The organism is Caldimonas hydrothermalis (genome assembly GCF_056746695.1).
This window is the reverse complement of the sequence record NZ_JBWQXA010000016.1, coordinates 1-46,204: the sequence shown is the minus strand read 5'-3', so window position 1 is coordinate 46,204 and position 46,204 is coordinate 1. Positions and strand designations below refer to the sequence as shown.

Sequence of the window (46,204 nt, the reverse complement as noted above, 5' to 3'; positions counted from 1 at the left end):
GCCCGGGGCTTGCGCCGTGATGGCGCGTTTGGCGCTGTCGTGCCAGCCCAGGGTGGTGTGCACGCCCGGGACGTGGCAGGCGTGTTCTTCGTAGGTCTGGACGCTGTCGCGCGGCTCTTGGCTGTGGGCGCGGTGGTAGGGGATGGCGCCCCAGCGCGCGCTGTCGGGGTGTTCGGGGCAGGCTTGGGGGTCGGGGCTGTGGGCAAAGAGCACGGCGCGGTGGCCCAGGCCGCTGGCATCGTCTTGGCCGTCGACTTCTTCGAAGCGCAGGCCCAGCCCGGCGCGCGCGAGCAGGCGTTGTACGAAAGCCAGGTCGCTCTCGCGGCCTTGCACGACGTAGTCCCACGGGCCCAATGCCTCCAGGTGGGCGTCGACTTCGGCGCTCCAGCGCCACGCCGCGCGCGGCTGGTAGCCGGCCAAGACGTCGTCGATGATGTGGCGCACGCTGCAGTGCTGCCACGCCCGCGGCCGCCCGCCCAGGCGCAGCCGCCACAGCCACGGCACGATCAGCAGTTCGTAGCGCGCCAGCGCCCCGTTGCTCGCCAGCGCCCGGGCCTGCGCAATGTGGCCGCTGAGTCGGTAGCCTTGCCCTTGCGCGCCCACGGTGTGCAGCTCGGCGCGGCAGTCCAGCCAGTCTTGCAGCTCGTGGTCTGCCCGCAGCGACAGCACGTGCACCGTCCACTCGTAGGGCTCGTTGAGCGCCTCCCAGCCCCAAAAGCGCTCGACCAGCAGACCCTGCAGCCCCGGGCCTTGTATGTGGTGCAGCCGGGCGGCGTCGCCCAAAGCCTGCATCCACACCGCCGCCAGCGCGCCCGCATCGAAAGGCTCGCTCATCAGGCCTCCCTTGCTTGTCCTTGTCCCTGAAAGCCGCGCGATGCTAGCAAGCCCCTCCCAGCACAGGCCAGCTGGTTTTGGAAACAGGGTGTGACAAGGGCGGAGATCCGCCCGTGGCTGCGCGGTGTGCGTCAGCAGGAGACCCCGCAAGTGGGGGGTGGCCCGGAGGCCGCAAGTCGCGATGCGCTCAACGTGTCACAGCGGCAGTTCGGTGAAGTAGCGCCCGCCGTGGAAGATCAGCGGCGAGGCCTCGGCGCGCCGCTCGCAGCGCTCGACCTCGCCGACGAAGATGACATGGTCGCCTTCCTCGTAGCGGCTGCGGTTGAAGCATTCGAAGACCGCGGCCACGCCGTCGAGCAGCGGTGCGCCACCCGCGCCCTCGCGCCAGGGCAGCCCGGCGAAACGATCCACGCCCTTGGTGGCAAAGCGTTCGGCCAAGGCCATCTGGTCGGCCGCGAGGATGTGGATGGCGTAGTGCGAGCCGCGCTCAAAGGCCGGCTTCGACCCCGCCAGGCGCGACAGGCTCCACAGCACCAGCGGCGGGTCGAGCGAGACGGAATTGAAGGAGTTGGCCGTCAGCCCGATCAGACGACCGTCGCTGGCCCGGGCGGTGACGATGGTCACGCCGGTGGCGAAGCTGCCGAGCGCCTGGCGGAACTCGACCGGGGAGAAACTGGGGGCGGCGGCCCGACGGGGGGGGTTCACGACGTCCATGGCTGGGTGAGCGTCCATTATTCCCCAGGGCCGGCCCCGGGGAAGGGCGCAAGCCCCCCCTTTTTGCGTGGATGCCGCGCCGGCGGCGCGTTCAGAAGCGGTAGTTCACCCCGACGCTCAGCTGCGGGATCGCGCGCACCTTGCCCACGCCGTTGCGCAGCTCCTCGAGCTCGCGATCGATGTCCTCCTGCGTCACGCCGGCGATGTTGGTGGAGGCGCTGACCTTGGCCTTGCCGATCGAGGCGCCCAGGTCGAAGACGAAGCCCCAACCGGTGCCGGCGGGCTGATGGCCGTAGCCAATGCCCAGGTAGGGGGTGACGCGCGGGAACTCGATGCGCACGTCGAAGCGGTCGCCGGGCTGGGTGGTGTAGGTGGTGCCGCCGATCTCGATGGTGCCGCCATGGCCGCGGCCGGACAGGTCCACGCGCATGTCGTTGACGGTGAGGCCGCCGGTCAGGCGAAAGCCGCCGCCAAAGACGAACCAGTCAGCGAACACCCCGGCGCGGTGGGCGCGGGCCTTGCCCTCGTAGTCGATGCCCTCCTCGGTGCCGTCGGCATTGCGCGAGCCCAGGGTGGCCACATCCGCGCGCACGCCGACATGGCTGTTCAGCGGCTGCGCGTAGCCGATCATCACGCCCGGCAGGCCGATGTTGCCGTAGATCTCGCCCGCCTGGGCCGGCAGGGCACCAGCCGCCCCGAGGGCGACGGTCATCAGGAGCTTTTTCATGGGGGTGGAGGGACGCAACGGTCCGGTGGGTGGCACTGCGCCGCAGTGTAGGCACGCTCGGCTCGGCCCGAATGCGTCAAATGGACGAAAACCCCTGCGCAATTCGCGCCGATGCCGGGCCGCCACTTGCCCGGCCGGCATCAGGCCTCACAGCGCCAGGTCATAGTCGATGGTCAGCGGCGCGTGATCGGAAAAGCGCTGCGCCTTGTAGACGCTGGCGGCGCGGGCGGTCTGGGCCACCGCCGGGCTGGCCACGTGGTAGTCGATGCGCCACCCCACGTTGTTGGCCCAGGCCTGGCCGCGGTTGCTCCACCAGGTGTAGGCCTCGCCGGTGGCATCGGGGTGCAGTCGGCGGTACACATCGACCAGGCCGATCTCGTCGACCATGCGGGTGAACCAGGCGCGTTCCTCGGGCAGGAAGCCGCTGTTCTTCTGGTTGCTTTTCCAGTTCTTGAGGTCGATTTCCTTGTGCGCGATGTTCACGTCACCGCACAGCACGAACTCGCGCTCGGCCTTCAGGCGCTGCAGGTGGGGGAAGAACTCGTCGAGGAAACGGTACTTGGCCTGCTGGCGCTCGTCCGAGCTGGAGCCGCTGGGGAAGTAGCAACTGATGACCGAGAACTTGCGCGAGGGGGTGTCGAAGCGGGCTTCGACGTAGCGGCCCTCGGCATCGAACTCGGCCGAGCCGAAGCCGATTCTCACGTCGCTGGGCGCATGGCGGCTGTACAGGCCCACGCCGGAATAGCCTTTCTTTTCGGCGCAGTGGAACCAGCCTTGCAGACCGTGCGGGGCCCGCATGGCCTCGGTCAGGTCGCCGTGCTGGGCCTTGATCTCCTGCAGGCAGACGATGTCGGCCTGTTGTTGGCCCAGCCAGTCGAAGTAGCCCTTGTTCGCCGCCGAGCGGATGCCGTTGAGGTTGGAGGTGATGATGCGCAGCATGGGCGCGAGCTTACCTTCCCCGCCCGACGCCCGCTCAGGCGAAGACCTCGGCCTGCGTCAGCGACACGCCCTGGGCATCCTTGGCCGACACCTGCGGGGCCACGCCGGCATCGGGCCAGTCGATGCCGAGGACGGGGTCGTCCCAGCGGATGCAGCGTTCGGCCTGCGGGGCGTAGTAGTTCGTGGTCTTGTAGAGGAAATCGGCGCTGTCGCTGAGCACCAGGAAGCCATGCGCAAAGCCCGGTGGCACCCAGAGCTGGCGGTGGTTCTCGCCACTGAGCTCCACGCCGACCCACTGGCCAAAGCGCGGGCTGGAGCGGCGCAGGTCCACCGCCACGTCGAACACGCGGCCTTGCGTGACGCGCACGAGCTTGCCTTGGGCCATCGGGTCGAGCTGGTAGTGCAGCCCACGCAGCACCCCGCGGCGGGAGTGCGAATGGTTGTCCTGCACGAAATCGAAGTGGCGGCCGACGGCTTCGTCGAAGACGGCCTGGCGGAAGCTTTCGAGGAAGAAGCCGCGCTCGTCGCCGAAGATGCGCGGCTCGAAGATCAGAACTTCCGGCAATCGGGTGGGGGTGACCTTCATCAGAACACCTTTTCGGTGAGCACCTGCTGGAGATACTGGCCATAGCCGCTCTTGGACAGCGGGGCGGCCAGGCCGGCGAGCTGGTCGGCGCTGATCCAGCCCTGGCGCCAGGCGATCTCCTCGGGGCAGCAGATCTTGAGGCCCTGGCGCTTCTCCAGCGTCTGGATGAACTGGCTGGCCTCGATCAGGGAATCGTGCGTGCCGGTGTCGAGCCAGGCGTCACCGCGGCCCAGCACCTGCACGTCGAGTTCGCCGGCCTGCAGGTACAGGCGGTTGAGGTCGGTGATCTCGAGTTCGCCGCGCGCGCTGGGCTGGAGCGTTTTGGCGCGCTCGACGACCTGGGCGTCGTAGAAGTACAGGCCCGTCACGGCATAACGGCTCTTGGGCTGACGGGGTTTTTCCTCCAGGCTGATGGCCCGCCCGCTGGCGTCGAACTCGACCACGCCGTAGCGCTCGGGGTCGTGCACCGGGTAGGCGAACACCGTGGCGCCGCGCGCGCGGTCCTGCGCCGCTTTGAGCCGCGAGGCCAGGTCATGGCCGTAGAAGATGTTGTCGCCCAGCACCAGCGCGCTGGGCGCGCCGGCCAGGAAGCGTTCGCCGATCAGGAAGGCCTGGGCCAGGCCGTCGGGGCTGGGCTGGACCGCATACTGCAGCGACAGCCCCCAGGCGCTGCCGTCGCCCAGCAGTTGCTGGAAGCGCGGGGTGTCCTGCGGCGTGGAGATGATGAGGATCTCGCGGATGCCCGCCAGCATCAGGGCCGACAGTGGGTAGTAGATCATGGGCTTGTCGTACACCGGCAGCAGTTGCTTGCTGATGGCCAGCGTGGCCGGGTGCAGCCGGGTGCCGGAGCCTCCGGCGAGGATGAGGCCTTTGCGGGTCATGACAGCCCTCCGCCGTCCGTACCGGCCGCCACCCCCCCGAGGGGGGCCGGGCCTGGCTTGGGACGGCCCGGCGCGGCGGCCCGGGTCGGTGCGGTGAAGTGAAGGTGTTTCATATGGGTCTAGGGAAGGATTTCAGCGAGCATGCGGTCCACCCCGTGCTGCCAGGGCGGCAGGACAAGCCCGAAGGCCTCGCGCAGGCGGGTGGTGTCGAGACGGGAGTTCAAGGGCCGGCGTGCCGGTGTGGGAAACGCAGTGGTGGGCACGGGCTCGATGGCCTGGGGGGCCACACGGACCGCGTGCCCGCGCGCGCGGGCCCATTCGATGACGTGGCGGGCGTAGTCGAACCAGCTCGTCTCGCCGGCCGCCACGAGGTGGTACAGGCCCGACAGCCCGGGCCGCTCCTGCACGGCACGCAGCGCATGCGCGGTCACGTCGGCGATCAGCTCGGCCCCGGTGGGCGCGCCGATCTGGTCGTTCACCACGGTGAGGCGCTCGCGCTCGCCGGCCAGGCGCAGCATGGTCTTGGCGAAGTTGCCGCCGCGCGCGGCATAGACCCAGCTCGTGCGGAAGATCAGGTGACGGCAGCCGCTTTGCGCGATGAGCTGCTCGCCTTCGAGTTTGCTGCGGCCATAGACGCTCAGCGGGCCGGTGGGGTCGTCCTCCCGGCGGGCCCGATCGCCGCTGCCGTCGAAGACATAGTCGGTGCTGTAGTGCACCAGCCAGGCCCCCAGGGCCGCGGCCTCGCGGGCGAGCACGCCGGCAGCGGTGGCGTTGAGCAGGGCCGCCAGCGCGGGCTCGCTCTCGGCGCGGTCCACGGCCGTGTGAGCCGCAGCATTGACGATCACGTCGGGGCGAAGCGTGCGCACGGTGGCGGCCAGGCTGTCGAGTTGCGTCAGATCGCCGCACAGCCCGTCGTGGCCGTGGCGGTCGAGTGCCACCACCTCGCCCAGGGGGGCGAGCGCGCGCTGCAGCTCCCAGCCGACCTGGCCGTTCTTGCCGAGCAGCAGGACCTTCATGCGGCTTTGGCGTCCGAGGGCTGGTATTGGGTGGCGATCCATTCCCGGTAGGCGCCGCTTTGCACCTGGGCGACCCACTCGGGATGGTCGAGATACCACTGCACCGTCTTGCGGATGCCGGTGGCGAAGGTCTCGGCCGGACGCCAACCGAGTTCGCGCTCGATCTTGCGCGCGTCGATGGCGTAGCGGCGGTCATGGCCGGGACGGTCCTTCACGAAGGTGATCAGCCGGCTGTGGGGGCCGGCAGGGTCGGGCCGCAGTTCGTCGAGCAGGGCGCACACGGTGCGCACGATCTCGAGGTTGGTCATCTCGTTCCAGCCGCCCACGTTGTAGGTCTCGCCCACGCGGCCACGCGCCAGCACGGTGCGGATGGCGCTGCAGTGATCCGTCACATACAGCCAGTCGCGCACGTTGAGGCCGTCGCCATAGACCGGCAGGGGTTTGCCGGCCAGGGCATTGACGATCATCAGCGGGATGAGCTTCTCGGGGAAGTGGTAGGGCCCGTAGTTGTTCGAGCAGTTGGTGGTCAGGACCGGCAGGCCGTAGGTGTGGAACCAGGCGCGCACGAGGTGGTCGCTGGCGGCCTTGCTGGCCGAATAGGGGCTGTTGGGTTCGTAGGGATGGGTCTCGGTGAAGGCCGGCTCCTGCGGACCCAGCGAACCATAGACCTCGTCGGTGGACACGTGGTGGAAGCGGAAGGCGGCCTTCTCGTCGGCCGGCAGGGCCTGCCAGTGGGCACGCGCGGCCTCCAGCAGCGTGAAGGTGCCTTGCACATTGGTGCGGATGAAGGCGCCGGGGCCGTGGATGGAGCGGTCCACGTGGCTTTCGGCAGCGAAGTGGACGATGGCGCGCGGCCGGTGCGTGGCGAGCAGCCGGTCGAGCAGGGCGCGGTCGCAGATGTCGCCATGCACGAAGACATGCCGGGGGTCGCCGCGCAGGCTGTCGAGGTTGTGCACATTGCCCGCGTAGGTCAGGGCGTCCAGATTGAGCACGGGCTCGTCGCTGTGCGCGAGCCAGTCCAGCACGAAGTTGCTGCCGATGAAGCCGGCGCCGCCGGTGACGAGGATCATGGGTGAGGGTCTGCCTGATGCGGAAAGGTTCACGGGCGCTTCGTGCGCCAGGAGCCCGTATTGTGCGAGTCGCACGTCCAACGGCCAACCGGCGGCCACCCTCATGTCGGGGATCAGGGCCTTGCGGCCACCCAGGCAAGGGGGCCCCGGCCCGCGGCCACCCGGCCCCTGAACGGCGAGGGGATAATCCGCACCATGGCGGCCCGCGCCACGCGCGCCGCCCCTCATCTGCGGAGAGTCCATTGAAGATTGCTGTCATCGGTTCGGGCTACGTCGGCCTGGTCACCGGCGCTTGCTTCGCCGACCTGGGCATCCATGTCACCTGCATCGACATCGACGAGGACAAGGTGCGCCGCCTGCGGCAAGGCGAGGTGCCCATCTACGAGCCCGGGCTCGAGGCCCTGATCCGACCGGCCCTGGCCAACGGCCGGCTGCATTTCACGAGCGACGTGCACGAGGGCGTGGCCGGTCGCGAGGTGGTGTTCATCGCGGTGGGCACGCCGTCGGACGAGGACGGCTCGGCCGACCTGCGCCACGTGCTGGCAGCGGCGCGCTCGCTGGCGCAGGCTCTGGACGGCTTCACCGTGGTGGTGGACAAAAGCACGGTGCCGGTGGGCACGGCCGACCGGGTGCGCGAGGAGATCGCCGCGGTACTGCGCCGCCGGGGTGTGGCGCACGAATTCGCGGTGGTGTCCAACCCCGAGTTTCTGAAGGAAGGCGCCGCAGTGGCCGACTTCATGCGGCCCGACCGCATCGTGCTGGGTCTGCCCGGAGGGGAACTGGGCCGGCGCGCGCGCGAGGTGATGGATCGCCTGTACGAACCGCTGCAGCGCAACCACCAGCGCACGATCTACATGGACGTGCGTTCGGCCGAACTCACCAAGTACGCCGCCAACGCGATGCTGGCCACGCGCATCAGCTTCATGAACGAGCTGGCCAACCTGGCCGATGCGGTGGGCGCCGACATCGAGGCCGTGCGCCTGGGCATTGGCTCGGATTCGCGCATCGGCTACGACTTCCTCTACGCCGGCACCGGCTACGGCGGATCGTGCTTCCCGAAGGACACGCGCGCGATCCTGCACACCGCACGCGAGCACGGCATGGAATTGCAGGTCATTCAAGCGGTCGAACAGGTCAACGAGCGTCAGAAGCGGGTGCTGGTGCGCAAGATCGTCGCCCGCCTGGGCGAGGATCTGCGCGGCCGCCGTTTCGCGCTGTGGGGCCTGGCCTTCAAGCCCAACACCGATGACATGCGCGACGCCCCCAGCCGGGTGATCATCCGCGAGCTGCTCTCACGCGGGGCGGATGTGACGGCCTACGACCCGGTGGCCTCGAAGGAGGCGCAACGTGTGCTGCGGCAGGATCTGGCCGACCAGCCCGGCTGGTTCGAGCGCCTGCGCTTCGTCGACACGCCCGATGCGGCCCTGCCCGGCGCCGATGCCTTGGTGATCGCCACCGAGTGGAAGATCTTCCGCAGCCCCGACTTCGGCGCCCTGCGCTCGCAGCTCAAGCAGCCGCTGGTCTTCGACGGGCGCAACCTGTATGCGCCGCAACGCATGCGCCAGGAAGGCATCGAGTACCACGCCATCGGGCGGCCGATGCCGCGCGATTAGGGCCTGGAACCCGTTTCGCCTTCCCCTTCCAGCAGATCGGCGCAGCCGTGCTGGGCGATGCGTCGGCGCAAGGCCGGCGTGGCGCCAGACACCCGCAGCGGCTGGCCGCTGAGCAGTTGCCGGGCCTGCGCCAGCAGCAGCAGGCCCATGGCCTCGGCATCGAGGTCGTGCAGCCCGGACAGCTCGATCTCCAGCGGCTGCGCTCGGTGCAAGGCCTGCTTCAGCGCCGCGCGCAGCGGCCCGAGGTTGTCCGCACGGGCCCAGCCGGCCAGCCGCACGCGGTGGCCGCAAGAGGGCCCCGCGGGCTCGACCCGCACGTCCAATACCGCCGGGCCGCGCCGGCGCTGCGCCCACCACAGAGGCAGCAGCGAGCCCATCAGCAGCGGCAGCGCGGCCGCCGCATCGCGTGCATAGCGTTTCCACAACGCCGGCTCCTGCCCGATGCGCCACAGCCACTCCAGGCCGAGTCGTCGCCACACGCCCGGCGCGCGGCGCACCGTGCCGGCCTCGAAGTTGACCACCGCCCCGAGATGGCTGATGACCGGGGCCTGCAGGTGCGGGTGGTTGCGCGCGATCCAGGCCTGCCCCTTCTTCGCGCCGAGCGCCACGACGACGAAGTCCGCGCCGGCCGCATCGATGCGCTGCCGGGTCTGCGGCGTGCTCATCGAGTCGAGCGTGCCGAAGCCCGGGGACTCGAAGCCCACGCAGCGCAGCCCGCCGCCGCGCTCGTTGAGCCGCTCGCAGGCGGCCTGGGCGGCGCCCTGCGGGCCGCCGTAGAAATAGACCTTGACCGGCTCGTCGGGGTCGCCCCGGCTCAAGGCCTCGAAGAGATCCGAGCCGGCCACGCGCTCGCGCACAGGCAGCCCCAACAGGCGCGCGGCCCACACCAGGGGCATGCCATCGACCAGGCTGAGCTGGCTGAGCAGCACCGAACGCCGGAACGCGGCGTCCTCGCGGGCCGCGATCACGAAATTCAGGTTGGGCGTGGACACCCAGCAGCGTCGCCCGGTGCGCGCCGCCTCGCGCACCGCCTGCACGGCGCCGGCCAGGTCGGTCACGTCGAAGGGCAGGCCGAACAGGCAGACCACCCGCCGGTCCAGGTCGATGACCGGCGGGCTCGCCGGCCGGGGCATGGCGGCGGCAGGCTCGGCCGACATCACGCCGAACGTCCGTAATGGTCCTCGAAGCGCACGATGTCGTCTTCGCCGAGATAGGCGCCCGACTGCACCTCGATGATTTCCAGCGGCACCTTGCCCGGGTTGGCCAAGCGGTGACGCTGGCCCAGCGCAATGTAGGTGGACTGGTTTTCGGTGAGCAGGAAGCAGCGATCCTCGCAGGTGACCTCGGCGGTGCCGCGCACGACGATCCAGTGCTCGGCGCGGTGGTGGTGCATCTGCAGGCTCAGCCGCGCGCCCGGGTTGACGACGATGCGCTTGACCTGGAAGCGTTCGCCGCCGTCGATCGCGTCGTACCAGCCCCAGGGCCGGTAGACCTTGCGGTGCTGCAGGGCCTGCTGCTGGCCGTTGCGGCGCAGCCGCTCCACGATCTTCTTCACCGACTGGGTGTGGGCCTTGTCGGCCACGAGCACGGCATCGGGCGTCTCGACGACGACCACATCGTCCAAGCCCACGGTGGCCACCAGGCGCGAGCTGGCCATCACCAGACTGTTGCGCGTGTCCTCGAGCACCGCCTGGCCCCGCACCCAGTTGCCGGCCTCGTCCTTGTCGGCCACGGCCCACAAGGCATCCCAGGCCCCGACATCGGACCAGCCCACGCTCATCGGCACCACGACGCCAGGGCCGAGCTCGGGGTGTGCGGCGAGTTTTTCCATCACGGCGTAGTCGATGGAGTCGGCTGGGCAGGCCTCGAAGGCGGGCCGGTCCACCCGCAGGAAGTCGAGGTCGCGGCGCGCACGCGCCAGGGCCTGCTCGCAGGCCGTGAGGATCGCAGGCGCCAGCCGTTGCACCGCCTGCCGCCAGGCCGAGGCCCGCAGCAGGAAGATGCCGGCGTTCCAGAAGTACTCGCCGCTGGCCACATAGGCAGCGGCCGTATCGGCGTCGGGTTTCTCGACGAAGGCGTGGAGACGACAGGCCCGACCCTCGGCGGCGCAGCGTTCGCCGGCGCGGATGTAGCCATAGCCGGTCTCGGGCCGGTCGGGCCTCACGCCGAAGGTGACGAAGGCGCCCTGCCGGGCATGGTGCGCGCCCTCGGTCACGGCCTGTCCAAAGGCGCTCAGGTCGCGCACGACGTGGTCCGAGGGCATCACCAGCAGCAGGGGGTCGTCACCGTCGGCCAGGGCCGCCAGGGCCGCCAGCGTGAGGGCGGGTGCGGTGTTGCGCCCCGCAGGCTCCAGCACGATGCGCGCCTCCTGGCCCACCTGGCGCAATTGCTCGGCGATGACGAAGCGGTATTGCTCGTTGGCCACCACCAGCGGGGGCAGGGCGCTCAGCCCGTCCAACCCCTCGAGCCGCCGGGCCGTGGCCTGGAGCAGGGAGTCCTCCCCCAGCAGGGCCAGGAGCTGCTTGGGGTGGTGCTCTCGCGAGGCAGGCCACAGGCGGGTGCCCGAGCCGCCGCACAGGATGACGGGCTGGATCTGCATGGACGCACGATAGCAGGAACGGCCCGCATTGGACCGCCTCGCGCGCGCGCTGTCACCCCCGCCATCGCGGGATGCGTCGCCCTCAGGGCGTGGCCTCGCCCAGCAGGTGACGGGTGTGCTCGCGGTAGTCGCGCGGCGGCATGCCGTAGCGCGACTTGAACACCCGGCTGAAATGCGCCAGGTTGGCAAAGCCATGGGCCAGCGCAATCTCGGTCACCGAGCGGCGCTGCGGGCGCAGCAGCTCACGCCGGCAGGCCTCCAGGCGCTCGCGCAGGATGTAGCCGGCCACGCCCTCGGCTTCGTCCGAAAAGGCGTTGTACAGGTGGCGGCGGCTGCAGTTCAGGGTGGCGGCGATGCCGTCGACGCTCAGCCCAGGGTCGCCCAGGCGGGCAGCCACCAGTTGCTTGATGCGCTCTCTCAGGGCCTCGCGCTGGGACATCGCGGTCCCCCGCCCGGCCAGCTCCAGCAGCGACAGATGCACGAACTGCGTGATCGCCTCGCCGGCGGCGCGCGCCGCCTCATCGTGCATGCCCGGCAGCTCGCGGTAGACGCTGCGCATGGTCTCCAGCGCCAGGCGGGCCACACCGCCGCCACCGCCCAGGCGCCGCGCCATCAGCCCGTCCAGCGCCAACCCACGCTCGATCAGGTGCGCCTTGGGCACCATCACGATGAGGTGCTCCACCCGCACCGGATTGGCCACCGAGTAGGTGTCCGTGGTGTCGTAGATGCTCCATTGGCCGGGCGTGACCCAGGCCAGCCGGCCCCTCTGCTCGACGCCGGCGCAGCCGGTGTATGGCGCCACGATCTTGAGGTAGCCATGGTCGCTGGCGCGGACCTTCTCGCGCGAGCGCATGACCCGGTGGCGGTTGGCCTCCAGCCGTGTCAGGATGACCGCCCCGGCGTGGGCACTGATCATGCGCCCGTCGAAGTCGGTGTCGCCGTAGACATCGGACTCCAAGCCGCAGAACAGGCGGCTGATTGACCTTGCCCCTGAAAAGTGGAGTTCTTGGTCCTTGTTGAAAATGCCGACAAGGAGCAAGGTCAGTGGTAGCGCCGGTGCCCGGCCAGCAGCCCCAGCATCAGCGTGCCCAGCACGTCGCGCTTGTGGGCAGCGTTGCCGCTGCGGTACTCGAGCGGGCAGCTTGCCACCCAACGGTCGAACACGCCGGTGGCGGCCAGGAACTCGGCGAAGAACACCAGCTGGCCGTGCGGTGTGGCCGCCGCGCCCTCGTCCCAACGCACGTGCATGCGCCCGCCCAGCATGTCCACCACCTGCGGCGGCTGCTCGCCGCCGCCACCCCCTCGGCGCATCGCCAGCGCCTTGCGTCGTGCTTTACCCATATGGTGAGTGCGCCGCGACCCGACGAAACCGCGCCAGTGCTTGCTCAACGGGCGATCGCGGGCGGTGAACTGCCGGATTTAGGGTTCACCGAGCTGCGCTGGATCACGGTGCAGACGGCGCCGCGCCACTATCCCTTCTGACTCACTGAGGCTGGAAGCCCGTCTTGCGGATGATCTCGGCCCAGACCTGGCGGTAGGCGGCCTCACGCTGGGCCAGTTGCGGCCCGCTCATGAAGCCCACGTCCAGGCCCCAGCCGGTCAGGCGTTGCTTCACCTGCGGCTCGGCGATGGTCTTGGCCAGCGCCTGGGCGAGTTGCTCGAGCACCGGCTGGGGCGTGCCCGCCGGCGCGAAGAGGCCGTAGTAGGGCGGGGCTTCCAGGCCCTTGAGGCCCAGCTCCGAGAAGGTGGGCACATCGGGCAGCACGGCTTGGCGCTGGCCGCCCAGCACCGCCACCACGCGCAGCTTGCCGGCTTTGTGGTGCTCGATGAAGTCGGGCACCGAGCCGGTGCCGGCGGCGATCTGGTTGCCCAGCATGTCGCCGATCATCGGCGCACTGCCACGGTAGGGCACGCTCACGAGGTCGAGACCATAGCGCTCGCCCATCACCTTGACCAGGAACTCCGGCGTGGATGCCGGCGCGGGCACGCCGATGCTCGCCTTGCCCTGGCCCTGCGACTTCACCCAGGCCACGTACTCATCGACGCTCTTGGCCGGCGTGCCGGCCGACAGCGCAAAGGCGTTCACGAAGGTGGCGAAACCAGCCACCGGCACGAAGTCACGCGCCGAGTCGTAGCCGGGGTTCTTCACCACCATGGGCAAGATGGTGATCGTGTGGTCGTGCGAGATGAAAAGGGTGCTGCCGTCCGGTGGCGAGGCCTTGAGCGTCTGCGCCGCGATCTGACCGCCGGCGCCGGGCTTGTTCTCCACCAGCACCGCTCGGCCCAGGTGCTCCTTCAGGCGGTCGGCCAGGGTGCGGGCGATGGCATCGGTGCCGCCGCCGGCCGGAAAGCCCACCAGCAGCTTGATCGGCGGCTGAGACTGGGCATGGGCCAGGCCGGCGGCCACCAGCGCGGCCGCGGACAGCGCCGCCAGCAGCAAGCGACGGACGGATCGGGATACGGGGGCACAGGGCATACGCGACTCCGGCAGCAGGTGAGGACAGCCGCCCACTGTAAGAGATCAGCGCATGAATTTGCCATCGGGGCCAACGATGGTGATTTCCACCCAGTTCGAGCCGTGGTGGTTGGTGGGGCTGAAGTTGAGCGGGTTGCCCCCCAGCTCCCAACCGCGAATGCCCTGAATGGCCCGCACGATGGTCTCGGGCGTCACGTTGGGCGCGGCGCGGCGCAAGGCTTCGATCAGGAAGCGGCCCGCCAGGTAGCCGCCGTAGCTGTTGTAGTTCACCGGCACATCCGCCGCGGCGGCCTCGCGGTTGAAGTCGCGCGCCATCGGGTTGACCTGACGCCAAGGATAGGGCACCACCTGGGTCATGGCCAGCCCGCGGGCCTCGGCCCCCAGGGCCGGCACGGCGCTGGCGGCCACCGACAAGGTGTAGATCGGCACGTTCAGCCCCGCCTTGGCGGCCTTGACGAAACCCACCACCGACGGGCCCACCGCGATCAGCAACACGGCCATCGGGCGGGCCTGCGAGATCGTGCCCACCGCCTGGGCCGAGGTGCTGCCATCCACGGCCAACGGGGCGGAAGCCACCAAGGTGGCCCCCAGCTCCTTGGCAGCAGCCTCCACCACCGGCATCATCAGCTTGCCGAACTCGTTGTCCTGGAAGGCCACGCCGATGCGGTCCATCTTCAGCGTGACCAGCGTGCGCAGCTGGTGCTCCACCTCGTCCTTGAAGCTCGCCTGCGAGGTGAACAGGTAGGGATGGTGGCGTAACCGCAGCACGTGTGCGCCGGTGTAGATCCCCACCAGCGGCACGCGTTTTTCGGCGATGTAGGGCGAGATGGCCGCCACCCCGGCCGTGCTGCCCAGACCGGTGAGGGCCACCACCTTCTCCTGCTCGACGAGCTGGCGCACGTTCTCCACGGTGCGCTGGGTGTCATAGGCATCGTCCAGCAGCACCAGGCGGATGCGCCGGCCGTTGAGGCCGCCCTTGCGGTTGACTTCCTCGATGGCCAGCCGCCCCCCCGCCAACGCCCCCTGAAACGCCACGGCCACCGGGCCGGTCTGCGGTGCACTCTGGCCCACGACGATGTCGCCTTCCTGGGCCCCCGCAGGCCAAGCCCAGGCCCCGCCCACGGCTGCAGCCGCGCCCAGGATCAATCGGCGTCGGGTGGTACGAACGGGTGTCATCTTGGCCTCCTTCTCGAACGTCGCAGCCCCGGGCAGGCCGGCCGGCCCGCCCCAATGTGTCAAAGTGTCACAGAAGTGCACGACCGTTCATATCCGGGATAGTCATGTCGAGCGTGACGGATGCCGCAGATTCACCCCCTGAACCGGCCCTTCATTCGCGGGGGTGCCGGGATCGGTGCGATCTGCGGGTTTCTCCGGAAATGCTCCAAATTTGTGCAGGGAAACCCCTAGTGCACCGCCCACGGGCTTTCCTTACAGTCGCCGTACTCGCTGCAGGTCAGGCCCGCCAGGCTTGGCGCTGCACACGGCGGGGGACTGAGGAGACACAGAGAAGCACGCGAACAGACGCGGTGACGCGCACAAGGAATGTCACAATTCGAGGGCGCCGGCCACAAGCCGGCGCCCTTTGTTTTGGGGCTCGCCCACGCCATCCATGCTCGAATTCCTCGTGGTCACGCTGGCCTCGCTGCTGGCCGGTTTTGTCGATGCCATCGTCGGCGGTGGCGGCCTCATCCTGGTGCCGGCCCTGTTCGGGGTGTTTCCAGGGGCCGCCCCGGCCACGCTGTTCGGCACCAACAAGGGCGCCTCGGTCTGGGGCACGGCCTGGGCCACGCTGCAGTACAGCCGGCGCGTGACCCTGCCCTGGTCGGCCCTGCTGCCGGCCGCCGTGGCGGCACTGGCCGGCGGCTTCCTGGGGGCCTGGGCCGTCACGCAGGTGTCGGCCGAGGGCCTGCGCCGCGCCTTGCCCTTCATCCTGGGGGCCGTCTTCCTCTACACCCTGGCGAAGAAGGACCTGGGCCGCGACCACACCCGCCACCACCAGGGGCACACCGAGGCGCTGCTCGCCTCACTGATCGGCCTGGTCATCGGCTTCTACGACGGCTTCTTCGGCCCGGGCACCGGCAGCTTCTTCGTCTTCCTCTTCGTGCGGGTGCTGGGCTACGACTTCCTGCACGCCTCGGCCAGCGCCAAGCTGCTGAACACGGCCACCAACCTCTCGGCCCTGGCCCTGTTCGCCTGGAAGGGCCACGTCTGGTGGCACTACGCCCTGGTGATGGCGGTGGCCAACGTGGTGGGCAGCCTGCTGGGCACGCGCCTGGCGCTCAAGCACGGCGCCGGCTTCGTGCGCGTGTTCTTCATCGTGGTGGTGGGCGCGCTGATCCTGAAGACGGGGTGGGACGCCTTCGGCCCCGCGGCCTGACGTCGGCGGTGGCGATCACAGCCGCCCTGGCTGGGTGGTGACGAAGCGCACCGTGCCATCTTGAGCGACGGACGTGAACGGCAGCCAGATCGTGAACACCGCACCGCCGTCGCGCTGATTGGCTGCCCAGATGCGACCGCCGTGGGCTTTCATGATGCTGCGCGAGATGGTCAGGCCCAGGCCGGTGCCGCCGGCGCCGTCACCGGTGCGCGAGGACTGCGTGAACGGCTCGAAGATGGCCTCCAGCTCGGCCTCGGGAACACCCGGCCCCTGGTCACACACGCGGATGCTGGCACCACGCCCATCGATCCCCAGCACGACGCGCACCTGGCTCTGAGGCGGGCTGAAGCGCAGGGCGTTGGCCATCACATTGCGGATGACCTGCGACAAGCGGAAGCGGTGAAGGGGCAGGTAAAGCGGCTGCTGGGGCAGCTCCACCTCCAGCGTCACCTGACGTTGTGCCGCGATCGGGGCCATTTCGTGCGCCACCTGGCGCACCACGTCGCACAGGTCCTCGCTCTGCAGGACGAGATCCTGCAGCGACGATTCGAATTTCGAGATGTCCAGCAGTTCGTTCACGAGGGTGAGCATGCGCTGCCCCGAGGCGTGAATGTCCTCGAGGAAGCTGCGCAGCTTTTCGGGGGTCGTCGAGCGCCGCAGGGCCAGTTCGGAGAACCCGAGGATGGACTGCAGCGGCGTGCGCAGCTCGTGGCTGACATTGGCGATGAAGCCGCTCTTGACGTTGTCGGAGGCCACGGCGGCATCGCGCGCCTTGGCGATGGCGCGCTGCGCGGCAAGGAAGTCGGTGACGTCGTGCACGCTGCCCACGATGCCCAGCATGTGGTTGCCGCTTCGAAGCGCGGCCTTGGTGATCACCACGTCGCGCAACTGGCCGTCCGCACGCCGCAGCTGCAGTTCGTAGCTGGTCTTGTCCCGGCCGTGCTGCAAGGCGATGTCGTGCGCATCGTTCACCTGGTGCTCTTCCTCGGGCTGCAGATCGCTGCTGCACCGTCCGATCACCTGCGCCGCCGAGAGGCCGGTGAACTCCTCCCAGGCGCGGTTGACGGCCAGGAACCTTCGCTGTGCATCCTTCACGAACAAGGGCTCGGGCACGATCTGCAGCACGGTCTGGCTGAACTCGAGCTGCCGCTGAAGCTCGCGCCGCGCCTTCTCCCGCTCGGTGACGTCGACGGCAAAGCCCACATAACCTGCCGTACGAACGCCCGAGGGTTCGACCCAGGACAGCGACAGCTCGACGGTGGGAGCCGTCTCCTTGCGGGAGACCAGCTGCACCGTCAGCACCGCCGGCTCGGAGGCCGAGCGGCCCTGCTGCGCCACCAGGCGCGTGACGGCGGAGCGGAACTCCGGCTGGACGAGCTCGGCGAGCGGGCGGCCGTCGATCTCCTCGCGTGACAGACCGGTGAGCTCGCTCCATCGGCCGTTCGCCGTCACCACATGGCCCAGGGGGTCGGTGCGGAACATGATCTCGTGCAGGCCCTCGACCAGCAATCGAAGATCGCGCTCGCTGTGTGCGATGCGTTCGTTGGCCTTCGTGAGCCTTTCGCCCAGCAGGCGCAGGCCCCGCAGGTTGCGATAACCTGCCAGCGCAGCCCCTCCGATGAACAGCCAGGCCAGTGCCACGGCCACCGTGATCCGTGTGGCACGCTCTCTCCAGATGGCCAGGGCCGCTTCCACGGGCTTCTCGACGATCACCACCAGCGGCCACGTGCGCGATGCGCGAAAGGCCTGCACCGCCTGCGCGCTCAGCACGCCAGGCCCGATCAGGTCGGCGTGCTCGCGCTGCGGCAGATAGTCGACAAAGGCGGGGTGACCCTGCAGCGACGGTGCCTCCAGGGCGGACCACGGGGCCTCGACATCGGCCACGAGCACGCGCCCCTGATAGTTGGTCAGCGTCACCGCATGGCCGGAGGTGGCGGCCACGAGATGAAAGTGGTTGGCCAAGACGCTTGGATTGAGGGCTGCGACCAGGTAGGCCCCCTCGGCAGCCGCATCATGGCGCACCTTCTGGACCAGCAGGATCATGTCCAGTGGCGATGCCGCCGCCTCGAAGCTGTCCAGGTCGCGCCCCTTGAACAATCCTCCGAGCACGGCGGCTTGGACCTGAGCGGCCACCTCCAGATGCCGCGGATCGATCCGGGCTTCCAGGTTGACCGGCTGCGAGCTTGCAAGGACGAGGCCCGTGGCATCGAGCAACGACAGGCTGCGGACCAGCGGCTGCCCCTGGGCCGCCTGCTCCAGCAGCACGGTCACGCGCAGGGCCTCCGACGCCTGCACCGCCTCCGACAAGGTCCGCAGCAAGCGATCCAAGTGATCCAGCGACCGCGTGACGTGATCTTCCAGGACGCGTGCCACCATGGCCGCACTCTCGCGTTCCCGATCAAGCGTGCTGGCGCGGTCGTAGTGGAGGAACAGTGCCGCCATGACGGCCACGACGCATGCCGTCACGCCCCCCAGGGCGACGGCCAGCCAAGGGGGCAGCCATCGCGGGAGCAGTCGGTAGGGAGAGGTCCGGTGCGCCATCGGCCATCCTAGCGGCGCACCACGATCTCGCTCAAGCCATGCCGGCGTGCAGCGGTCTCGAGAGTGCCATCGCGGCGGATGCGCGCAACGAAGGCGTCGATCACGGCTCCCCAGGCCTCGTCCCCGAGTTCGCTGGCGTAGCCGTAGTCGAGCACGAAGAAGGGCTGGGGCGGGGAGATGAGGCGCGCCCAGTCGGCGTTGTCCAGCAGGCGGCGGCTGTAGGGATAGTCGGTCATGAACACGTCCACGCGGCCGGCCTCCAGCTCCTGCTCGCGAGTGGCCGGGGGACGCACCACGACCATCTCGGCCTGCTTGAGCGACTCACGCATCACGGGCTCCATGAAGGTGCCGGCCTGCACGGCCACCTTCACGCCGGCCCTGTCGATGTCAGACCAGTTTCGCACCACGCGGGACGTGCGCATCGTGATGGCGTAGATGCCGCTGGACAGATAGGCCGGCGAGAAGCGCATGACCTTGGTGCGCTGCGGCAGCTTGCCCACGGCGAACATCGCCACGTCGCAGCGGCGCTGCGTGACGTCCTGCACGAGCGTTGCAAAGGAGGACTCCACGTACCGCAGGGTGACACCCAGCTCACTGGCGAACTCTTTCGACAGGTCGATGTCGATGCCGCTGAGCTCCTGCGTCTTCGGGTTGCGGTAGGTGATGCCGTAATAGTCAGGCCAGATGCACACGCGCAGCTCGCCGGAGCTGCGCACGCGCTCGAGGGCCCCGGCGTTGGCGGCCGCCGCGGTGGTCAGCAGGCCCAGGGACAAGCCGGCGATCAGGATCTTCAGGTTCATGACGTTCACAGGCGCACGACGCGCCGGTTGGGTTGAGCCGGCGCCTGCCGGCACTGTGCCAGACCGCAAGCGTCTGGCGCACTGGAGGAGTCGAAGGATCGTGACGGATGCCGCGCCGCCCCGCAGGCTTTCGGGGTTCATGGCCCGGCACCTGCCAGCGGAAGCCAGATCGTGACCACCGTGCCCACGCCATACTCGCTCTGTATGGCCACCCGCCCGCCCTGCAGCTCGACGATCTCCTTGACGAGCGACATGCCCAGGCCGGTGCCGGGGATGCTGCCGGAGGGGTCCGCCCGATAGAAGCGCTCGCACACGCGCGCCATCTGAGCCGCGGTCATCCCGATGCCCTGGTCCTGAACCCGGATCCCGACATGGCGCACGCCGTCGTGCAACGCCAGCGGCGTGCTCAAGCGGACCTCGCCACCGGCCGGCGAGTACTTGTACGCATTGGACAGGACGTTGAGCAGCGCCTGGCGGGTCTTCTCGGGGTCCACATGCACCACCAGGTCCACGGCCGCGTCGTCGACCTCCCACTGCACCTGCCGCGGATCGCCGGGAACGAGCAGGCTGCCCAGCGTGGTCGAGACGAGCTCGCCGATCCGGACCGGCTCGGGCTTGAGGTCCTTGCCCTGGCGCGCCTCGATGCGCGCGAGATCCAGCAACTCGTTGAGCATGTTGATCAACCAGGACGCCTGCCGGTGGATGATCTCGAGCATGTCCTTGCGGCGCTCATCGGGCACCTGCCGCCTCAGGAGCAGTTCGCTGAAGCCGAAGATGCTGGCCATGGGCGTGCGCAGCTCGTGGGCTGCCGTCGTGAGGAATTCGCTCTTCATGCGATCGACTTCGCTTTCACGCGTCACGTCCCGGAAGAAGAGGATGGTCTCGCCGGATTCGGTCATCGTGCGCCGCACCGTCCGCTTGAGCGTCCGGCGCTGGGGCCGATGCATCTCCAGGGTGACTTCTTTGTCCGGACCCGGACGGTGGTCGTCCAGGGGCACCACGATCGGATCGTAGGGTATGGACGGGTCGCACAGCTCGCTGAAGTAGCTGTCGAAGGTCGCCAGGTCGAGCACGCCGATCACCCGGTCGGCCTGCCAGCCGGTGATCTCCAGGAAGGCCGGGTTGCAGTAGGCGAGCCAGCCGTCGCCGTCGAACAGCACGAAGCAGTCCGGGCTGAGCTTGAAGATGGTGTCCAGGCGGGCGCTGCGATCGGCCAGGGCGCGGCGCGCCACCTCGCGCTGGGTCACGTCGTTGATCACGCCGATGTAGTGGGTGAGCGAACCCTGCGCGTCCGCGACCGGGGACAGCGACAGCTCGTTGAAGAAGGGGGTTCCGTCGCGGCGGTAGTTGCGCAGCGTGGTCTGCACGGGCTGGCCGGCCGCGATGGCCTCGCGCAACAGAGCCACTCCCGGTTGCGCGCGGTCATCGGCCTGGAGGATGCGGCAGTTGCGGCCGATGATGTCCTCGCAGCTCCAGCCCGTGATGTCGGCAAAGGCCGGGTTGGCGTAGACGACCGGAGCGTCGGGCCAGACCATCGAGGCGATGACCACGCCGTTGCGCGAGGCATCCAGCGCGCGATTGAACAGGCGCAGCTGGTCGTCGGCCCAGCGCTTCTCGGTGAGGTCGCGCACCACGCAGGCGTAGCAGGTGTCGCCCGCCGGCGCGATGTCGGAGATGGAGACCTCGATGGGGAAGGCCGTTCCTTCGTGCCGCAGACCGTTGGCCTCCAGCCTTGCCACGCGCACGCCTGTGGAGGACATGAGCACCCCACCGCGCACCACCTCGGCGAAGCGCGCGGCGTCCAGCGCCGGGATCAGGCGCTGCAGGGGTTGCCCGATCACCTCTTCGGGCTGCAGGCCGAACAGGGACGTGATGGCCGGGTTCACGAGCGTCACCGTCATGCGGTCGCTCAGCCCGATGAAGGCGTCGGGCATGGCGCCCAGCATCGCCGTCAGGCGTTCCTGCGCCACGCCCACCGCATCGAGCTGCGCCTCAAGCCGCAGGGAGGCCTCGTTGAGGGCGTCCGCCAGGTCGGCCACCTCTCGCGTGGGGGTATGGCCCACGTAGAAGCTGCCGGGCCGGTCGGTCAGGCGTCGCGAGAACGCCGCGAGGCGCTGCAGCGGTGCGAGGGCCCGAAGGCCGAGCGCGTAGGACAACAGGACCAGGCAGGACACCCCCACCGCCGCGGCCGCGGGATGGCTGGGCAGTTGTGATCCCATGATGGTGGCCGAGACCACCACCCCGCTCAGCAAGGCGAGGAGCTGATGGCGCAGACGCGGAAGCGTTCGGCCCATGCATCACCCTTGTGGCGGCAGCTCGAGCAGGCCCTGGAAGCTCAGAGCCTGGTCGTTGACGGAGTCGCGCAACGCGCACAGCGACTCGATGTCGCGCACGAAGATGTCCACGAGCATCGGGTCGAACGCTCGCCCGCGCTGCTGGACGAGCATGCGCAACGCGTCCTCGTCCGAATACGCCTTGCGGTAGCAGCGATCCATCGTGAGCGCGTCGAAGAAGTCCACGATCGCCACAATGCGGCCGGATAAGGGGATCGCATCGCCCGCCAGCCCGCGCGGGTAGCCCGTCCCGTCGAAGCGCTCGTGGTGGCTTGCGGCCGCCTCGGCGGCAAGCTGGAAGAGTGGGTTCCTCGAGCGGCCCAGGATCGCCGCACCGATCTCCGGATGCAGCTTCATGGTGGTGCGCTCGGCGTCATCCAGCGCGCCTGGCTTCTTGAGAACCGCATCGGGAATGCCGATCTTGCCGATGTCGTGCATGGGCGCGGCCATACGCAGCATGCGCGCCCATTCGGCCGGACAGCCTGCCGCCAGGGCCAGGCGCTCGGCGAGGAAGCCGATGCGAACGATGTGGATGCCGGTGTCGTCGTCGCGGTACTCTGCGGCCAGGGCCAGCCGCATCAGCGCTTCATGGTGCGCCGCCGACACCTCCTGCAGCGCGAGGTTGCGCTCGCGGTACAGGCGGTGCAGGTCGTTCAGCATCCGCTCCATCTGGGAGAGCACGGCATCGGTGTCCTGCAGGCCCATCGAGGGCCCCGCCAGGGGAGCCGGGCGGGTGATGCGTGAGGCGCCGGTGTCCATGATCAGGCCGGCGTCAGGAGTTGTTCGATGGTTTCGATCAGCTGCAAAGGGCTGAAGGGCTTGACGAGGTAGTTGTCGGCGCCGGCCTGCAGACCCGCTTCCCGGTCCTTGGTCTGCCCCCTGGCCGTGAGCAGCACCACGTGGATGTGACGCAACGCCGGGTCGCTCTTGATGCGCTGGCACACCTGCAGGCCATCGAGCTCTCCCGGCATCATCACGTCCATGAGCACCATATCGGGGCGGATGGCCTGAGCCATCTTCAGGCCGAACACGCCGTCGGCCGCCTCGTGGATCTCGTAGTTCTCGAACTCGAGCGTCATGCGGATGAGTTTTCGGATGTCGGCGTGGTCTTCGACGATCAGGATCTTCTTCATGGTGGCTCCTAAGCGTTCGTCAGGGGTCCGGTCGGCGGGAGCTCGGCGCGGCGGTGCGCCATCAGGGCGGCCAGGTCGCGCGCGTACAGCTGCGCCTGCTGAATGTCCATCTCGGGGGTGGCGTTTCGTGCCGGCGCGCCCGTGGGCAGGTCGATGAGGAAGTTGCGCAGGCCGTCCTCCATTTCCTCGCGCAACTGCCCGCCGTGCAACTCGACGATCTGCTTGCACAGGCGCAGGCCGATCAGATCCCGGGCGCTCAGGCGCGGCGCCTCGCCTGTGCGCGATCCGGCCGATGTCAGGTCGTCCAGGCGATCGGCATGGAGGCGCCGGGGCGCGAACAATCCGCAGTCGCGGAACACCACCAGCACCCGCGGTCCCATCTGGTGGTATTCGATGTCCACCGTGCCACCGGCCGGCGTGGCGCGGATCGCCGCCTCCAGGCATTCGATGAACACGCGCAGCAGCCAGGCGTGGCTGCCATACACAGTGGACAGCTGGACGTCCCGCGGGAAGCGCGTGAAACGCACCTGCACCGAACGGGACCGCGCCAGCGCCTCGACGTTCTTCCACACCTCGCGCACGAGATCCCACATGTCGATCCGGTCGTTGGACAGGAGCGATTCGCTCGACCAGATCTGCGCGAGATCGATCAGCTTGCTCAAGACGCCGCCGACCTCTTCCACCTCGTCGAACAGCGCCTCCAGCGCGTGGCGGTCCGGCGACTGACGGGCCAGCCCCAGCGCGACCGAGCAGCGCTTCCAGGGCTCGGAGAGGTCCGTGCGGATGACGGTCAGCAAGTTGTCCAGCCCAACGGCGGGCGCCATGTCGGCATCCACCGACACGAACACGGCGGCGTCGTCGCGTCCCAGCCCCTGCATCACGCGCAGCTTGAGCGTGCGCCCGTCGCCGGAGGCCGTGGGCAGCGCCAGCGGCAAGGCGGTGCGCCCGGCCAGCACGGCGTCGATCGCCCGGCGCAGCGGCCCATGCGGAACGGCCGCCTGCGGCTGCAACGCCGTCAGGGACGATGCCTGCGCGTTGATGTAGCGCACTCTCGAATCACGGTCCACCCAGATGAAGCCGCAGTTCAGCGACTCGAACAGGGTGAAGAGGGTCTTCTGCATGGGGGGCCTGGTTGGCAAGTGTCAGTACGCTCATTGTTATCATTTTGATCATCTGGTGCAAGATGCACCGGCCTGGGGATCGCCTGAATCGGCATTAATTCACGCATGGCGGCCGCGAGCGCGCTGAAACTCCTCGACGAGCCCGAGGTTTCGGCACCAATATTGCCAATTCCTGCAAAAATGCAGAGATGGCCATCTCTGACGCTACTCCTGCGAGCGAGCACTACACCACGCTGGAGGTGGCGCGATTGCTGGGCATGGCGGTGCGATCCGTCCAGCTCATGGTGGACCGCGGCGAGCTCGAAGCCTGGAAGACCCCCGGCGGGCATCGGCGCATCTCCCGCCATTCCGTGCAGGCCTGGATGGCGGCGCGCCAGGGCGCGAGCCGACCAGCACCGCTCGACGAGACCTCCTCCGCCCGCAGTGCCCCGCCTGCGCCCGCCTCGCCGCGAGCGCGGGTGCTGCTCATCGAAGATTCCGCCCACTACCAGAATCTCGTCAGCCTGCTGGTGCGCCAGCAGTTCCCGCAGGTCGATCTGCGCGCGGTCGACGACGGGATCGCCGGGCTGGCCTTGTACGGCCAGTGGCAGCCGCAGATCCTGATCGTCGACGTCCTGCTGCCCGGCATCGACGGTGCGACGCTGATCACCAGCCTGCGCTCCCATCCGCAGTTTGCCCAGAGCCAGCTCATCGTGATCACCGCGCTGGACGAAGATCAGCGCGGGCCCTATGCCTTCGCCCTGTCGGGCGTGCCCGTGGTGCACAAACCCCGTCTGGTGATGGACCTGCCGCCCCTGCTGCAGCACGCCCTGGCGGCGCAGGCGCCCCGGGCGCAAGACCCCGCCTGAGGCACCGAGATGGCGCGCAACCGGGTCGTCGTGGTCGAAGACGACGCGGCCCTGCGCCGCTTCGTGGCCTTGGCGCTGGCCGACCTGGACGTCGATCTGGTGCAATGCGCCGACACGGCCCAGGCGATGGCCGCACTGCAAGCCGCGCCGGCGCGGCTGGTGATCACCGACCTGATGATGCCGGGCGAGCCCGGCTACGTGCTGATCGAACGGCTCCGTGCGGACCCCGCCCTTCGCGCCGGAGCCCGCGTAGCGGTGTTCAGCGCCGGCTTGACCCCGCCCGTGCAGCAGCGGCTGGCGGCGTTGGGCGTCTGGCGCTTCCTCGTCAAGCCGGTGTCGGTGGAGGCGCTGGAGCGCTGCGTGCTCGATGCGCTCGCGGATGGCACTGACGAGCCCCCCTCGCCGAAGCTCCCCATGCCCTCATCTGGCGACCGCTGCGGGCCCGCCCGTGCCGTGACGGCGCACTTCGGCGGTGACCAGGCCCTGTACGACGCATTCCTCGCAACGTGCCGCCTCCAGTTCCAGGCCGACCTGGAGCAGGGCGAGGCATTCCTGCGGACCCGGGATGCCGACGGGCTCCGCCGGCTGGCCCACAGCCTCAAGTCGGTCTTGCTGACGCTGGGGCATGAGGCGGCGTCGGCCCATGCCCACTCGCTGGAAGACGCCTGCGCCGGTGCGGCGCCCTGGCCCGACATCCGTCACTTCTGGCTGGTCGTGCATGACGAACTGGCCGCCCTGGCGGCACGCTAGCCGCCAGCCCGTCCATCAGCGGGGAACCCCATCCGGGGCGTGAGTATTTCACGCTTCTCTGACGAGGCGCAAATGATAAATCCGAATCATTCGACATGATTCGTCTGCTCGTATCATTTTTATCGTTTGAAGCATACGAAAGGCTCTCCCATGAACGCCAGACTCACCGTCCGATCACAGTTGCTGGTTCTCAGCGGGCTCTTCATCGTCCTGCTCGCCGTGCTGGGCGGGATGGCGGGCTACATGGTGAAGAAGGAAAGCGACGCCATGCAGGACCTGTACCGGGATCGTGTCGTCCCGCTCAGGCAGCTCAAGGTCGTGGCCGACCTGTATGCCGTCAACATCGTGGATACGGCGCACAAGGTGCGCGACGGCACGATGACGACGTCCGACGGCCTGGCATCGATCGCGCAGGCACGCAAGGCGATCGCCACCGAGTGGCAGGCCTACACGGGCCACCAGCTCGTCCCCGCGAGGTCGAGCTGGTGGCGAAGATCCGGCCGATGCTGGAGGCGGCCGATGCAAGCATCAACGACCTGGAGCAGTTGCTGCGCTCAGGCGACCGGGATGCGCTGACGCATTACACCGCCCAGCGCATGTACCCGGTGCTGGATCCCTTGCAAGGCGTGATCGCCGATCTCGTGCTGGTGCAGCAGGACATCGCCGGCGCGATCTACGAGGACAGCGTCGAGCAGGTTCGGCTCACCCTGTTCACCGTGGCTGGCGTGCTGGCGGCGGCAATCGTGCTGGGTGGGCTGGTTGCCGGCTGGATCATCCGCGAGCTCACGCGCGCGCTTGGCGCCGAACCGCACGAGGTCAAGCGCGTGGCCGAATCCGTCGCCGCCGGTGACCTGTCCCTGCACATCCCCCTGCGTGCGGGCGACACGAGCAGTGTGATGGCGGCCATGAAGTCGATGGCCGCACAGTTGCTGGACGTCGTGCAGTCCGTGCGCCAGAACGCCGAGAGCGTGGCCACGGCGAGCGCGCAAATCTCGCAGGGCAACTCCGACCTGAGCAGCCGCACCGAGGAACAAGCCTCGGCCCTGGAGGAGACCGCTGCGTCGATGGAGCAGCTGCAAAGCACCGTCAAGCAGAATGCCGACAACGCCTCGCAGGCCAACCAGCTGGCGCAGTCGGCGAGCACCGCCGCGCACAAGGGCGGCACGGTGGTGGGCGAGGTGGTGGGCACGATGAAGCAGATCGAGGATGCCTCGCGCCAGATCGTCGAGATCATCAGCGTGATCGACGGCATCGCCTTCCAGACCAACATCCTGGCGCTGAACGCCGCGGTCGAAGCCGCCCGCGCCGGCGAGCAGGGTCGCGGCTTTGCGGTGGTGGCCGGCGAGGTGCGCACCCTGGCGCAGCGCAGCGCCGAGGCGGCCAAGCAGATCAAGACCCTGATCACCGCCAACGCCGAGCGCGTGGAGGCCGGCTCCCAGCTGGTGGGCCAGGCCGGAGATTCGATGAACGAGATCGTCCAGTCCATCCAGCGTGTGACCGACATCATGGGCGAGATCACCGCGGCCAGTCGCGAGCAGTCATCGGGCATCTCGCAGGTGGCTGAAGCCATGAGCCAGATGGACCAGACCACGCAGCAGAACGCCGCGCTGGTGGAAGAGAGCGCCGCCGCTGCCGAGAGCCTCAAGCAGCAGGCTCAACAGCTGTTGCAGGCTGTCTCGGTCTTCAAGCTTGAGCGGGGCGCTGACACGGCCACCCCTACCAGCCAGCGTACCGCACCAACGCCTTCACCCGCGCGCGCGGACAACGTCAAGCCCTTGAGCTTCGCAAAGCGTCAGCCGGCATCCTCTTCGTCGGCCTCCGCCAGCAGGACGGGCACCGACAACGAATGGACCGGCTTCTGAGGAGCACGAGATGGGCATGATGGAACACATCGAAGACCTCGCCAACATCGCGACCGACGCCTCGCAGCCAGCCGCTCCCGGTCAACGCGTTGAATTGCCTCGCGAATTCCTCACCTTCCGGGTGGGCCGGGAGGAATACGCCATCGACATCCTCGTGGTGCAGGAGATCCGCAGCCATGAGCCACCCACCCGCATCGTGGGCGCTCCTGCCCACATCAAGGGCGTGATCAACCTGCGCGGCGTGATCGTACCGATCGTCGATCTTCGCGTACGCCTCGGTTGCGATCAGATCGTCGACAAGCCAACCACGGTGTGCATCGTGCTCAAGCTGGAAAACCGCATGGTGGGCGTGGTGGTGGACGGCGTCACCGACGTGAGCGAACTGCCGGCGGAATCCATCAAACCAGCCCCGGAGATGGCTTCGGCCATCGATGCCACCTTCGTGACCGGCCTGGCCAAGCTGAACGACCGCATGCTGATCGTGCTGGACATCGTCAAGATGGTGAACGCCCCCAGCTTCGGCTTGTCCCACTGAATTCAGAAGACCCTGAGGGCGTTCATGCCTTGAAGATCCCCTGGTGCGCCTGCCGCAGCAGGTTCTTCTGCACCTTGCCCATGGTGTTGCGCGGCAGTTCGGCCTGCACGAACACGCGCTTGGGCACCTTGAAGTTGGCGATCTGGCGCTTGAGCTGCGCGACGATGGCCTCGGGGTCGGGGCTGGATCCGGGCTTGGGCACCACCACGGCCACCACGGCCTCGCCGAAGTCGGGGTGGGGCACGCCGATCACCGCGGACTCGGCCACGCCGGGCATCTCGTTGATGTAGCCCTCCACTTCGGCCGGATAGACGTTGTAGCCTCCGCTGATGATGAGATCCTTGCTGCGGCCCACGATGGTGAGGTAGCCCTTGGCATCGAAGCGGCCCACGTCGCCGGTCTTGAACCAGCCGTCGGGTGTGAACTCCTCCTTCGTCTTTTCGGGCATGCGCCAGTAACCCTTGAAGACATTGGGGCCGCGCACCTCGATGTTGCCGATCTCACCCACCGGGCAGCGCAAGCCTTTGTCGTCGACCACGCGCACCTCCACCCCGGGCAGGGGCCGGCCCACCGTGCCGCCCACGCGCTCGCCATCCTCGGGCTTGCACGGGTTGGACGTGAGCATGATGGTCTCGCTCATGCCATAGCGCTCGAGGATGGTGTGGCCGGTGCGCTCACGGAATTCGTTGAAGGTTTCCAGCAGCAGCGGGGCCGAGCCGCTGATGAACAGGCGCATGTGGCGGCAGGTCTCGCGGCCGAAGCCGGGCTCGCCCAGCAATCGCACGTACAACGTGGGCACGCCCATGAAGACGGTCGCGCGCGGCAGCAGCTCCATCACCCGCTTGGGGTCGAACTTCGCGCACCACAGCATCTTGCTGCCGTTGAGGAGCGCGCCATGCACCGCCACGAACAGGCCGTGCACATGGAAGATGGGCAGGGCGTGCACCAGCACGTCGCCGGGCTGCCAGTCCCAGTAGCTCTTGAGGGTGAGCGCGTTGCTGAGCATGTTGCCGTGCGTGAGCATGGCGCCCTTGCTGCGCCCCGTGGTGCCGCTGGTGTAGAGGATGGCGGCCAGGTCGTCCTCGCCCTTGACCGCGATCTCGTGCTCGTCGCTGTGGTGCGAGGCGCGCTCCAGCAGGGTCCCGGTGCGGTCTTCATTGAGGGTGAAGACGTACTTCGTGCCGGCCTGGAAGGCCAGCTTGCTGACCCAGCCGAAGTTCTTGCCCGTGCACACCACCACGCTGGGCTCGGCGTTGCCGATGAAGTACGCCAGTTCACTTTGCTGGTAGGCCGTGTTCAGCGGCAGGTACACGTAGCCGGCACGCAGCGTGGCGAGGTAGAGCATCAGCGCCTCGACCGACTTCTCCGTCTGCACCGCCACCCGCGCGCCCTCGGGCAGGTCGAGCGAGGCCAGCAGGTTGGCGATCATGGCCGTGCCGCGGTCGAGGTCGCGCCAGGTGTAGTACTGGCCGTCGTCGGTTTCGATGGCGGTGGCGTCGAGCTGGGTCGGGAAGGCCGCGCGCAGGGCCGCGAACAGGTTGTGGTTGTTCATGGTGGGGTGACGGGGTTCGAGGATCCGGTGAACTGGGGCTCGCGCCGGTCGATGAAGGCCATCACGCCTTCTCGATGGTCGGGGTGGGAAGCGTAGCTGAAGTGCTCGCGCCGCCAGGCCGCATCGAAGGGGCGGCCCAGCGCGATCTGGCGCAAGGTGCGCTTGTTCAGGCGGGCCGCATGGGGCGCCAGGGCCGCGATGCGCCGCGCGGTGGCCGTGGCCTCGGCGGCCACTTCCGCATCGTCCACCACCCGCTGCACCAGGCCGCGCTGCAAGGCGGTGGCCGCATCGAGCAGCCGGCCCTCCAGCAAGATCTCGGCGGCGGTGCCGGGGTCGAGCACGCGGCTGAGCACGGCCAGCTCGTCGGGCGCCATCGGGAAGCCCAGCCGGCCGATCGGGGCGCCGAAGCGCGAGCGGTGCCCGGCGATACGGATGTCGCAGCAGGCGGCAATCTCCAGCCCGCCGCCCACGCACACGCCGTCGATCTGCGCCACCAGCGGCACCTCGCAGTCGAGCAGCGCCTGCAGCGCCGGAGCCACGATGTGCTCGTGGAAGTGCTGCAGGCTGTCCACCTCGAAGCGAAAGCCCGGCAGCTCGTCGATGTCGGCCCCGGCGGCAAACACCCCGCCCGCCCCGCGCACCACCACGGCGCGCAGGCCGGGCTCGCGGTGGTGCCAGTGCACGAACACCTCGCGCAAGGCCTCCCACATGCCCACGCTGATGGCATTGAGCTTGCCTGGGTTGGCCAGCTCCACCACCTGCACGCCCGGCAGATCGGAATGGGGGCTGACGAGGATGCGCCCGCTCATGCGCCGCTTCAGTCGAGCTTGGCGCCCGAGGCTTTCACCACTGCGGCCCAACGCTTGATTTCGCTGTTGACGAATTTGCCGAAGGCCTCGCCATAGAGATCCGGCGTTTCGGTGCCCATGTTGGTCCACGCTTGCTTGAGCTCGGGGGTGTTCATCACCGCCTTCATCGCCGCAGCCATCTTGTCGACCACGTCCTTGGGCGTGCCCTTGGGCGCCCACAGCGCGTACCAGGTGGACACGACATAGTCGGGCAAACCGGCCTCCACCGTGGTCGGCACCTCGGGGAAGGCGGCCGCGCGCTTCGGTGCGGCCACGGCAATGGGTTTGATGCGTCCGCTGCGGATGTGGGCAGCCGACGAGCCCAGCCCGTCGAAGGCCATATCGACCTGCCCGGCGATCAGGTCTTGCAGCATCGGGCCGGCGCCGCGATAGGGGATGTGCGTGATGAAGGTCTTGCTCTGGATCTTGAACAACTCACCGGCCAGGTGGTGCGAGGAGCCATTGCCGGCCGAGCCGTAATTGCGCTTGCCCGGATTGGCGCGCAAATCGGCCAGCAGCTCGGGCAGGGTGTTGGCCGCCACCTTGCCCGGATGCACCACGATCACCTGCGGCACATTGGACACCAGGCCCACGGGCACGAAGTCTTTCTCGATGTCGTAGTCCAGCTTGGGATACACCGAAGGCGCGATCGCATGATGCGAGCCGCCCATGAAGAAGGTGTAGCCGTCGGGCGCGGCGCGCGCGGCAATGCCCGCGCCCACGGTACCGCCCGCGCCGGCCTTGTTGTCGATCAAGACCTGTTGGCCCAGGTGCTTGGTCAAGGCCGCCGACAGCGGGCGCGCGAACGCGTCGGTGCCGCCGCCGGCCGGGAAGGGCACGATGATTGTCACCGGCTTGGTCGGCCAGGCGCCCTGGGCACAGGCCCAGGGGGCGGCCAGGCCCGTGGCAGCCAGGGCCGCTGCGGCCGCCACGGCGCGCAGGCTCTTGCGTCGAGAAAGCATGGTCATGGTCTTGTCTCCTTCGTCAAGACGGTTGTTGTGCAATCAAAGCAGGCGCTGCAGGGCTCGCGAAGCCACCACCTCGCCATGGACGAAACGCTCGTGATGGTCTTCGATGTGGCGCAGATCGTAGAGGTAGTTGACCATCAAGCCCAGCGATTGCTTCAGCCCCTTGCGCGACAAGTCGCCGGCCCAGTTCAGTCGCTCCAGGCGCGCGCCATTGCCCAAGTGGAACTTGGCCACCGGATCGCCGCGCGGCGTCACCGACTCATGCGCCAAGTAAAAAGCCGCCAGGGTGCTCAGCGCTTGACGCAGCGGCTCGCTGGCCTGGGCCGGCTGCAAATCCGCCAAAGCCGCCGGCTCGCCGCCATGCTGCACCATGGCGGCCAAAGCCTTGAGCAGCCGCTCCTTCAGCTTGGGCGGCAAGTCCTCACGCTCGCGCAGGCCTGGGGCGTGCTTGTGCAGCCAAGCCGTAAAGCCAGGAATGGGCGAGAGCGTGCAAAACGTGCGCAGCTGAGGAAACTCGCGCTGCAAATGCTCGGCCACACGCTTGATGAGGAAGTTGCCCAGCGACACGCCCTTGAGCCCCGGCTGGCAGTTGCTGATCGAATAGAAGGTCGCCACCTTGTACTGGCGCTCGTCGGTCTGTGGTTGGCTGCGCACATCGATCAATGGGCCCACCGCGGCCGGCATCTCGTCCACCAGGGCCACTTCCACGAAGATCAGCGGTTCGTCCGGCAGCTGCGGATGGAAAAACGCAAAGCAACGCCGATCCGGCTGCAGGCGGCGACGCAAATCGGCCCAGCCGTCGATCTCATGCACCGCCTCGTGCTGGATGATCTTCTCCAGCAGCGCCGCCGGCGAGCGCCAGTCCACCTGCTCCATCTGCAAAAAGCCCGGGTTGAACCACGAGGACAGCAGGTGCAGGAAATCGGCCTCCACCGCGGCCAGATCGGGATGCTGCTTCAGCAGCTCCAGCAGGGTGCGGCGCATGCCCACGATCACCGCGGTGCCGCCGCGGGCGCGGTTCAGGCGGCGCAGCAGCTCCTGGCGCGGCGGCTCGGCCGCCTGGATCAGCGCCATCAAGCGCGTGGCCTCGGGTGCCTCGGCATAGCGCTGCGCGGCCTCGAGCACGGCCTGCGGATGGGGGCCGAACTCGCTGTCCAGTACCTTGAAGAAGGCCAGGCGCTGCTCGGCCGTCAAGCCCGCGTACAGGTCCAGCACCTCCTCGGCGATGGCCACGCTGTTCGACTCGCCCCGCTCGGACAGCAGGCGTCGGCAGCCCTCCACCACCTCTTTCAGCAAGCGGGCCTGAGCGCGTGGCGAGCGCTGCGGCATCAGGCCGCGGCGGCCCGTGCCGACAGAACGAGACAAGATCATCATGGGGCCTCCCGGGGGGTTGAGGGGGGGATGTGGGCCGGACGTGCGGCCCCGGACTCGGCCGCACGCAGCGCCTGCAGGGCCTGCAACTGGGCCATCAGGTGATCGTGCATCAGGCGCTCGGCGCGGTGGGCATCGCGACGCACCAGCGCCTCGATCAAGGCCCGGTGCTCGGCGATCGAGGCCTCCAGCCGCCCCGGCCAGTGAAGCTGGCGCCCGCGCAGCATGCGCATGAACTTGCGCAGCTCGTTGGTCGCCCGGTCCAGCCAGCGGTTGCCCGCTAGGGCCTGCACACGGGTGTGGAACGCATGGTTGGCGCGGTAGTAGCCGTTCACATCGCGGGCGGCGGCGTACAGCTCCAGGTCCTCGTGCAGACGCTGCAGCTCGGCCAGCTCGGCGTCGGTGGCGCGCAGCGCCGCCTCGTGCGCGCAGCGCCCCTCCAGCAGCGCCATCACTGGAAAGAGCTGCTGCGCATCGTCCTCCGACAGCTCGACCACCTGACAGCCGCGACGCGGCACCGCCGTCACCAAGCCTTCGGCGGCCAACACCTTCAACGCCTCGCGCAGCGGGGTGCGGCTGATGCCCCACTCGGCCGCCAGCGCCTTCTCGTCCACCCAGGCCCCCGGCGCCAGCCGGCGCTCGAAGATCAGGGTGCGCAGCCGCGCCGCGACCTCTTCGTGCAAGGTCGTTGGTCGAATCGCGCTGTGCAGCTCGCCAAGATGGGTCATTGATCAGCCCGGTGCCGGCCCCATGCCGGTGGGTCTCTACTGACAATAGATCAAAAATCAATAATTACAAATTACCCATAAACCCTGACGACCGCCGCGACCCCACCGGCCGCCGCAGCCGTGGCCGCACCTCTTCGCTCGGTGTGGTGGTCTCCAGATCCGGGGGGGCGGTGGACAGGTCCTCCAAGGCGTGGCGCCCTCCGGATCGGGGGATGTGAGCACCCGCTGCGCTCTGGTGCATTCAGTGGCGCGGCCCTATGCTTGTCTCACCCTTCACCGGAGCGACCGCATGCCGCACGAACGCCTGAGCGACCACATCACCGCCACTTACCTGAGCCTGCGGCTGGGCATCGCCGTGCTGTCCATCGGCCTGCCGCCGGCCCTGGTGCTCTTGGGCGTGCTACTGGGCGGCGTGCCCCTGCAGGCCTCGATGAGTGCGTACTACCACGCCGGCGAGGGCGCCGTGCGCGATGTTTTCGTGGGCACGCTGTGCGCGGTGGCGGCCGGCTTGCACTTGTACAAAGGCATCACACGGCTGGAAAACCAAACCCTCAACCTCGCGGCCTTGCTGCTGGTGGGCGTGGCCCTCGTTCCGATGGCCTGGGACTGCGGCGCCACCTGCCCCAAGGTGTCGCTGCACGGCACGTTCGCGGCCCTGTTCTTCGTGGCCATCGCCTACGTGTGCATTTTCCGTGCGTCCGACACCCTGAGCCTCATCCGCGACCCGGCCCTGGCGCGGCGCTACCGCCACACCTACCAGGGCCTGGGCGTGGCGATGATCCTCGCCCCGGCAACCGCCGGCGTGCTGGGCTGGTGGCTCGAACAAGGCTCGGGGCAACGCTGGACCCTGTTCCTCGTCGAAGCGGCCGGTGTGTGGACGTTTGCGGCCTACTGGCTCGTCAAAACCTTCGAGATGCGCCGCACCCATGCCGACACCCTGGCCGCCGAAGGCCGCCTGGCCGTGCCCGAGCACGGGGTGGGCGATGCGTTCAAGGCGCTGGAGGTGCAGACGCTGGCGCGCCCCGTGTGAGGCGCGCGCAACGCCCCTCAGTCGATGTGCAACGGCGCAAACCCTTTGACCAGCGCGTCGATCGCCTTCATCTGCGCGAGGAAGGGCTCGAGCTTGTCCAGCGGCAAGGCGCTGGGGCCGTCGCACTTGGCTTGATCGGGGTTGGGATGGGCCTCCAGGAAGAGGCCGGCCAGGCCCACGGCCATCCCCGCGCGGGCCAGTTCGGCCACCTGCTGACGGCGCCCGCCCGAGGCCGCGCCGCCGGGGTCGCGCTGCTGCAGCGCATGCGTCACGTCAAAGATCACCGGCAGGTCGCCCGTCACCTTCTTCATCACGCCAAAGCCCAGCATGTCCACCACCAGGTTGTCATAGCCGAAGCAGGTACCGCGGTCGCAGACGATGATCTGCTCGTTGCCCGCCTCGCGGAACTTCTCGACGATGTGCTGCACTTGCGAGGGGCTGAGAAACTGCGGCTTCTTGATGTTGACCACGCGGCCCGTGCGCGCCAGCGCCACCACCAGATCGGTCTGACGCGCCAGGAATGCCGGCAGTTGCAGCACATCCACCACCTCGGCCACCGGTTGGGCCTGCCAGGGCTCGTGCACATCGGTGAGCACCGGCACGCCGAACTGCGCCTTCACCGCCTCGAAGATCTTCAGGCCTTCCTCCAACCCCGGGCCGCGGTAGGAATGGATGGACGAGCGGTTGGCCTTGTCGAAGCTGGCCTTGAACACATAGGGGATGCCCAGCTTCGTGGTGACGCGCACGTACTCCTCACAGGCGCGCAAGGCCAGGTCGCGCGACTCGAGCACATTGATGCCGCCGAAGAGGACGAAGGGGCCGTCGTTGCGGCAGAAAATGGACGGGGTGATGGCAACCATGGCGGTGTTTCACGAGTGACATGCAGGCCGGGATTGTCTCATTGGGCTGCGGCGGCGCAGGCGCTCGGCCCAAGCCGGGATCTTGGCACCGGGGGGGTTACTGCCGCGCTGACGCTCGCGCGCTCGCACGCGCTGGCGCCTCGGCCACCGTCGCGCCGATCTGCGGTGACGCCACCACCTGCATGGGCAACGCGCGCCAGCCCGGCGCGCCCCCCCCCTCGGCGGCCTCCAGTGGAACCGGTTGGCTGATCACCGACGGCCATTGCGTGGCCTCCTCGGTGTCTGGCACCGCGACGGGCCCCTGCGGCAAGCCGGGCAGCCGGCCGTAGAAACTGCCATTGATCTGGTTGGTGCGCAACAAATAGTGGCGCAGCCGCTGGTACAGCGCTTCGTCCACCCGCCCCGGCTCGCGCCAGAACCGGGCCAGCGGCCCGGCATGCACCAAACCGTCGATCGCGTAGAAGCACGCCCCCAAGGTGAGCACTGGCACCTTGTGATAAAGCGCTTGCAAGCCCACCGTGCTGTTGACCGTGACCACCCCCCGGGCGTGGCGCAGCAAGGTGGGCAAATGCACATCGTGTACATACAGCACCCGGTCTTGCAGGCCCCATTGCCGTTGCCTTTGGGCGATGTGGCGCGCGTAGCAACGGTAGGCGCGGTCCATCGGGTGATGCTTGATGACCAACCACTCGTCGGCCGGCGCGTGCCGGGCGAAAGACGCCATCACCTCATCGATCACCGCCTCGACGCTGGGATACGGCGAGTAGTGCTGCATCTGGCTGTCGTTGTGCACCTGCAGCGGCAAGACGAAATAGCGCTTGTGACGCTCTTGCGCGCACAGACGGGCCCACACGTCGCGCTGCGTCCAGCCATGCCAAAGCTTGCGCCAGCCCCCACGCAGCCAGGCCAAGGCCTGCGTGAGCGGATGCAGCGGACGGTGATACACATGGTGCGCAAACACCGGCCGCGCCACCCACATTGCCACGCTGTAACACGTGGCATACCAAGCCATGCGCGCAAACGAGGCGGCCACCGGCTGCGGCCGCGAAGCAGGGGGCTCGTCGGGCATGAAGCGCAGCGCCTCGGCGCTTTTGGGCACCGAGGACAAGCCGTTGACGCCCCCTTCCTCCAAAGTGATGTAATCCGGCCGCAAATAACCTTCTTCGAACACGAACACCGGCAGGCTCAGCCGCGCCGCCACCGCCCGCGCCAGCTCGTGCACCGGGCGGTGCTGGCCAAACAGCACCAAGGCATCGATACGGTGCAAGACCACGAAGGACGCCAGCCAGGCGTCCAAGTCCTCATGCCGGCCACGGTAGGCGTAGGCGCGCGCGCGGCGGTAAAACCACTGGTCCCCGCCGTTGAAATTGACTTTGTACGGCTTGGCGCCTTGCTGCTCCAGCCAAGCGGCCAGCCGCGCGAAAAACGGCCCCATGGGCCCTTGCAGCAGCAAGGGCCGGCGGTGTTGCAGCAAGCGCCGCAACATCAGGGGCACGGGCGCGGGGAGGTCGAGTGGGTACGTCATCGAAGGCGGAAAAACGCAAGGGCGCCACACTCAAGCAGCGCCCGTGCCAAGGCGGCCATTCGCTGAGCCGCGCAAAACTGTATTGTCCCCTATGCAGCCGGCGGGCCGCCGGGGCCTTCCCCCGCAAGAGGGTGTCGAATTGCGAGATCCGTCACAAAGCGCATCACGTGGCATGCGGGGCCCTCGGTCAGCGCTGGCGCCAGGCCAGCACGCGGCGCAAGACCCAGCGCCACAGCGGCAAGCGCGTAGGCCCCTGCCGCTTCCATGCCAGCAGCTCGTCGAGTGCGCGCTCTGGCGTGGTGAACGCGCCGGTGGTGCGGCTCACATAGGTGGGGTACAGAATCAACACGGCGGCCACCAGCTCATCGAGCGTCAGGCAGCGGCCCCGCCGCGGCAGCCGGTGATGGTCGCGCGTGAGGCCCCAGCCGGCGTAGAAGGGGCAGCCATAAGTCACCACCTCGCGCCCGCGCAGCAAAGCCTCGAAGCCCGCCAGCGAGGTGAGCACATGCACCTCATCCACCTGCACCAGCAAGCCATCCATCGGCACATCCACCACGATCTCGTCGCAGTAATGCCGCACGTCGTTTTCGCCTTGCCCGGCACGGCGCAGCTTGGCCACCACATCGGGATGCGGCTTGTACACCACATAGGCCTCGGGTGCGGCCGCCCGCACGGCTTGTAACAACGCCAGGTTCGTGCGCAAGCCCGGGGCACCCAGCGCAATGGCCGCATCACTTTCCACCTGCCCCGGCACCAACACCACCCGACGGGCGGCTGGCGGGCGCGTCCAGCCCCCCCGGCCCACGTTGTACTTCGTGATCCCCTGCTCGATGATGCGCTCACGCAAGGCGCGGGCCCGCGCCAGCAAAGCCGGCTCGAACACGGCCGTGGCCAGCAGGTGCTCCAGGTCCGACGGCGCGCCGGCGTCGTAGTAGATGCCGCGCCGGTCCATCACCCACGACAAAGGCCGCACCAGCTCCGCGCCCAGCCCCACCGAGCGCAAAAAGCCGTCCTCCAGCCGCACCAGCGCCAGTTCGCGCGGCGCGGCCAGCGGCACCTCGCGCCGCCCCCACACCGCCAGCGTGCCCCCCGGCGGCACCTGCTCGGCCTGCTTGATGAACTTGACCTCACTGCCACCGAAGAAAGCCCGCACGATGGGCTTTTTCCAACGCGAAAAACCCAGCGCATGCACCTGCGGCGGGAAGCGCTCGCGCATGCGGCGCTGCAGCGCCATCCAGGCCATCAGCCGCTCCGGCTCGCAGCGTTGGCCGGTTTCGGGGTCGAGGTAGCGCGGGTAGTCCACCAGTGCGGCATGCACCAAATCCTCCAGCGCCACGGGGCGGCGGCGGCCGGGCGCCGGCTGTTCATCGGCCGTGAGCCCCCAGCCGGCATAAAAAGGCATGCCAAAGCAGCGCACCGGCCGGCCCCACAGCAGGGCCTCGAAGCCCATTTGCGAAGTGACGCTGTACACCGCTTGCGCCGCCTCCAACACCCCACAAGGATGCGCATGGCTGGCCAACACCTGCACCCGCGCCGCCTGCCCCGGCGTGAGCCGCTCGAAATGCCCGCGCTTGCGCCCGGCGATCACATCGGGATGCACCTTCAGCACCACCGGCAGGCCGGGGTGCTCGTCCAAGGCCGCCTCCAACATGCGCGCAAAATCGTCCGGGCTGGCCTGGCCAAAGGCAATCGACGCATCGCCGAACGTCTGGTCCACCACCAGCACGAAAGGCCCTTGCACCGGCGGCGGCGCCTCGCGGGCGAGGTTGTATTTCGACAAGCGCCCCTCGCGCCACAGCGCCTGCAGCGCCCTCGCGCGGGCGCGCTGCGCCTCATCGTGCGGGGCCTGCACCCAAGCCTCCAGCCGCGAGGGCGTGCCAGCGTCGTAGTAAATGCCCAGGTCGTCCAGCACCAGCGACAGCGGCGGCTCGGCATCGCCCAGGCCCAGCGAGCGCAAAAAGCCATCCTCCACCCGCCACACCGGCAAGCCATGGCGGGCCGCAAACGCCTCGGCCACGCGGGCGCTGGGTTTGCGGCCCCAGGCCAGCACCGCGTCCAACCCATCCGGCGACGGGCGGCGCGCCCGCACCAGCTCGGCATCGTCAAGCAAGGCCGCCAGCGTGGCCACCCGCTGAACGCCGCGGGTGAGCACAGCCAGGCGGCGAGGCGGAGCAAGACTATCGGTTGTCACTCGGCAAACATACGTTCGAGGCGCCGTGCGGATTTTTTCCTTTGCCGTGGCACGGATTCCGGGGAGCAGGTCAGCCGGCCTTCTGCGATGCACCCCGCTCTCACCCGGTAGCACACCGGCGCAGAATCGGGGCTGCACCTGCGACGATCCCCCTGCCCATGTTCCTTCACCTGCGCCGCCCTTCCCGACCGACCGCCGCTGCCTACCGACCCGAGGCCACCCGCTGGCTGGTACTGCAACAGGGCCCCAATCCCTCCACCGACTATTACATCCGCCCACGGGCCACGGCCAGCGGGCTGCCGGTGAGCTACCGCGATATTGACGCCGACATCCCCACCCCCGCCGACCTGAGCCCCGGCACCCGCGTCGTGATCGTGCGCTATCTCACCCCAGCTTGGGCCCAGGCCCTCCATCGCCACCATGCACAACTGGCGGCGGTGGTGTACTTCATGGACGACGAACTGCTGAACCCGGCTGCCTGGGTGGAGCTGCCCAAATCCTACCGTCAGAAGCTCGTGCGCTACTGCCAGCGCATGCACCCCTGGATCGACGTGCTGGCCACCGAGTACTGGGGCTCCACCGCCGCCCTGTGTGACGCCCATGCGGACCGCCACATGCAACTCGTACCACCGCAGCCGCTACCCGAAGATGCCCATATACAACCTACCCCCTGGACGCCCGACGGGCCCCTGTGGGCCTTCTATCACGGCTCGGCCGCGCACCGCGCCGAGATCGAATGGCTGCGCCCCGTGGTGGCCGAAGCGCTGGCCCAGAACCCCCGCCTGCACTTCGAGATCATTGGCGACCACGAGGTGAACAAGCTCTACCGCTCACTGCCCCGCACCCGCGTGCTCCACCCCCTGAGCTGGCCCAACTACCTGAGCCACTGCCGCAGCTTCCGCGCCCACATCGGCCTGGTGCCGCTGCTGCCCGGCCCCTTCAACCTAGGGCGGTCGCACACGAAGGTGTATGACGTGCAGAGGTTGGGGGCGAGGGGGGTGTTTGCGGATAATATCGCTTACTCAGCAATCACGGGGGAATCCAGCCCGTCTGCTTTTATCCCGATGGAGCAGGCATCTTGGCTACGTGCCCTGCAAGAATTTTAGCCTAGGCTTTAAGTAGTGTACCAAACGGCGCACCCACTCGCTTCCAACGGAAACCAGCACTCTCGAGATCGCGGAGATCCTTTAAACCCTCTTTGACCAGCCTGCTCCAATTGTATATCTCGCGAAGCATAGTATAAACATAGGCGACCTCTTCATAGGCAAATTCATTTACGAACTTGTAGTTTGACGCTAGACTTTGTGAGTAAGCAAGAACCTCGCTCGCCTCATTTTGGAGAGAGCAAACCTCACTCTTGAGTGCTGGGTTGGCTGCTGCTATCGACAATCGCAACAAATTTGATTTTACGATGTTCGTAAAAGGCTGGCCATGCTTGATAGCAAAAGGAAGGAGCGCGTGCACGGGATCGAGAGCCAAGAACGCCGCCTCCTTTTCATCCCGGCACAGATGAAATGCCCCGATCGCGAGTGAAGTGCTTATAAACCAGCGGCAGCTTGAGAAATCATTCTTAGGGCACAAAAGTTTTCGAGCGCTGTGCGCCACACTCAATAAATCTTTTGGAGAGACAATATTTGTCCACGTCGGTTCTGTTGCGCGGTAAAGCAAAACAACAGCTGCAGCAGCTCGGACAAAGGGATCGTCGAAGTGATTCAATGAATAAAATGCGAGCCTAGCGAGTAAAGCAGGGTCTTTAATTCTCGTCGATGGCTCTTGTACGTTGCGCCAAAAGGCATCAATGTTTTTTATATACTCAAGCTCCGGTAGACCTAGCCCACCTTCCAGGCTCGCTGATGCCTCAGCCTGTAGTTGAGGCTGATTCTTAAGCCTGTTAGATGAGGTCTCAGACATGATCATCCCCTACTAAAATTACAAATTTTATAGCCCGACAGCAACCTCTAGTACTCCATGCCGGCATCAAGCAAATCGGCGTGATGGTCGGAACAAGTGGCATGATCGGTCGGACGTCGAATAGTTTTGCGCATTCCATCCCCTGCTCGTTGGTTGGCGCTGATTTTTGAAAAGCCTTGCCCCAGCCCAATACATTGCCAGCAGGAACGTGAATGCCATCCACACCATCGCGCACCTTTTTCCCCACCCCACCGATATCGCTCACCAGCGGCGGCCACCCGCACCTAACTGGATCAACATGGGTCAGTTTTTCCACCAGATGGAAGGTACGACCAATCAGGTACATCACTTGCTGCGTCACTTGCTAACTGGCTAAGTAGTCGCAAATGAGCGCCTGCACAAGCCGCATACGTCAACGGACGTCGGATACCGTCAACAAGTTGCTGCCAGGCCGAATCAGCACTGGCCGCCTGCTTCAACACCCGCGCCCATTCCATCTTGTTGCCAGCAGGAACGTGAATGCCATCCACGCCATCTCGCACCTTTTCCGCCATCCCACCGATATCACTCACCAACAACGGCCTCCCACACACAAAGGCCTCCTGGATCACCATGGGTGAGTTTTCCCACCAGATGGAGGGCACGACCACCCAGTCTACCCCGGCCATGCGGCGGCGCAGCTCGTGGGGCTGGTAGGGGCCCACCCACTGTACCACGCCTTGCTTGACGAGAGGCTCGCGCAAGGCCTCGATCTTCTGGCGATACGCCTCGGGCTGCCATTCGAGGTTGGCACCGTGCACTTCGAGCACGATCTTCTTGCGCTCGGCCTTGGGCAGCTCGTGCAGCGCCTGCAGCAGCACGTCCAGGCCCTTGTAGGGGTTGATCTGGCCGAAGAAGCCGAAGCGGTTGCGCGTTTCGCCTTCGGCCAGCGGACGGGGGGGCAGCGGCGGTTCGTCGGACTGGCCGTTTTCGATCACCACGATCCGCTCGGGCGCCAGCCCCCACTCGATGTAGCGCTGCCGCAGGAATTCGGACGGCGCCACGAACTGGTCCACGAACTTGAAGTGGCTCATGAAGTAGTGCTTGCGCAGCCAGAAGTCTTCAGCGGTTTGCTGCGGGAAACACTGGCGGCACTCGTCGTAGCTCTCGCGGCTGCACAGCTTGAAGCTGCCCGTCTTGATCATCTGGCCATTGTTGCGGCAGATGGCCATGTATTCGTGCAGCGTCATCACGATGCGGATGGAAGGGTCCACCTGCTTGATGACACGCAGGTACTCCAGCCCCAGGTGTGCGTAGTGGTGGGTGTGCACCAGGGTGGGTTTGAGTGCTTCAACCAGATCTCGAAACTTTGTTACTACGGACCCGATATCTGATGCTTTGAATGTGGTCCCGTGATAATCGGCAACGGATTGTTCCCATAAGTACTCGTTTGTTCGGCGCATTGATAAAGCACCGGCTGCCCCGCGCCCTCGGTCCGCGCGCGCAAGAAACCATGCGTCTTCTACATTCTCATTTGCTCTATATGCCTTGTAGAGGTTGTAAGCGGCAATCTCGCCGCCGCCCAAGCTGAAATCCGGATGACTATGAGCAATCACCAGAATACGATGAGTTAGATTCATGATTATTTCCTCCCGAGCGACTCAATAAGTGCAGGCCAACGCTCTTGATGTCTGATGGCGTTATAAATAGTAACGCGCTGCCTGAAGTCGTCCTGCCCCAATAGCCTAAAAGACTGACGCTCTAAATGGGTCAGTTGTACGCTCGGGAGATATGCAATATCAAAGCCTGCGCTGCGCAACTTGAGGCAAAGGTCAGAATCCTCAAAATCGCCGATGAGGTAACCTGTATCCCACCCTCCAATGGCGTCAAAATCGCACTTGCGCAACATAATGCAAGCACCTGTTGCTGCGGGAACAATTGTCACGCTGCTTGCTGGGTCCAACGAGGGGTCTAAACCTGCTCGTGGATGGTGATTGACCCACACCCCCAGCTCATCCAGCCGTAAAAACTCCATACCGCAATGTTGTATAGAACCGTCAGCAAACGTGAGCCGAGGTCCAACAGCGCCTATATTCGGGTTTTGCTTCAGAATTTCTAGCATCGCTAGCAGCCATCCCGGTGCCTGGGGAAAGGCATCGCTGTTGAGGAACAGCAGGTGTTCACCCCGGGCTTGTCGGGCCCCCAGGTTGTTGGCCCCCGAGAACCCGCGATTGACGCTGCCCCACACCCAGGTGAACGGGAGCCGGTAGAGCCTGAAGAGGGCCTCGGCCTGCGCGGCAAAGGGTTCGACCAGCTTGGGGTCATCCACCACATAGATGATCTCGGCATGTGACTGCAGCCAGGCATCTTGTGCGAACTCGATGAGTTGGTGCTCGACGAAATCGGTCCGTCCGTACAGCGGGATGATGAGGCTGACCAGCGGCCGCTCCACGGCCGCGCCCAGCCGCTTGACGTGCACGGGCAATTTGTCCCACATGTCTTGGCGGTACTGGATGAGGGGGGCCAACACGGGTTCGTCCACGATGCCCACCCTGCGATGCATTTCTGACAGTGGACAAAACACGCTGAAGAGCAATCGCGCAGCGGCCACGGGGTCCGCGGGCAGGGTGCCGCAGCTCGTCTCGCTGAGCAAATGCACGCCCGCCTCGGACAGCGCCTTCAAGCGCAGCCTGGAGCCGGGCTTGAGCCCGGGCAAGCGAAGGACGAAGCCGGTCTCAGTAAATGCGTGCGGGAACGCGTGACCGAACGCGTCGGCGACGTCCTGCCGGTAGCGGCGATAAGCCTTGTCGAAGGGGTAAGTGTGGCCCGCATCGTCTTCAAGCCAAACCTGGGTGCCTGGCGTATGCACGAGCCAGCCCCAGGCCACGCCTTCTTCGGTTTGAGCGCACGCCGACGCTCCTTCCAAGTAAGCGCGGGCGTTTTCGCACGGCGTCGTGGATGACGGCAACTGAGCGACCAGGTCTTTCCACTCGTCGGTGTGGGGTCGGAATGCAGCGCATAGCAGGGCCAGCGCCGAGCCCAGCGGCGCTTGCATCCCGTCGCGCCACTTGGGTTGGGTTTCGAGCACCAGCGGTTGCGATGCGGTTTCGGCTTGCCCGTGTTCACGCCAACACAAGGTCACGGCATCGTCGCCGGCCGATTCGGCCACGAGCACGAACCCCAGATCGGCGCCGGACGGGAGGTTGAAGTGTGTGGCGACGTCGGGCCGCGGCACGGCCTGCCGGCGCACCTGGAGCACACGGCCGGCTGCGCGCAGGCCCAGCTCCACGCCCGCAGTCGACCAGCCGGCCACCACGGTGAGGCTGCCCAGGCGGTAGGCGAGATCGACCTTGATCTGGCCGGTGGAGCCATTCTTGCCCAGTGCAAGTGGCTTTGTCTGAACATCTGGAGCGCCCGAGGCCCCAGGCGCCTCATTGAGCTTGCTGTTCGTGTTTCGGAAAAATGACAACTTATCCACTCCTGTCTTGGCAGTTTGTCTTGTAGTCGGTTCCTATGCTGCCCGTATCCTGCTTCCTCCGGGGAAGGGCAAAGGGCCAGAGAGCTCTCCAGTCGTCTCGATAGCGTAAACCTCGATGCTGTCGATCGAAGATTGAAAAACTTCTGTTGATAAACTCAGAATAAAGCCGCACTCCAGGTCAATCATGGGGTAGTGAAGTCTAACGTCGGGTCTGGCAATCCTCTGGCAGATATTTATGGCGCAGGAAATTTCACCGGCCTTGATCATCAAGCGCTCTGTCGGCGCGCCAGTTGGGCTGAAAGCCCACCCTCGTACCTGTATCTCGTTATTGTGAACGTGAATCTCATCGATATGCCCGTGTGTGCGCGAAAATGGCGCAAAATGACTTGCGATGCTGTCCTTGGGGCGTGGTGGATGGTAACCTTTGCTCTCCAAGTCTTGTAATATGTGGCGCATTTCTTCGTGCACCTGGGTTTGCCAATATTTGGAGACTGGATCACGTGTGTCGTTTCTGTCATAAGCTCGAAAATAGCTCTCGTCCTTAATCCGGGTCAGCGATGCAGCACTCCCATTACGTTGCTTACGGGTCGAGAACTCCTCTCGTGACTTGACAATATAGTGGTTTAGCCGCAGCCCTGTCCACACAACCTCTTGGCTAAGACCAGGGCCATGTCTTTCGTGAAACTGTACGTTTTGGCCGTTCGTGTGCACGTAGCGCCATCCGGGTTTCAGTTCGAAATGATGAGGGTTTCGGGCTTGCCCAGCGTACGCCGCCATTCGCAGAATGGTCTTGTAGTGGAGGTTGGGTTCAAACGACTGGAGAGCTCGACGCGTAAACCGCTCGATGACCAGCCCGGCGGCGTGGTTAGCAAGCCACGACGATCCATAAATGGCCCAGCTCATGGCCACGGCGCCCACGCCGGGACGTTCGCCCAAGCAGGCCAGCACGTCTTTGGGGCCGATGTCATCACGCTCGGGCATGATGAACTCGTCCGCATCGATCACCGCCACCCAGTCTTCGGCGGCGGCGTGGCGTCCGAGGATCTCGGCGTAGGCCGGCATTTGAGGCGCCTGCCCCGGGGGCGAAGGAAAGGGGATGCGCTTCACGTAGCCCAGCTCGTGCAGCGCCTGCAGCAGCTCGGAGGTGCCGTCGTCGCTGTCGTTGTCGGCGATGTAAAAGGCGTCCACGCCGACCACGCGGTGGTGGGCGAGCCACTCCACCACGTAGGGGGCTTCATTGCGGAAGATGGCCGCCACGGCCAGGCGCGGCAAGGGCCGGGGCGGTTGACCAGGGGGTTCGAGAGCGGTGTTCATGCGGTCAGGGCTTCGGCGCGGTGGGACGCTGCCACAGGCGCGAGAGCAAGGGAGTAGTCCTCTCGCTCACGGGTGAGGTTGGGGTTGTAGGCAGGGTCGCGCTGTAACACGGCGCCCCAGCGGTTGAGCATGACGTTGACTTCGCCGACGAAACGGGCCCGCTTTTCGGGGCTGGTGTCGGCGCCGCGGCTCACGGATTCATGGTGGTAGAGCTCGGCGTGCGGCGTCCAGAGGTTGCGGTAACCGGCCTCGCGCACCTTGAGGCACAAGTCCACGTCGTTGAAGGCCACGGGCAGGCCTTCGGCGTCGAGCCCGCCCACACGGTCGAACACTTCCTTGCGCAGCACCAGGGCGGCGGCGGTGACGGCGCTGGGGTTGTATATGGTCCACAGCCGGCCGAAGTAGCCGGGCTCGTGGCGCGGTGTGCGGCGCAGCGCGTGGTTGGCCACGCCGCCCAGGCCCAGCACCACGCCGGCGTGCTGAACGGTGTCGTCGGGGTAGTAGAGCTTGGCCCCCACGCAGCCTACGTCGGGGCGCAGGGCGTGGCTGACCATTTCCTCGAGCCAATCGGGCACTTCTCGAAACCTCCCTCCCCCTTGCAGCCCATGAGCCGGCATGATGGCGCCCATGATCACCCCGCGCATCAAGCCCTCGTCCTTCTGGCGCTCTCAGCCCGGCGCAGACCTGTTCGTGC

The 46,204-nt window shown here is 67.3% G+C and carries 43 protein-coding genes; 9 read left to right on the top strand and 34 right to left on the bottom strand.

Features of this window, described 5'->3' with window-relative positions; genetic code table 11:
• The 8 genes from AC1ECW_RS15520 to rfbB all read right to left on the bottom strand — a co-directional run.
• Window positions 1-834, bottom strand: an 834-nt coding sequence (locus AC1ECW_RS15520; protein ID WP_481202205.1) for a contractile injection system protein, VgrG/Pvc8 family, incomplete at its 3' end; no start/stop codon positions are given.
• Between the two features lie 195 nt (window positions 835-1,029).
• Window positions 1,030-1,548 (bottom strand): flavin reductase family protein, encoded by a 519-nt coding sequence (locus AC1ECW_RS15515; RefSeq protein ID WP_409708108.1) that lies wholly within the window; start codon window positions 1,546-1,548, stop codon window positions 1,030-1,032.
• 91 nt (window positions 1,549-1,639) lie between these two features.
• On the bottom strand, window positions 1,640-2,275 hold the full coding sequence (locus AC1ECW_RS15510) for a hypothetical protein (RefSeq protein ID WP_481202204.1): 636 nt from the start codon (window positions 2,273-2,275) through the stop codon (window positions 1,640-1,642).
• 147 nt (window positions 2,276-2,422) lie between these two features.
• Entirely contained in the window at window positions 2,423-3,214 is a 792-nt protein-coding gene (locus AC1ECW_RS15505) for an exodeoxyribonuclease III (RefSeq protein WP_409708114.1), read from the bottom strand.
• Window positions 3,215-3,248: 34 nt separating this feature from the next.
• On the bottom strand, window positions 3,249-3,800 hold the full coding sequence (rfbC, locus tag AC1ECW_RS15500) for a dTDP-4-dehydrorhamnose 3,5-epimerase (protein ID WP_409708117.1): 552 nt from the start codon (window positions 3,798-3,800) through the stop codon (window positions 3,249-3,251).
• On the bottom strand, window positions 3,800-4,681 hold the full coding sequence (gene rfbA, locus AC1ECW_RS15495) for a glucose-1-phosphate thymidylyltransferase RfbA (protein ID WP_409708120.1): 882 nt from the start codon (window positions 4,679-4,681) through the stop codon (window positions 3,800-3,802). Before rfbA ends, rfbC begins: the two co-directional genes overlap by 1 nt.
• 119 nt (window positions 4,682-4,800) lie before the next feature.
• Window positions 4,801-5,697 (bottom strand): dTDP-4-dehydrorhamnose reductase, encoded by an 897-nt coding sequence (gene rfbD, locus AC1ECW_RS15490; RefSeq protein ID WP_409708123.1) that lies wholly within the window; start codon window positions 5,695-5,697, stop codon window positions 4,801-4,803.
• Window positions 5,694-6,767 carry a dTDP-glucose 4,6-dehydratase gene (gene rfbB, locus AC1ECW_RS15485; protein ID WP_409708126.1) on the bottom strand — a complete coding sequence of 358 codons (1,074 nt, stop codon included), beginning with the start codon at window positions 6,765-6,767 and terminating at the stop codon, window positions 5,694-5,696. The genes rfbD and rfbB overlap by 4 nt, the downstream gene beginning before the upstream one ends.
• A 242-nt stretch (window positions 6,768-7,009) precedes the next feature.
• On the opposite strand from rfbB, the gene AC1ECW_RS15480 reads away from it, so the two are divergent.
• Entirely contained in the window at window positions 7,010-8,380 is a 1,371-nt protein-coding gene (locus AC1ECW_RS15480) for a UDP-glucose dehydrogenase family protein (RefSeq protein ID WP_409708129.1), read from the top strand.
• On the opposite strand, the gene AC1ECW_RS15475 is transcribed toward AC1ECW_RS15480, so the two are convergent.
• From AC1ECW_RS15475 to AC1ECW_RS15450, 6 genes are all read right to left on the bottom strand, one after another.
• Window positions 8,377-9,537: a WecB/TagA/CpsF family glycosyltransferase gene (locus tag AC1ECW_RS15475; protein WP_481202203.1), complete on the bottom strand. Its 1,161-nt coding sequence runs from the start codon at window positions 9,535-9,537 to the stop codon at window positions 8,377-8,379. The genes AC1ECW_RS15480 and AC1ECW_RS15475 overlap by 4 nt on opposite strands.
• Window positions 9,537-10,979 carry a mannose-1-phosphate guanylyltransferase/mannose-6-phosphate isomerase gene (locus AC1ECW_RS15470; RefSeq protein WP_409663049.1) on the bottom strand — a complete coding sequence of 481 codons (1,443 nt, stop codon included), beginning with the start codon at window positions 10,977-10,979 and terminating at the stop codon, window positions 9,537-9,539. The genes AC1ECW_RS15475 and AC1ECW_RS15470 overlap by 1 nt, the downstream gene beginning before the upstream one ends.
• 82 nt (window positions 10,980-11,061) lie before the next feature.
• Complete coding sequence (locus tag AC1ECW_RS15465) at window positions 11,062-12,018, bottom strand: AraC-like ligand-binding domain-containing protein (protein WP_481202202.1); 957 nt, start codon at window positions 12,016-12,018, stop codon at window positions 11,062-11,064.
• Window positions 12,019-12,020: 2 nt separating this feature from the next.
• Window positions 12,021-12,320, bottom strand: a complete 300-nt coding sequence (locus tag AC1ECW_RS15460; protein WP_481202201.1) for a hypothetical protein — start codon at window positions 12,318-12,320, stop codon at window positions 12,021-12,023.
• Between the two features lie 142 nt (window positions 12,321-12,462).
• Window positions 12,463-13,455, bottom strand: a complete 993-nt coding sequence (locus AC1ECW_RS15455) for a Bug family tripartite tricarboxylate transporter substrate binding protein (protein ID WP_481202200.1) — start codon at window positions 13,453-13,455, stop codon at window positions 12,463-12,465.
• 45 nt (window positions 13,456-13,500) lie between these two features.
• Window positions 13,501-14,631 carry an ABC transporter substrate-binding protein gene (locus AC1ECW_RS15450; RefSeq protein WP_481202199.1) on the bottom strand — a complete coding sequence of 377 codons (1,131 nt, stop codon included), beginning with the start codon at window positions 14,629-14,631 and terminating at the stop codon, window positions 13,501-13,503.
• 433 nt (window positions 14,632-15,064) lie between these two features.
• On the opposite strand from AC1ECW_RS15450, the gene AC1ECW_RS15445 reads away from it, so the two are divergent.
• Window positions 15,065-15,832, top strand: coding sequence for a sulfite exporter TauE/SafE family protein (locus AC1ECW_RS15445; RefSeq protein WP_409663755.1), 768 nt, complete (start codon window positions 15,065-15,067; stop codon window positions 15,830-15,832).
• A gap of 15 nt (window positions 15,833-15,847) precedes the next feature.
• Here AC1ECW_RS15445 and AC1ECW_RS15440 read toward each other — a convergent pair whose 3' ends face one another.
• The 6 genes from AC1ECW_RS15440 to AC1ECW_RS15415 form a co-directional block, all read right to left on the bottom strand.
• Window positions 15,848-18,373, bottom strand: a complete 2,526-nt coding sequence (locus AC1ECW_RS15440; RefSeq protein ID WP_409663758.1) for a sensor histidine kinase — start codon at window positions 18,371-18,373, stop codon at window positions 15,848-15,850.
• Window positions 18,374-18,381: 8 nt separating this feature from the next.
• Entirely contained in the window at window positions 18,382-19,173 is a 792-nt protein-coding gene (locus tag AC1ECW_RS15435; RefSeq protein WP_409663761.1) for an ABC transporter substrate-binding protein, read from the bottom strand.
• Window positions 19,174-19,310: 137 nt separating this feature from the next.
• Entirely contained in the window at window positions 19,311-21,467 is a 2,157-nt protein-coding gene (locus AC1ECW_RS15430; protein ID WP_409663764.1) for a PAS domain S-box protein, read from the bottom strand.
• Between the two features lie 3 nt (window positions 21,468-21,470).
• A complete protein-coding gene (locus AC1ECW_RS15425; protein WP_409663767.1) occupies window positions 21,471-22,211 on the bottom strand; it encodes an HD-GYP domain-containing protein in 741 nt (246 codons plus the stop codon).
• A 56-nt stretch (window positions 22,212-22,267) separates the two neighbouring features.
• A complete protein-coding gene (locus tag AC1ECW_RS15420; protein WP_481202198.1) occupies window positions 22,268-22,639 on the bottom strand; it encodes a response regulator transcription factor in 372 nt (123 codons plus the stop codon).
• A gap of 8 nt (window positions 22,640-22,647) precedes the next feature.
• On the bottom strand, window positions 22,648-23,760 hold the full coding sequence (locus tag AC1ECW_RS15415; RefSeq protein ID WP_481202197.1) for a sensor histidine kinase: 1,113 nt from the start codon (window positions 23,758-23,760) through the stop codon (window positions 22,648-22,650).
• 188 nt (window positions 23,761-23,948) lie between these two features.
• Here AC1ECW_RS15415 and AC1ECW_RS15410 point away from each other — a divergent pair, with 188 nt between their 5' ends.
• The 5 genes from AC1ECW_RS15410 (at window position 23,949) to AC1ECW_RS15390 (ending at window position 27,755) form a co-directional block, all read left to right on the top strand.
• Window positions 23,949-24,608 carry an excisionase family DNA-binding protein gene (locus AC1ECW_RS15410; protein ID WP_409662935.1) on the top strand — a complete coding sequence of 220 codons (660 nt, stop codon included), beginning with the start codon at window positions 23,949-23,951 and terminating at the stop codon, window positions 24,606-24,608.
• Window positions 24,609-24,617: 9 nt separating this feature from the next.
• Window positions 24,618-25,358, top strand: coding sequence for an Hpt domain-containing response regulator (locus AC1ECW_RS15405; protein ID WP_409662938.1), 741 nt, complete (start codon window positions 24,618-24,620; stop codon window positions 25,356-25,358).
• 150 nt (window positions 25,359-25,508) lie between these two features.
• Window positions 25,509-25,934 (top strand): Tar ligand binding domain-containing protein, encoded by a 426-nt coding sequence (locus AC1ECW_RS15400; protein ID WP_481202196.1) that lies wholly within the window; start codon window positions 25,509-25,511, stop codon window positions 25,932-25,934.
• A complete protein-coding gene (locus AC1ECW_RS15395) occupies window positions 25,844-27,220 on the top strand; it encodes a methyl-accepting chemotaxis protein (protein ID WP_481202195.1) in 1,377 nt (458 codons plus the stop codon). The genes AC1ECW_RS15400 and AC1ECW_RS15395 overlap by 91 nt, the downstream gene beginning before the upstream one ends.
• A gap of 10 nt (window positions 27,221-27,230) precedes the next feature.
• Window positions 27,231-27,755, top strand: a complete 525-nt coding sequence (locus tag AC1ECW_RS15390; protein WP_481202194.1) for a chemotaxis protein CheW — start codon at window positions 27,231-27,233, stop codon at window positions 27,753-27,755.
• 22 nt (window positions 27,756-27,777) lie between these two features.
• Here the strand turns inward: AC1ECW_RS15390 and AC1ECW_RS15385 are convergent, their stop codons facing one another.
• From AC1ECW_RS15385 to AC1ECW_RS15365, 5 genes are read right to left on the bottom strand one after another with little or no spacing between them, the layout of a single operon-like run.
• Window positions 27,778-29,307, bottom strand: coding sequence for a malonate--CoA ligase (locus AC1ECW_RS15385; RefSeq protein WP_481202193.1), 1,530 nt, complete (start codon window positions 29,305-29,307; stop codon window positions 27,778-27,780).
• Complete coding sequence (locus AC1ECW_RS15380) at window positions 29,304-30,116, bottom strand: enoyl-CoA hydratase/isomerase family protein (RefSeq protein WP_481202192.1); 813 nt, start codon at window positions 30,114-30,116, stop codon at window positions 29,304-29,306. Before AC1ECW_RS15380 ends, AC1ECW_RS15385 begins: the two co-directional genes overlap by 4 nt.
• An 8-nt stretch (window positions 30,117-30,124) precedes the next feature.
• Window positions 30,125-31,117, bottom strand: coding sequence for a Bug family tripartite tricarboxylate transporter substrate binding protein (locus AC1ECW_RS15375; RefSeq protein ID WP_481202206.1), 993 nt, complete (start codon window positions 31,115-31,117; stop codon window positions 30,125-30,127).
• 42 nt (window positions 31,118-31,159) lie between these two features.
• On the bottom strand, window positions 31,160-32,497 hold the full coding sequence (locus AC1ECW_RS15370) for a malonyl-CoA decarboxylase (RefSeq protein WP_481202191.1): 1,338 nt from the start codon (window positions 32,495-32,497) through the stop codon (window positions 31,160-31,162).
• On the bottom strand, window positions 32,494-33,222 hold the full coding sequence (locus tag AC1ECW_RS15365) for a GntR family transcriptional regulator (protein ID WP_409706101.1): 729 nt from the start codon (window positions 33,220-33,222) through the stop codon (window positions 32,494-32,496). The genes AC1ECW_RS15370 and AC1ECW_RS15365 overlap by 4 nt, the downstream gene beginning before the upstream one ends.
• 289 nt (window positions 33,223-33,511) lie before the next feature.
• Between AC1ECW_RS15365 and AC1ECW_RS15360 the strand changes: the two genes are divergently transcribed.
• A complete protein-coding gene (locus AC1ECW_RS15360; RefSeq protein WP_409706098.1) occupies window positions 33,512-34,252 on the top strand; it encodes a hypothetical protein in 741 nt (246 codons plus the stop codon).
• 17 nt (window positions 34,253-34,269) lie between these two features.
• Here AC1ECW_RS15360 and kdsA read toward each other — a convergent pair whose 3' ends face one another.
• The 3 genes from kdsA to AC1ECW_RS15345 all read right to left on the bottom strand — a co-directional run bounded on the left by kdsA (window position 34,270) and on the right by AC1ECW_RS15345 (window position 38,789).
• Window positions 34,270-35,112, bottom strand: coding sequence for a 3-deoxy-8-phosphooctulonate synthase (gene kdsA, locus AC1ECW_RS15355; protein WP_409706096.1), 843 nt, complete (start codon window positions 35,110-35,112; stop codon window positions 34,270-34,272).
• 97 nt (window positions 35,113-35,209) lie between these two features.
• Window positions 35,210-36,637 (bottom strand): capsule biosynthesis protein, encoded by a 1,428-nt coding sequence (locus AC1ECW_RS15350; RefSeq protein WP_481202190.1) that lies wholly within the window; start codon window positions 36,635-36,637, stop codon window positions 35,210-35,212.
• Between the two features lie 187 nt (window positions 36,638-36,824).
• On the bottom strand, window positions 36,825-38,789 hold the full coding sequence (locus tag AC1ECW_RS15345) for a capsular polysaccharide biosynthesis protein (protein ID WP_481202189.1): 1,965 nt from the start codon (window positions 38,787-38,789) through the stop codon (window positions 36,825-36,827).
• A gap of 197 nt (window positions 38,790-38,986) precedes the next feature.
• On the opposite strand from AC1ECW_RS15345, the gene AC1ECW_RS15340 reads away from it, so the two are divergent.
• Window positions 38,987-39,934, top strand: a complete 948-nt coding sequence (locus AC1ECW_RS15340; protein WP_481202188.1) for a glycosyltransferase family protein — start codon at window positions 38,987-38,989, stop codon at window positions 39,932-39,934.
• 1 nt (window position 39,935) lies between these two features.
• Here AC1ECW_RS15340 and AC1ECW_RS15335 read toward each other — a convergent pair whose 3' ends face one another.
• The 6 genes from AC1ECW_RS15335 to AC1ECW_RS15310 are packed head-to-tail and all read right to left on the bottom strand — an operon-like array spanning window position 39,936 to window position 46,154.
• Entirely contained in the window at window positions 39,936-40,739 is an 804-nt protein-coding gene (locus AC1ECW_RS15335) for a hypothetical protein (protein WP_481202187.1), read from the bottom strand.
• Complete coding sequence (locus AC1ECW_RS15330) at window positions 40,732-41,055, bottom strand: hypothetical protein (protein ID WP_481202186.1); 324 nt, start codon at window positions 41,053-41,055, stop codon at window positions 40,732-40,734. Before AC1ECW_RS15330 ends, AC1ECW_RS15335 begins: the two co-directional genes overlap by 8 nt.
• Window positions 41,033-42,358: a glycosyltransferase family 4 protein gene (locus AC1ECW_RS15325; RefSeq protein ID WP_481202185.1), complete on the bottom strand. Its 1,326-nt coding sequence runs from the start codon at window positions 42,356-42,358 to the stop codon at window positions 41,033-41,035. Before AC1ECW_RS15325 ends, AC1ECW_RS15330 begins: the two co-directional genes overlap by 23 nt.
• A gap of 2 nt (window positions 42,359-42,360) precedes the next feature.
• Window positions 42,361-44,187 (bottom strand): glycosyltransferase, encoded by a 1,827-nt coding sequence (locus tag AC1ECW_RS15320; protein ID WP_481202184.1) that lies wholly within the window; start codon window positions 44,185-44,187, stop codon window positions 42,361-42,363.
• 42 nt (window positions 44,188-44,229) lie between these two features.
• On the bottom strand, window positions 44,230-45,510 hold the full coding sequence (locus tag AC1ECW_RS15315) for a glycosyltransferase family 2 protein (protein WP_481202183.1): 1,281 nt from the start codon (window positions 45,508-45,510) through the stop codon (window positions 44,230-44,232).
• Window positions 45,507-46,154: a glycosyltransferase family 2 protein gene (locus AC1ECW_RS15310; protein WP_481202182.1), complete on the bottom strand. Its 648-nt coding sequence runs from the start codon at window positions 46,152-46,154 to the stop codon at window positions 45,507-45,509. The genes AC1ECW_RS15315 and AC1ECW_RS15310 overlap by 4 nt, the downstream gene beginning before the upstream one ends.
• Window positions 46,155-46,204: the final 50 nt, after the last annotated feature.

Excerpts from the sequence above, each read along its gene's own strand:
- AC1ECW_RS15420 (WP_481202198.1), bottom strand. The coding sequence starts at position 22,639 with ATGAAGAAGATCCTGATCGTCGAAGACCACGCCGACATCCGAAAACTC.
- AC1ECW_RS15380 (WP_481202192.1), bottom strand. The coding sequence starts at position 30,116 with ATGAGCGGGCGCATCCTCGTCAGCCCCCATTCCGATCTGCCGGGCGTG.
- AC1ECW_RS15475 (WP_481202203.1), bottom strand. The coding sequence starts at position 9,537 with ATGTCGGCCGAGCCTGCCGCCGCCATGCCCCGGCCGGCGAGCCCGCCG.
- AC1ECW_RS15450 (WP_481202199.1), bottom strand. The coding sequence starts at position 14,631 with ATGACACCCGTTCGTACCACCCGACGCCGATTGATCCTGGGCGCGGCT.
- AC1ECW_RS15360 (WP_409706098.1), top strand. The coding sequence starts at position 33,512 with ATGCCGCACGAACGCCTGAGCGACCACATCACCGCCACTTACCTGAGC.
- AC1ECW_RS15415 (WP_481202197.1), bottom strand. The coding sequence starts at position 23,760 with ATGCAGAAGACCCTCTTCACCCTGTTCGAGTCGCTGAACTGCGGCTTC.
- AC1ECW_RS15470 (WP_409663049.1), bottom strand. The coding sequence starts at position 10,979 with ATGCAGATCCAGCCCGTCATCCTGTGCGGCGGCTCGGGCACCCGCCTG.
- AC1ECW_RS15430 (WP_409663764.1), bottom strand. The coding sequence starts at position 21,467 with ATGGGCCGAACGCTTCCGCGTCTGCGCCATCAGCTCCTCGCCTTGCTG.
- AC1ECW_RS15325 (WP_481202185.1), bottom strand. The coding sequence starts at position 42,358 with ATGAATCTAACTCATCGTATTCTGGTGATTGCTCATAGTCATCCGGAT.
- rfbB (WP_409708126.1), bottom strand. The coding sequence starts at position 6,767 with ATGATCCTCGTCACCGGCGGCGCCGGCTTCATCGGCAGCAACTTCGTG.
- AC1ECW_RS15445 (WP_409663755.1), top strand. The coding sequence starts at position 15,065 with ATGCTCGAATTCCTCGTGGTCACGCTGGCCTCGCTGCTGGCCGGTTTT.
- AC1ECW_RS15405 (WP_409662938.1), top strand. The coding sequence starts at position 24,618 with ATGGCGCGCAACCGGGTCGTCGTGGTCGAAGACGACGCGGCCCTGCGC.
- AC1ECW_RS15505 (WP_409708114.1), bottom strand. The coding sequence starts at position 3,214 with ATGCTGCGCATCATCACCTCCAACCTCAACGGCATCCGCTCGGCGGCG.
- kdsA (WP_409706096.1), bottom strand. The coding sequence starts at position 35,112 with ATGGTTGCCATCACCCCGTCCATTTTCTGCCGCAACGACGGCCCCTTC.
- AC1ECW_RS15515 (WP_409708108.1), bottom strand. The coding sequence starts at position 1,548 with ATGGACGTCGTGAACCCCCCCCGTCGGGCCGCCGCCCCCAGTTTCTCC.
- AC1ECW_RS15350 (WP_481202190.1), bottom strand. The coding sequence starts at position 36,637 with ATGACGTACCCACTCGACCTCCCCGCGCCCGTGCCCCTGATGTTGCGG.
- AC1ECW_RS15375 (WP_481202206.1), bottom strand. The coding sequence starts at position 31,117 with ATGCTTTCTCGACGCAAGAGCCTGCGCGCCGTGGCGGCCGCAGCGGCC.
- rfbD (WP_409708123.1), bottom strand. The coding sequence starts at position 5,697 with ATGAAGGTCCTGCTGCTCGGCAAGAACGGCCAGGTCGGCTGGGAGCTG.
- AC1ECW_RS15370 (WP_481202191.1), bottom strand. The coding sequence starts at position 32,497 with ATGATGATCTTGTCTCGTTCTGTCGGCACGGGCCGCCGCGGCCTGATG.
- AC1ECW_RS15310 (WP_481202182.1), bottom strand. The coding sequence starts at position 46,154 with ATGCGCGGGGTGATCATGGGCGCCATCATGCCGGCTCATGGGCTGCAA.
- AC1ECW_RS15410 (WP_409662935.1), top strand. The coding sequence starts at position 23,949 with ATGGCCATCTCTGACGCTACTCCTGCGAGCGAGCACTACACCACGCTG.
- rfbC (WP_409708117.1), bottom strand. The coding sequence starts at position 3,800 with ATGAAGGTCACCCCCACCCGATTGCCGGAAGTTCTGATCTTCGAGCCG.
- AC1ECW_RS15440 (WP_409663758.1), bottom strand. The coding sequence starts at position 18,373 with ATGGCGCACCGGACCTCTCCCTACCGACTGCTCCCGCGATGGCTGCCC.
- AC1ECW_RS15385 (WP_481202193.1), bottom strand. The coding sequence starts at position 29,307 with ATGAACAACCACAACCTGTTCGCGGCCCTGCGCGCGGCCTTCCCGACC.
- rfbA (WP_409708120.1), bottom strand. The coding sequence starts at position 4,681 with ATGACCCGCAAAGGCCTCATCCTCGCCGGAGGCTCCGGCACCCGGCTG.
- AC1ECW_RS15460 (WP_481202201.1), bottom strand. The coding sequence starts at position 12,320 with ATGGGTAAAGCACGACGCAAGGCGCTGGCGATGCGCCGAGGGGGTGGC.
- AC1ECW_RS15365 (WP_409706101.1), bottom strand. The coding sequence starts at position 33,222 with ATGACCCATCTTGGCGAGCTGCACAGCGCGATTCGACCAACGACCTTG.
- AC1ECW_RS15455 (WP_481202200.1), bottom strand. The coding sequence starts at position 13,455 with ATGCCCTGTGCCCCCGTATCCCGATCCGTCCGTCGCTTGCTGCTGGCG.
- AC1ECW_RS15425 (WP_409663767.1), bottom strand. The coding sequence starts at position 22,211 with ATGGGCCTGCAGGACACCGATGCCGTGCTCTCCCAGATGGAGCGGATG.
- AC1ECW_RS15335 (WP_481202187.1), bottom strand. The coding sequence starts at position 40,739 with ATGTCTGAGACCTCATCTAACAGGCTTAAGAATCAGCCTCAACTACAG.
- AC1ECW_RS15315 (WP_481202183.1), bottom strand. The coding sequence starts at position 45,510 with ATGAACACCGCTCTCGAACCCCCTGGTCAACCGCCCCGGCCCTTGCCG.
- AC1ECW_RS15390 (WP_481202194.1), top strand. The coding sequence starts at position 27,231 with ATGGGCATGATGGAACACATCGAAGACCTCGCCAACATCGCGACCGAC.
- AC1ECW_RS15435 (WP_409663761.1), bottom strand. The coding sequence starts at position 19,173 with ATGAACCTGAAGATCCTGATCGCCGGCTTGTCCCTGGGCCTGCTGACC.
- AC1ECW_RS15510 (WP_481202204.1), bottom strand. The coding sequence starts at position 2,275 with ATGAAAAAGCTCCTGATGACCGTCGCCCTCGGGGCGGCTGGTGCCCTG.
- AC1ECW_RS15340 (WP_481202188.1), top strand. The coding sequence starts at position 38,987 with ATGTTCCTTCACCTGCGCCGCCCTTCCCGACCGACCGCCGCTGCCTAC.
- AC1ECW_RS15400 (WP_481202196.1), top strand. The coding sequence starts at position 25,509 with ATGAACGCCAGACTCACCGTCCGATCACAGTTGCTGGTTCTCAGCGGG.